The sequence below is a fragment of the uncultured Sphingomonas sp. genome, assembly GCF_964250165.1.
In the GTDB taxonomy this organism is placed as follows: domain Bacteria; phylum Pseudomonadota; class Alphaproteobacteria; order Sphingomonadales; family Sphingomonadaceae; genus Sphingomonas.
In genome coordinates this window covers 1-53,785 of record NZ_CAXUEK010000011.1, presented here as the reverse complement: position 1 = coordinate 53,785, position 53,785 = coordinate 1, and the positions used below count along the sequence as shown (strand labels likewise).

Genomic DNA, 53,785 nt, shown 5'->3' with positions numbered 1-53,785 from the left:
CCGGTTGGGAATCTTGTCGACGCAATCCTCGACAGTGACGCGCGCCATGCCCGTGTCCTTGCAAACAACGATAATCGGAAAGGACCGCAGCTAGGCCGGTGTCCACGCGAAGTCAAGGAAACGCGCTTGCCGCATCCGCCCCCCTGCCCCATCACACGGGCCATGGCCGAGCCTCCGCCGCAGCCCAGCTTCACCGTCGACGGCAACCGACTGACCATGCTCGACACCGGCAAGCGCCGGATCGAGGCGCTGATCGCGCTGATCGACGGCGCCGTGCGGTCGGTCCGGTTGCTCTATTACATCTACGCCGACGACGCGGCGGGCCAGCGCGTCAACGCCGCGCTGATCGGTGCGGCGCAGCGCGGCGTTGCCGTGTCGCTGATCGTGGACGGCTTCGGCGCGTCGCTCCGCGCCGATCGCAGTTTCTTCAAGACGCTGGAGGAGGGTGGCGTCCATCTCTGCCTGTTCTCGCCGCGCTGGGGCCGCCGGTATCTCCTGCGCAATCACCAGAAGCTGGCGCTGGCCGACGGCGAGACCGATGCCGCGAAGATCATCGTCGGCGGCTTCAATATCGAGGATGACTATCTCGGTCACGCGGCCAAGCCGGAGCTGATCTGGCGTGACCTGGGGCTGCTGGTCGAGGGATCGGCGGCGGCGCGCCTCACCGGCTATTTCGATGCACTGCAGGGCTGGGTGCGGACGCCCAACGCCAAGCTGCGGCACCTCAATCGCGCCGTGACCGGCTGGAGCGAAGCGGCGGGGCCGGTGCGCTGGCTGATCGGCGGGCCGACGCGGCGGCTGTCGCCCTGGGCGCAATGCCTGCGCGCCGACATGCGCGCCGCGCGCCGGATCGACATTATCGCCGGCTATTTCGCGCCGAGCCCCACCATCCTGCGCCGGCTCGACCGGGCGGGCCGCCGCCGCGCCGACGTGCGCATCGTCACCGCCGCGCTCTCCGATCATCAGAATGCGGTGGCGGCGGCGCGCTTCACCTATCACGACCTGCTGCGCAAGGGCGTGCGCATTTTCGAATACCGGCCCTCCAAGCTGCACACCAAGCTGTTCCTGGTCGACCGGTCCGTCCATATCGGCTCGGCCAATTTCGACATGCGCAGCCTGTTCATCAACCTGGAGCTGATGCTCCGGGTGGAGGACGAGGCGTTCGCCGGTCATGTGCGGGACTATGTCGACGGCGAGGTGGCGAAGTCGGAGCAGATCACGCGCGCGCTCTACAAGCAGCGCACCGGCTGGGGCCAGCGCATGCGCCAGTTCATCGCCTATGTGCTGCTGGCGGTCGTCGATCCGCGGGTGAGCCGGGGGTTGAACCTCGAGTAGCGCAGGCGCGGCCGCGACCGCGCTCGGTCGACGCCACGCCGGCGGCGCGCTTAACCTGGCCGCCTGCTCCCGTCAGTCCTTGTAACCCCAATATAGCTGCGCGGGCGGCACGTTCCACCATTCCATGGCGTGGTCGATGCGAGCAAAATGCGGGTCCAGGAAATCCTTCACCTTGGGCGAGAACTGATACACGAGGAACGCTCCGCCCGGCCGCAGCACGTCGCGCGTCGCCGCCGCGATCGCCGGCCCAACGCCGGGCGGCAGGGTGGAAAAGGGCAGGCCCGACAGGACATAGTCGGCGGCCTCGTGCCCATGATCGGCAACGATCTGCCTGACGTCGGCGGCCGAGCCGTTGACTGCCGCGAAGCGCGAATCGGGAATCGTGCCGCGGAGATAGCGGATGAAATCCGGATTGGTGTCGATCGCAATCAGCTTAGCGTCCGGCGTCATCCGGTCCAGGATCGGGCGGCAGAACGTGCCGACGCCCGGGCCGTATTCGACGAACAGCTTGCACGCCGCCCAGTCCACCGGCCCGAGCATCTTGCGGATCAGCCGGTCGGACGAGGGGATGATCGAGCCGACCATCACCGGGTGCTTGATGAAACCCTGGAAGAACATGCCGATCGGCGAGGGCACGCCGGCGGGGCGGGAGCGGGCACGCCGGGCGGCGGTGGTCGAGCTGGGCATGGCGGCTCCGTAACGGTGTGGGCGCGGGTGGCCGTCGCAATTCCGGCGACGGTAATCAAGCCGCTTAAACCTTTTCGCGGCCGCCGGGTTGCGCCGCGCCGCCGCACGTCTATCCGCAGCGCCATGGCAGAAGACCGCACGGGCCAGGTCGCCGTCATCTTCACCTCGCGGCGCAACGGCCGCGATCCTGCCGGCTATGACGCCGCGTCGGCCGCGATGAACAGCCTCGCCGCCGACCAGCCCGGCTTTCGCGGCGTCGAGGCAACGCGCGGCAATGACGGCTTCGGCATCACCGTCAGCTACTGGGCGGACGCAGCGGCGGCGCTCGCCTGGCGCGACCATCCCGACCACCGCGCCACCCGCGATGCCGGGCGCGCTCGGTGGTATGAAAGCTACACGGTCACCGTCGCGCGCGTCGAACGCGGCTATCGCTGGGCGGCGACGTCAGCACCCTAGCTGTCCCTGCGTTCGCTTTCGCTGCTCGCGTCCTCGGCCTCCGGCTGCACGCCGGCGAGGATGTTGCCGGCGCCGGACGAGTCACCGCCGCCCTGGGCTTTCCCGGCGCTGTTTTCGGTGTCGGTCTTGGGATCGTTGCCGTTGCCAGATTGATCGGTCACGATGATTCTCCAGCCCGCCGAACTGCGAACGGATGACCAACGTTGCCGGCGACCGAACGGGTCCGACCGCTGCGCCCGATGCCACCGAAGACGTCGGCTGGTGTTCCCAACGCCGGAGCGGACCGACCCGCCGTCATTTCGAGCTAATCCGCCCTGCCGCCCCGCGGCGTCAGCTGGCCCGGGCTGATGAAGCCCAGCGGCTGGATGGCGTGCGCATCCTGCTTCAGGCGGGAAGCCATCAGCTGATAGTCGCGTTCGGTCTCCTCGGTAACGCTCGCGCGCGCCTCCCCCAGCGCGGTGTCGAACGCGGCCATGTCCACGGTGCGCGCATCCGAAGCGCGGCGGAGCGCGACCAGCCCGGCGCGGCGCACCACGTCCGCCAAGTCCGCGCCGGTGAACCGCTCCGTGCGGCGCGCGACCGCATCGAGATCGACGTCGCCCGCCAGCGGCATCTTCGCCGTCTGGATGCCCAGGATGCGCCGCCGCCCAGTCGCGTCAGGCACGCCGACATAGATCAGCTCGTCGAACCGCCCCGGCCGCAGCAGCGCGGGATCGACCAGATTGGGGCGGTTGGTCGCGCCGATCACCACCACCGACTGCAGCTCCTCCAGCCCGTCCATCTCGGCCAGGATGGTGTTGACCACGCGCTCGGTCACCTGCGGCTCGCCCATCCCGCCGCCTCGCGCCGGGACGAGGCTGTCCAGCTCGTCGATGAAGATCACCGTCGGCGCCACCTGGCGCGCGCGCTGGAACAGCCGGGCGATCTGCTGCTCGCTTTCGCCATACCATTTGGAGAGCAGGTCGCTCGATTTGGTGGCGATGAAGTTCGCCTCCGCCTCGCGCGCGACCGCCTTGGCGAGCAGCGTCTTGCCGGTGCCGGGCGGGCCGTAGAGCAGGAAGCCCTTGGCCGGGCGGATGCCCAGCCGGCGGAAGGCGTCGGGGTCCTTGAGCGGCAGCTCGACGCCCTCCTTCAGCCGGGCCTGGGCGTCGTCGAGCCCACCGACATCCTCCCAGCGCACCCGCGGCGCTTCCACCATCACCTCGCGCATGGCGGAGGGCTGGACGCGCTTGAGCGCTTCCAGAAAGTCCTCGCGCGTGACCGACAGCGTGTCGAGCACCTCGGCCGGGACAGTGCGCTCCTCCAGGTTGAGCCGCGGCATGATGCGCCGGACTGCCTCGATCGCCGCCTCGCGCGCCAGCGCCGCCAGGTCGGCACCGACGAAACCGTAGGTGGTGTGCGCCAGCTCGTTCAGGTCCACCTTGTCGCCCAGCGGCATGCCGCGGGTGTGGATGCCCAGGATCTCGCGCCGTCCGCGCTCGTCGGGCACGCCGACGACGATCTCGCGGTCGAACCGGCCCGGCCGGCGCAGCGCCTCGTCGATCGCCTCGGGCCGGTTGGTGGCGGCGATCACCACCAGATTGGCGCGCGATTCCAGCCCGTCCATGAGCGTCAGCAGCTGCGCGACCAGCCGCTTCTCCGCCTCGCCCGTCACCTGGCCACGCTTGGGCGCGATCGAATCGATCTCGTCGATGAAGACGATCGAGGGAGCGTTCTTCGCCGCTTCCTCGAATACCTGGCGCAGCCGCCCTTCCGATTCGCCATAAGCCGAGCCCATGATCTCGGGGCCGTTGATCAGAAAAAACTGCGCGTCCGATTCGTTCGCCACCGCGCGCGCCAGCCGCGTCTTGCCGGTGCCGGGCGGGCCGTAGAGCAGCAGTCCCTTGGGCGGGTCGACGCCCAGCCGCTGGAACAGCTCGGGATAGCGCAGCGGCAGCTCCACCATCTCGCGCAGCTGGTCGATCGTCGCCGCCATTCCGCCGATATCGTCATAGGTCACGTCGGCGCGACGCGCGGCCTCGGGCTCCTCATATTCGGGGCGCAGCTCGATCTCGGTATTCTCGTCGATATGGACGATGCCCTTGGGCGCCGCCGCCACGACCAGCAGCCTGATCTCCTGCAACGCATAGGCCGGCGCGTTCATGAACTGCTGCACGCCCGGCGGCATGTTGGCGACGCGCTGGTGCCCGGCGGTCGCGACGATATTGCCCTGGCAGAGCGGGCGGTCATAGAAGGTGCGGCGCAGCGCGTTGGTGGAGCCCTGCAGCCGCAGGTTCTGCTGGGCCGGCGCGAATACGACGCGGGTCGCGGGCTTCGATTCGGCTTTCCTGATCTCGACGAAATCGCCCGAACCGACACCCGCATTGGCGCGCTGGAGGCCGTCGATGCGCAGCAGGTCCAGCGCTTCGTCCTCGGGATAAGGCAGCACCGCGCGCGCCGGGGTGGTCTGCTTGCCGTCGATGGCGATCACGTCGCCTTCGGTCAGCGCCAGCGCGGCCAGCACGGCGCGGGGCACGTGCGCGAGCCCGCGCCCCGAATCCTCCGGGCGGCTGTTCGCCACCTGGATGCGGCGCGTCTGCGGGTTTTCGGCGTCGGCCATGGGCCCTCCTGACAAGAGGTCCCAAGCGCGGGAGCGACGGCGGCGGTTCCTGGCGCGCAAAAAAAGGGCCGGCGCCCGAAGGAGCCGACCCCATGAAAGTTTTTAGGAGAGGATGCCTGAAAGGCAGGGCTTGTGTGCACTGCGGCATGATCTGTTGCAAATGCGAAATGAGTCCCCACGATTGCAAAAGCTGCATCCGGCTGACACCGTGACATGGGAGGAGGAGGATCATGCGCAGACTGCCGCCCCTGGGGGCGATCGAGGCGTTCGTACAGGTCGCCCGGTTGGGTTCGGTGAAGGCCGCGGCCGACGAACTGTCGCTGAGCGCGCCGGCGCTCAGCCGCCGCGTCCAGGCGCTGGAGCGGTTCATCGGCAAGCCGCTGTTCGAACGCCGCCACCAGGCGATGGCGCTGAACGGCGACGGCGAGCGGCTGCTCGGGCTGCTCGCGCCGGTGATGGACCAGCTGTCGGACGCGGTGGAGGCGATGACCAGCGGCGCCGAGCTGCTGCGCCTGCGGCTGGGCGTGCTGCCCCTCTACGCCTCGCAGCGGCTGTTCCCTTACCTGGGCGACCTGCGGCGCAAACATCCCGAGCTGCACCTGGACATCGACACCGCCGGCCATGGCGTCGCGCGGCTGGGCGACAGCCTGGACGTGGCGATCACGCTGGCGCGCGACGTCGATCCGACGCTCCATGCCGAGCGGCTGGATCGCAACAGCGTCTACGTGATCGGCGCCACGGCGCTGGCGGAGGGACCCAATCCGCTCACCCGGCCGGAGCAGCTGAGCCGCGTCACCGCGCTGGTCCACCGCGAGATGGCCGAGGCGTTCGATGCGTGGCGCATCGCGGCGGGGGTGCGCGACGTCGAGCCGCTGGCGATCGACTATTTCGATTCGGGCCCGCTCATGCTGGAGGCGGCGGCACAGGGACTGGGCGTCGCCTTCATGCACGAAAGCCACTTCGTCGACGCCGCCGATCCGCGGCTGGCGCGGCTCTTCGATATCGAGGTGGAGAGTCCCTACAGCTATTGGTTCGTCTGCCGGCCACGCGCGTTGCAGCAGAAGCCGGTGCGGCTGTTCCGCGAATGGCTGGTCGAGACGCTGGGGACGGAGAACTGACCCGGCCGCCGCCGGGCCAGCGCCGCTGGCCCGGTGCGGTGCGGCTTCAGCTCGCGCGCATCGTCACGATCTTGCCCGGCTGACGTGGCGGCTCACCCTTGGGCAGTGCGTCCACCAGCTCCATGCCCGACGTCACCTCGCCCCACACCGTGTACTGCTTGTCAAGGAAACGCGCGTCGTCGAAGCAGATGAAGAACTGCGCGTTGGCCGAATTGGGGTTGGACGTCCGCGCCATCGAGCAGACGCCGCGCACATGCGGCTCGGCCGAGAACTCCGCGGGCAGATCGGGCTTGTCCGACCCGCCCGAGCCGGTGCCGGTCGGATCGCCGCCCTGGGCCATGAAACCGGCGATGACGCGGTGGAACACCACGCCGTCGTAGAAGCCGTCATTCGCCAACTCGGCGATACGCTGGACATGCTGGGGCGCCAGATCGGGTCGCAGCCGGATCGTCACATCGCCGCCATCCAGCGTCATGGTGAGAGTGGAAAAGTCGGCCATGCGGGTGCGCTCCTGAAGGGGGGTCGCGCGGCCCTAGTCATGCCGCGCCCGGCTGGCAAACGCCGGCGGGGCGGAGTAGGGCCCGCGGGCGCGCAACGAGGGAGGCCGTGATGAGCGAGACCGAGCTTCCCGACGACACTACGCTGGCCGGCGACGAGCTGGACGAGGACGATCGGCTGAAGCCCGGCTTCGTCCGCGCGGTGCTCGATGCGGTCGAGGCCGGCGACGCCGCGGGCGCGCGCGCGCTGGTCGCGCCGCTCCACCCTGCCGACATCGCCGACCTGTTCGAGCTGACCCCCGCCGACGAACGCGATGCGTTGGCGGCCGCCCTGTCCGACCTGCTCGACGCCGACGTGTTCGCGGAGATGAACGATTATGTCCGCGAGGACCTGATCGACGAGCTCTCCGCCACCCAGGTCGCCGACATCGCGTCGGAGCTCGATACCGACGATGCGGTCGCGATCATCGAGGACATGGAGCCGGAGGACCAGCGCGAGGTGCTGCGCGCGCTCGATCCCGACGACCGAGCCGCGATCGAGAAGGCGCTCAGCTACCCCGAGGAATCCGCCGGCCGGCTGATGCAGCGCGAGCTGATCGCCGTGCCCGAGCATTGGACCGTAGGCGACACGATCGATTATCTGCGGGGGCATGACGAGTTGACCGCCGACTTCTGGGAGGTGTTCGTCGTCGACGGGCGGCACATGCCGGTCGGCACTTGCGCGCTCTCCTGGATCCTGCGCACCCCGCGCGACGTCGCCGTCGCCGACGTGATGAAGCGCGATCAGACGCTGATCCCGGTCGACATGGATCAGGAAGAGGTCGCGCTCCGCTTCCAGAAATACGCACTGATCTCGGCCGCGGTGGTCGATCGGAGCGGCCGGCTGGTCGGCATGATCACCGTCGACGACATGGTCCACATCATCCAGCAGGAAGCCGGCGAGGACGTGCTGCGCCTGTCGGGTGCAGGCGAAGGCGACATCAACGAACCGATCGCGCTCACCGTCCGGTCGCGCGTGGCCTGGCTGGTCGTGAACCTCGGCGCCACCATCATGTCGGCGTCGGTGGTGGGCCTGTTCCAGGGCGAGATCGCCCGCTTCGCGCTGCTGGCCGTGCTGATGCCGATCGTGTCGGCACTCGGTGGCAATGCCGGCACGCAGACGCTGGCCGTCGTCGTGCGCGCGCTGGCCACCAATCAGCTGACCAGCTCCAATACCGTATGGATGCTCCTGCGCGAGTTCCGGATCGCGGTGTGCAACGGCACCGCCTTGGGGCTGGTGGGCGCGCTCGGGAGCTTCGCGATCTTCCGCAACGTCGAGCTGTCCGGGGTGTTCGCGCTCGCGATGATCATCAACAGCCTGGTGGCGGGCCTGGTCGGCGTGCTGGTGCCCGTCGCGCTCGACAAGGCGCGGATCGATCCGGCCATATCGTCGGCGGTGTTCGTCACGACCATGACGGACGTCATGGGCTTCTTCTCGTTCCTGGGGCTGGCGACCTTGTGGGGGCTGGGCCGCTGACCCAGATCGGGGTGGATGCTCCACCTCACCAAGGTCGCGTTCGGCGCCACCAGCGTCGATCATCTCGCCGAGCGCCTGCGCGCGCGGGCGGAGGAGGGGCCGCTGTTCCTGACCACCCGCTACCTGCCCAAGCGGCATGAGGAAGTGGCGGGCCGCGGCTCGCTCTACTGGATCATCAAGCACCATCTGGTCGGCCGCTCGGCGATCGAGCGCTTCGGCGAGGCCGAGGGCGGGCGTGTCGCCATTCATCTTCACCCCGCGCTGGTGCTGGTGGAAGCGCGGCCGCGGCGGGCGCACCAGGGGTGGCGCTATCTGGAGGCGGCGGACGCGCCCGCGGACGTGCGCGGCGACCGCACCGGCGTGACGGCGATGCCGCCGGCGCTGATGGGTCGGCTGGCGGCGCTGGCGCTGATTTAGCATGCACCGCGGCCGGCGTGCATTCCGCCCGACCGACGGCGCGGCTTTGCCGCGGCGCGCCTATCTGGCCGGGGCTGCCGTCCCGCAGCTCACCGGCCCGCCGGCGACCGACTGCACCGTGCATCTGGGGCTGCCCGCGATCGTGACGCGGCCGAGGCCGACATTGGTGATGGTGGCCGTATAGCGCGCGCGCCCGGTCGCCTCGCCCGGGCCGTCGAGCCGCACCGACAGCTCGGCCGCGTCGAGCCCGTCGGCCTTGATGCTGCCCGCGCCATTGCCGACCAGCCGCACCCGCGCGGCGCGCCCGGCGACGGTGATCCGGCCGGCGCCGATCGAGGTCGCGACGAGCTCCGTCGCCTCCGCGCCGGCGACCGCGATCTCGCCGGTGCCGGCAACCAACAGATCGATCCGATCGCCCTTCATCCCCGCGACCGTCACCGCGCCCGCGCCGACGACGCTGACCGCTGTCAGCGCGGGCGTCGACAGGGTGACGGCGACCGGCTGGCCGGCATTGGCGGGCGCACCGGTGTTGCGGGCAAGCGGGCGGCGCACCGTGACCGTGTCACCGTTCTGCCGCACCTCCACCGCATCGGGCGCATCGCTGTCCTCCGCCACGGTGCCACCGGGCGAGCCGCCGCCCCCGACCGTCACCCGCACGCCGCCTTCGACGCGCAGCCGCGTGAAGGACCACAGGAACAGCCGCCGCTCCGCCGCCGGGGCGGGCGCCGAGACCGTCAGGACGAGCAGGACAAGCAGCGGGCGATGCATGAGGCGAGCTTCGCATCGCCCCCCGACGCTGGCAAGGCGACGCTCAGCCGCCGCAGCGGATCGAGCCCGACCCCATCTTGCTGGTCTGGCACTTGGCGTTCGACCCGAGATCGACGTCGCCCGATCCCATGATCGAGACCTTGGCCGGACCGTTCACGTCGGCGCGGACGCTGCCCGAGCCGGCGACCGACACATCGGCCGTGCTCGCCTTCAGCCCGCCCGCATCGACGTCGCCCGAGCCGGCGATGTTGACCGACAGCGACCTGGCGGTCCCGGCGAGCTTCAGGCTGCCCGAGCCGGCAAGATCGAAGCGCGCCTCGTCCACGGTGAGCCTGCCGACGTTGAGGTTGCCCGAGCCGGCCCCCTCGCCCTTGAAGCTCCGGCCCTGCACCTGATCCACGGTGATGTCGCCCGAGCCGGCGATCGCGGTCGCGGTCAGTCGCGGCAGCGTGACGGAGATGCGAGCATGCCTTCCGCCCCAGTTCCAGCCCGAGCTGCGCTGGCGCCCGATGCGCAACGCGTTGCCGACCTTCTCGATCTTGAGGTGATCGAGCACCTCGGAGTCGCCGTCGGCCCGCACCGAGAAGCCCGGGCCGACGCGGACGTCGACATTGTCCGCGCCACGCAGGTCCACTTCGGTGAAGTCCACAACCGCATAGGTGCGGGTGTCGCCCGTGCCCTGCGCGGCGACGCCCGGCTGACCGTCGTCGTCGCCCCCGACATGGACGCTGCACGCCGCCAGCGGCATCATGAGGGCGGCAAGAAGGAATTGAGCCACTGCGCGTCTCCTAAGCTGTGCTGTGTGCATAACACACCGGGCTGGCGGTGCAAACAGAAAGGGCGGCCCGGCGGGACCGCCCTTTGACCGGTAGCCGTAGAACCCGCTGCTTCGCACCCGCCGGGTGCGCGTCATGCGGCAGCGTCGCGGCCCGTAGGCGCGCTACGCCGGCACCTTGTCCTTGTTGTAGATCGCCGCCGCGGCGCGGAGGATCTCCAGGATCTTCTCCTGCGCCTTGGGCTCGTCGAGCTCCTCCATGGCGGCGAGCTCACGCGCAAGGCGGCTGCACGCGGCCTCGAAGATCTGCCGCTCCGAATAGCTCTGCTCGGGCTGATCCTCCGCGCGGAACAGGTCGCGCGTCACCTCGGCGATGGACACCAGGTCGCCCGAGTTGATCTTCGCCTCATATTCCTGCGCCCGGCGCGACCACATGGTGCGCTTGACCTTGGGCTTGCCCTTGAGCGTGTCCATCGCCTCGCGCATCGTCTTGTCGCTCGACAGCTTGCGCATCCCGACCGACTCGGCCTTGTTGGTGGGAACGCGCAGCGTCATCCGCTCCTTCTCGAAGCGCAGGACGTACAGCTCCAGCGAGGCGCCGGCGATCTCCTGCTTCTGCAGCTCGATCACGCGGCCGACGCCGTGCTTGGGATAGACGACGTAATCGCCGACGTCGAAGATGAGCGCCTTGGCGGCCATGGGCGACCTTTCCTCTCAGCGCGCCCGGATCACGGCCACCTCCGGCGTCAAGCCGCGGCCGCTTCAGGGTGCAATGTGGACACGAACGGGCGGGATCGCCCTTCCCGATCCGTGTAACATGCTTGAAAGAAAATTACCAGCCATGGGTCAGTGCGGCTGACCGGCCGCCGTCAATCCCCGGTCCCGCCTTCGGGCGAGAAATACTTGTCGTACTTGCCGGTTTCGCCCTTGTGCTCGTCGGCGTCCGCCGGTGTCTGGTCGGCCTTGCGCGTGACGTTGGGCCATTGCGAGGAGAAGGTGGAGTTTAGCTCCAGCCATTGCTCCAGCCCGCTCTCGGTGTCGGGCAGGATCGCCTCCGCCGGGCATTCCGGTTCGCACACGCCGCAGTCGATGCATTCGGAAGGGTTGATGACGAGCATCGTCTCACCCTCGTAGAAACAGTCCACGGGACAGACTTCGACACAGTCCATGTATTTGCAGCGGATACAGGCGTCGGTGACGACGTAAGTCATGGCGGCTCCCTCGCTGCGTCAACGCGGCGCTGCTAGGCCGCGTTCCGGCGGGCCGTCAATCGCCAGCGCCTTGTTGCGAGACGTTATCAGCGCCGAGCTCCTGGTAGCAGGCCTGGGCCTCGGGGGACGGGCCGCGGCGGGTGGGGAGCGATGCGACCCTCACATTGCGCACGCGGTTGTTGGCGTAAAAGACGAGGATGTTGCCGGGGCGGACGGCGACATGCGCGCGATCGACGCGACGGCCGTCGATCCGGAGCATGCCGGTGGCGGCGATCGCCTGGGCCGCGCTGCGCGTCTTGACCAGCCGCGCCCACCACAGGAAGCGGTCCAGGCGCATGGCGGGCCGACGATCACCCACCTCGTCAGCCATGGCCCGCCCAGCGCGCCAGCGCGGCAAAGGCGTTGTCGGCCGGCGGCGGCGCGGCGGGGCGGGCGGGCGGGCGGCCGCGCCACGTCCAGGCGCTGTCCTGCCCTTCCGGAGGGTCCGCCGGACGGAAGCCGAGCTCCGCCATCAGCCGGGCGACCGTACCGGGCTGGAGGCCCATCGAGGTCGCCAGCGCGGCGTCGGGGACGAACGGCCGACGGCCGGCACGGGCATCGTGCGCGGCGCGGGCAAGCCGCTCGACGAGATCGAGCCGCACCGCCTGCGCGCCGAGCGGGCGGAAGCCGGCCGCCAGCACCGCGCCGGGGCTCCCGCGCGGCAGCACGGTCGCGGCGGGCGGGGGCGCGGGGGGCGCCGCGCCGCGCAACGCGAGCAGCAGCCGCCGCCATTCGCCCGCGGCGGGACGGAGCAGCGCGGCCGCGAACAGATCGAGCGCGCCGATCGTCACGCCAGCCGCGCGCAGCCGCTTGCGCTCGGGCGGAGCGAGCGCGTCGAGCGCCTCGCGCAGCGGCTGCCGCGGCGTCATGCCGCCAGCCGCCTCTACCCCGCCGGCGATGGCGCGCAGCGCGGAGGTAGCGTCACGATCGCGGGCGAGGTCGGCGAGACGGGCGAGCGCGGGCACCTGCGCGACGAGGCGGGCAGCCAGCCAGCGCTCCAGCCGCGCCTGCACCGCGACCCGCGCCGCCTTGTCCAGCGTGCCGAGCGCGGGATCGAGCTTCACGAGCGGCCGGGCGAGGGACGGGCCGGCGATAAGCTGGGCGACGGGGTGGCCCTGCCAGACAAGATCGGCACCTTCTCTTTCCACACCTCCCCGGCGAAAGCCGGGGCCCAGCTGCGCGAGTTTGGGTGACGGCGGACTGGCCGCCGTTTCCGCAATGTTCGCGCCGGGCCCCCGGCCTTCGCCGGGGAAGCGCGTGACCAGCGACAGCGCCTCATCCTCCGCCTCGGCCAGCGCCTTGGCGCGGCGGGCACGCTCCCCGCCCAGCCGCTTCTCCGCTGCTGCCAGCAGCAGGCGCTTGTCCGCCGCGCGCGCGTCCGCCGCGACCGTGAAGCGGAAGCCGTCGAGGCGGCCGATCGGGTGATCCTCGACCAACACCTCCCCCTCCGGCCCGATCACCACCGGCAGCGCCGACGCGTCGGCGCCGATCTGGCGGATCAGCGCGGTGGTGCGCTTGTCGACGAACCGCTGGGTGAGGCCGGCGTGCAGCGCGTCCGACAGTCGCTCCTCGATCGCGCGCGTGCGCTCGGCCCAATGCGCGGGCTCGGCGAGCCAATCAGGGCGCTGGGCGATGTAGGCATAGGTGCGGATGCCCGCGAGCCGGCCGGCCAGCGTCTCGACATCGCCGCCGAGTTGATCGAGCCGCGCGATCTCGTCCGCGAACCACTGGTGCGGCACATGGCCGTTCGCCTCGCCGAGCCAGCCGAACAGCCGTCCGACGACGCGTGCGTGCGGATCGACCCCCAGCTTGCGGAAATCGGGCAGCTGGCACGCCGCCCACAGCCGCGCGACCGCGGCGGGCGTGCGCGCCCGGTCGCGCAACGCCGCATCCTCGGCCAGCCGCTTGAGCACGGCGAGATCGACCGCCTGCGGGGCGGCGCGCAGCACTCGATGCTCCGGCCGGCGCTCCAGTGCGGCGATCAGCGCGTCCAGCCCCGACGTGTCGGGCGCGCCGTCGCGCCAGTAGAGCGTATCGAGGCGCGGAAAGCGGTGCTCCTCGATCGCCAGCACCTCCTCGGGCAGGAAGGCGCCCGGCCCCTCCTCGGTGATCGCGCCGAAGGTGCCGTCGCGCTGGTGGCGGCCGGCGCGGCCGGCGATCTGCGCCATCTCGGCGACGGTCAGCCGCCGCTGGCGATGCCCGTCGAACTTGTGGAGCGAGGCGAAGGCGACATGACTCACGTCCATGTTCAGCCCCATGCCGATCGCATCGGTGGCGACGAGATAATCCACCTCCCCCGCCTGGAACATCGCCACCTGCGCGTTGCGCGTGCGTGGGGACAGCGCCCCCATCACCACCGCGGCGCCGCCGCGCAGCCGCCTGAGCATCTCCGCGACGGCATACACCTCCTCGGCGCTGAACGCGACGATCGCCGAGCGGCGCGGCAGGCGGCTGATCTTCCTGGCGCCGGCATAGGTCAGGCTGGAGAAACGCGGGCGGCCGACGATCTCCGCGTCCGGCACGAGCGCCTGCACCATCGGGCGCAGCGCCTCCGAGCCCAGGATCATCGTCTCCTCGCGGCCGCGCGCGTACAGCAGCCGGTCGGTGAAGACGTGCCCGCGCTCCGCATCCGCGCCCAGCTGCGCCTCGTCGAGCGCGACGAACGCCGCGTCGCGCATCTGGTTGGCGCTCCCGCCCGGCCGGGCTTCGCGCAGCGGCATCGATTCGGCGGTGCAGAGGAACCAGCGCGCGCCCGGCGGCACGATCTTCTCCTCGCCGGTGACGAGCGCGACCTCCTTGGGCCCCTTCAGCCTGACGACCCGGTCATAGACCTCGCGCGCCAGGAGCCGCAGCGGAAAGCCGATGATGCCGCTGGCGTGCGCGCACATGCGCTCGATCGCCAGGTGCGTCTTGCCCGTGTTGGTGGGCCCGAGCACCGCGGTGACGCGTGGGGTCATGCGCGCAACATCGGGGCTGCAGCGCACGGACGCAACCATCGTCGTGCCGCGTCGCCCGCTCGGTTCGGCGCAGGCGGCGGCGCGGTTGAATTGACCTTAACCCTTTGCGGGCACACGCCCCGCGCCGGGCCGGGGGATCGGCGGACCAGCCGAGGACGGCGTCGAGTGTTTCTGCGCAACGAAACGGGATTGGAGCTGGCCGGGGGAACGGTCGCGCGCCCGTTCGGTCGCGGTCTCCTGGCCGCGCCGCCCGCGCCGACGCGCTGGGAGCGGTTGCGCGACGGGGCGGCCCGGCTCGACTGGACGCCGGACCTCGGCTGCGATCTCGGCTCGCGGACCTGGTGGCGGGGGCTGGCGACCTGCGCGCTGCTGTGCGCGGGCACCTGGACGCTGCGGCCGGACATCGGCCCGCTGCTCGGCGAGGCACCGGCGCCCCTGACCGGCGCGACGCTGGACGAGGCGCGCGCACAGGCGATCGCGCCGCTCGCCTGGGGCGGCGGCACCGGCCGGCGGATGGCCGCCAACGACCTGGTCCAGCCGCTCGCCGACACCCCCGAGCGCCCGCAGATCGAGCTGGCGGCGACATTGGGCGAGGGCGACCGCTTCGGCCATGTCCTGGAGCGCGCCGGCGTCGGCAAACCCGACGCGGACCGCGCCGCGGATCTGGTGCGCGAGGCGGTCGCGCTGGGCGACATCGCGCCGGGCACGCGCATCGCGCTGACGCTCGGCCGCCGCCCGAACAAGATGGTCGCGCGCCCGCTGGAGAAGCTTGACATGCGCGCGCGCTTCGATCTCGCCGTCTCGCTGACGCGCGCAGGGGCCGGCCTGAACGCGGGAATGGTGCTGACCCGCCATCCCATCGCGATCGACAACACCCCGCTGCGCATCCAGGGCCTGGTCGGCTCCAGCCTCTATCGCTCCGCGCGCGCGGCGGGCGTGCCGGGCAAGATCGTCGAAACCTATATCCGCGCGCTCGCCACCAAGCTGTCGATCGGCCGCGACGTGACGGCGGCCGACCGGTTCGACATGGTGATCGCCCGCGAGCGCGCCGCCACCGGCGAGACGCGGCTCGGCGACCTGCAGCTCGCCGCGATCGACCAGGGCCGCCGCACCCTCCAGCTGGTGCGCTGGGCGGGCGACGGCGGCGACGAATGGTGGGACGCGAACGGCCAGAACGAGCGCCGCGGCTTCATGGGCATGCCCGTCCAGGGGCACGTCACCTCCACCTTCGGCTGGCGGATGCACCCGATCCTGCACTTCGAGCGGCTGCACAAGGGGCTCGACATCGGCGCGCCCTGGGGATCGCCCATCTATGCGGTGCTCGACGGCGTCGTCCAGGCGGCGGGCCGCGCGGGCGGCTACGGCAACTTCCTCAAGCTCCAGCATGGCGGCGGGCTGGCCAGCGGCTATGGCCATATGAGCCGCTTCGCCGTGCGCGCCGGCGAGCATGTGCGTCAGGGCCAGGTGATCGGCTATGTGGGCTCGACCGGCCTCTCGACCGGCCCGCATCTGCATTGGGAGGTCTGGCGCAACGGCCAGGCGATCAACCCGCAGTCCATCTCCTTCACCTCGATCGCCCGGCTGTCCGGCGACGAGCTGCGGCGATTCAAGCACAAGGTGCAGGAACTGCTGGCGGTCAAGGCGGGCTGACCGGCGCCGAGCTGGATCGCTCTCCCGAGCTCCGCCGCCTCAGCGATAGAAGATGTGGTTGCCGATCGCCGCGACGCGGACGTTGCCGGCGCGGCCGGCGCGCGCGGCATGGAAGAACAGGGCGTTGGGCGCGGGCGCGCTCCACATGTCGGTGAGCGCGACCTTCGCGACGGCGATCGCCGTCCGATACGCGACGCGGCCCTCGTCGATCGCCGGGATGGCGCCACCGCGGACGAAGGAGAACTGGCCGCGCTGCTTCACGACACCGCACACGTCGGCGGGATAGCGGCCGGAGCGGGTGCGGTTGAGGATCACCTGGGCGACAGCGAGCTGGCCGGCGAGCGGCTCGCCCTTGGACTCGAAATAGACCGCGCCCGCCAGGCAGCGGAGGTGCTCGTCGTCCGCCGCGCCGTCCTGGGCGGCGACCGCATCCGCCAGACTGGCGAACCGGGCGCGGGGCTGAACCGTCGCGCCGGTGTCCACGAGGACGGCGGGCACGGGCTGCGCGATCGTGGGCAGGGCTGGCGTCCCCACGACGGCGGACAGCGCCGTCGGCGTCAGGTTCCGCTCGATCTCGTCGGCATAGGCAGAGCCCGCCCCCACGAAACCGACAAGCGACAGCGCGATCGCCGCCAGATGGGCGGCGCGACGAAGGAACGACATTCGGTAAACTATACTGTGCAGGTGGACCGCGGGCCGGACCGGCTCAAACGCGGTCCCCCGGACGTCCCCCCGACTGCGTCACCACGACCGATCGCACCCGTCGCAGCACAACGCTGATGGAGATGATCGTCCGGTCGGCCGCGGCAGACGGGGAGTCAATCGACGTCGAGCGATTCAGCGGCGAGCCGTTCCGAGTCCGCGCCGTCCAGTTCAATCACCCACAGATCGGGGTCGCGACTCCGCCGGCGGGCGATGTAGCTGTCCGGATCGTCGGCCGGAGTCGCGTCGATCAGCCCCGGTCGGCCATCCGGCCCGATGCCGCGCTCCAGCAGCCGGACGGGCCCGCCGCGCGCGCGGGCGACGACCAGCACCGCGCCCGCCTGCGGATCGCCCTTCGCCAGCACCACGCCGAAGCCGCCCGCGTCGTTGGTCCGGCGCAGCATCGCCGCCACCACCAGCTGGGTGGGCAGGCGCTCGTTCACCTGACAACGCTCACAGCCGGTAGCCGGGCAGGCCGGCGAGCGGAATGCGCGAGCGCATGAAGGTGCCGGTGCCGCGCGCCGCCTCCTCCCCCGCCGCGTCGACCAGCCGCGCGTCGGCGACGAACACGCGTCGCCGGCCGCTGATCCAGCGCCCCTCCGCCACCACCGGCCCCGCCGCGAGCGGGCGCGTCAGCAGCAGGTTGAACTGGGTGGTGAGCAGGAAACGATCGGTGACGAGGCTGTTGGCGGCATAGAAGGCGGCGTCGTCGAGCATCTTGAAATAAGCCGTGCCGTGCGCGGCGCCGGCGGCATGGAAGTGGCGTTCGTCGATCGTGAAACGGATGCGGGCAACGCCGGGCGCGGGGATCTCCAGCCGGCTCTCGAACAGCCGATTGACGGGCGCGGCGGCGTAGAGCGACTCGAGCGCGCGGAAATGGGCGGACTCGGCGTCGTTCATGCCGCATCCCGCGCGCGGTCTTCGGTGAACAGCGCGTAGAGCGCGTCGGGCGAGGCGGCGCCGCGCAGCTTGGCGAGGAACGCCTCGTCGCGCAGCCGGCGCGAGACGCGGGCCAGCGCCTTGAGGTGATCCGCGCCCGCCGCGACGGGCGAGAGCTGCGCCCACACCAGGTCCACCGGCAGCCCGTCCACCGCGTCGAACGCGATCGGCCGCGCGAGGCGGGCGAACACGCCGGTGACCTGCTCGACGCCCGCCAGCCTGGCGTGCGGAATGGCGACGCCGCCGCCGAAGCCGGTCGAGCCGAGCTTCTCGCGCGCGGTCAGCCCCGCGCCGATCGCCTTGGCGTCGCCACCGGTCTGGCGCGCGAGCGCGGCGGCGAGCTGCGTGAACAGCGTCTTCTTCGACGCGGGCGCCGGCTGGAACAGCACCGCATCGGGGCGCAGGAGATCGCTGAGGTCGGCCATGGGCGGCCGCGCTAGTAGCGGCGCCGGCGCGCGCGCGGAAGTCAGCCCGGCGACCGCTGCGGCTCGACCCAGCCGATGGTGCCGTCGCCGCGGCGATAGACCATGTTGTAGGCGCCGGTGCCCGAGTTGCGGAACAGGAGCGCGGCGGTGTTGCGCAGATCGAGCATCATCACCGCGTCCGATACGCTGGCGTCGGGCACGTCGACGCGGGTCTCGGCGACGATCGGCGGCGCGTCGCCGGCCTCGTCCTCCCCCGTCTGCTCCTGGAACAGCGTGTAACCGGCATTGTCGTAGCCGGTCGCCTCCGCGGCCGCGGCGGTCTCGCCGGCGTGGCGATCCTTGATCCGGCGCATGTAGCGGCGCAGCTGCTTCTCGATCTTGTCGGCGGTGCCGTCGAACGCGAGGCGCGGGTCGTGCGCGTCGTGGCGACCCTTCAGCACCAGGCCCTGCATGACATGCGCGACGATGTCGCAGGTGAAGCCCGCATCGTGCGGGCCCTTCCCGAAGGTGACCTGCGCGGAGATGGCGCGGGCGAAATACTTGTCGGCGATGCCTTGCATCCGGTCCTGGACATGGGTGGCGAGCGCGTCGCCGGTAGCGACCTGATGTCCTGAAACGCGAATGTCCATGTAACACACCTCGTCGATGATGGCGGGGAGAGAGCCCGCGGGGCGATCAGCCCGCCGCTTCCCAGAGCGGCGAACTGACGGTCTGGAGAAACGCGCGATGGCGCGCCATTTCTCCCTCCGACGCCGCGAAGACGCGCGGCGGCCGGATGCGCCGTGGCTCGGCCGCGACGGCCGGAGCGGCGCCCAGCTGGGCCTGCGCGACAAGGCCGAGGCCGATCTGGCGCCCGCCGCGCAGCTCGACATAGACTTGCGCGAGCAGCTGCGCGTCGAGCAATGCGCCGTGCAGCACGCGGTGCGAGCGGTCGATCCCGTAGCGCGTGCAGAGCGCGTCGAGCGAATGCTTGGCGCCGGGATGGCGCGTGCGCGCCAGGGCCAGCGTGTCGATCATGCGCGACAGGCAGACGGGATCGCGCCCGCAGCGCTGCAGCTCGCCGTTCAGGAAGGCGAAGTCGAACCCGGCATTGTGCGCGACCAGCGGCGCGTCGGCGATGAACTCGACGAGATCGTGGACGGCGGCCGCGAACACCGGGTGCTTGGCGAGGAAGGTGACGGACAGGCCGTGAACGCGCTCGGCCTCGGACGGCATGTCGCGCTCGGGATGATAATAAGCGTGAAAGGTGCGGCCGGTCTCGACGCGGTTGACGAGCTCGACGCAGCCGATCTCGACGAGCCGGTCGCCGCTGTGGAAACTCAGCCCCGTCGTCTCGGTGTCGAACACGATCTCGCGCACGGCGCCGCTATGAATCCCGGGCGCCGAGGAGGCAAGCCACCACCGCCGCGACGGCGGCGCGCGTCTGGCTGAGCGGGACATCGGTGGGAATGACGACATCGGCGCGGGCGCGCTTGTCGGCATCGGGCAGCTGGCGGGCGAGGATCGCGTCGAGCTTGGCCTCGCTCATGCCCGCCCGCCCGAGCACGCGCGCGCGCTGCACGGCGGCGGCGGCGGACACCACCGCGACCTTGTCGACCGCGCGATCCCCACCGGTCTCGAACAGCAGCGGCACGTCGAAGACGACGAGCGCGGCATCCGCGTGCTCGGCGAGAAAGGCGGCGCGCTCCTCGCCCACGGCGGGGTGGACGATCGCCTCCAATCGCCTGATCGCATCGGGATCGGCGAGCACCGCCTCCGACAACGCGGTGCGATCGACGCCCTGGGCGCCGGTGGTGCTGGGAAACGCCCGCTCGATCGCGGCGACGACGCGGCCGGCGGGCCCCTGCAGGCGGTGGACGGCGGCGTCGGCGTCGAACACGGGCACGCCCAGCTCGGCGAACATCGCGGCAACCGTGGACTTGCCCATGCCGATGGAGCCGGTAAGGCCGAGCGTGATCATCGCAGCAACAGCGCCCGCAGCTCCTCGTCGCGGTCGCGCGGCGGCGCCGTCCCGAAGAAAATCTCGAATGCCAGCGCTGCCTGGGCCACGAGCATCGCCAGCCCGTCCACCGTTTCCAGCCCGCGCGCTTCGGCGGCGGCGAGCAGCGGCGTCGCCAGCGGCGCGTAGACCAGGTCGTAGACCACCGCATCGTCCGGCATGGCGTCGAGAACGGGCGCAAAGGGCGGCTGCCCGGTCATGCCGAGCGACGAGGCGTTGACCAGCAGCGCCGCGGGCGGGAGCGGCGCGTCGAGCGGCAGCGCGCGGCCCTTCAGCCCGAAGCGCGCCAGGAGTCCCGCGGCTTTCAGCGGGGTGCGGTTGAGCAGCGTCACCGGGCCGACCTCAAGCCGTGCCAGCGCGAACAGCACCGCCCGCGCCGCGCCGCCCGCACCGACCACCGTCACCGCCTCGCCGGCCAGATCCAGCCCGGCGATCGGCGCGTAGAAACCGCCGGCATCGGTGTTGGTGCCGATCAGCGCGCCGTCCTCGGCCCGCACCACCGTATTGACCGCGCCGATGCCGCCGCGCAGCCCGCCGCGGTCCTCGACCAGGTCCAGCGCGGCGAGCTTGTGCGGCATGGTGACGTTGCAGCCGCGCCAGGCGGGATCGGCCCGCCGTTCGGCAAAGAAGGCGGCCAGGCCGTCGCTGGTGACGCGCGTGCGGCGATATTCGGCGTCGAGCCCAAGCGCCTCGAACCAGAAGCCGTGGATCAGCGGCGATTTGGACTGGACGATCGGGTCGCCGATCACCTCGGCATAGGGACGGCTCATCGGAAGTTGAGGCTAAGTTGAGGCCAATTGCGCATCACGCCGGCATCGCGCCCCGATCGCGCAGATAGCCGAGCACCGGCAGCAGCGGCAGGCCGAGCACGGTGAAGTGGCTCCCCTCGATCCGGTGAAACAGCTGCACGCCCCGGCCTTCGATGCGGAACACGCCGACGCACGCCGCGACGGCCGGCCATTCGGCGTCGAGATAGCGGTCGATGAAGCTGTAGGACAGCGTCCTGACGTGGAGCCGCACGGCCTCGACATGCCGCCAGACGGGGCGGCCATGCTCCGCGATCACCGCCGCGCTCCAGAGCCGGTGCTCGCCGCCGCTCATCCGCCCGAGATGCTCGGCCGCCTGCTCGCGCGAGTCCGGCTTGTCGAGCAGCGTGCCGTCGGCGAGCGCGACGACCGAGTCGCTGCCCAGCACCAGCGCCTCCGGGCGGCGGCCCGACACCTTGAGCGCCTTGAGTTCGGCGAGCGCATCGGCGAGGTCGCGCGCGGGCAGGCGAGCGAGCGACGCCTTGGCGGCAGCCTCGTCGACGCCGGCCGGTTCGGCGGTGAACGGCACGCCCGCCGCGGCCAGCATGGCCTGGCGCGAGGCGGACTGCGAGGCGAGGATCAGCTCTGTCACCCGCCGCCCTGCCGCTGCTGGCAGAGCGAGATGATCGCCGCCGCGGTCTCCTCGATCGAGCGGCGCGTCACGTCGATGACCGGCCACGCATTGTCCGCGAACATGCGCCGCGCATATGCGAGCTCGCGCGTCACCGCCTCCTCATCGACATAGGGCGTGTCCGGCTGCTGGTGCAGCGACAGCAGCCGGTTGCGGCGGACGGCGATCAGCCGATCGGCGCTGGTGGTGAGACCGACAACGAGCGGCCGGCGCAGCCCGAACAGCGCCGGCGGCGGCGGGCTCTCGACGACAATCGGGATGTTGGCGACCTTGTAGCCGCGATTGGCGAGATAGATGGAGGTCGGCGTCTTGGACGAGCGCGACACGCCCGCCAGCACGATGTCCGCCTCCTCCCAATTGTCATGGCCGATCCCGTCGTCATGCGCGATGGTGAACTGGATCGCCTCGACGCGGGCGAAATAGGCGGCGTCCAGCGCGTGCTGGCGGCCGGGGCGCGCCTTGGCGGCCTGGCCGAGCATGGCGGACAGCGCGTCGTTCACCGGATCGAGCGGCGCAACCAGCGGCAGCCCGAGGTCGCGGCACCGGGCCTCCAGGATGCGGCGGGTGGTCGCGTTGACGAGCGTGAAGATCACCAGGCCGGGATTGTGCGCGATCTCCTCCAGGATGCGCTCGAGATGGCTCTCGGTGCGCACCATCGGCCAGAAATGCCGGACGGTCTCGACATCGTCATATTGGGCGAGCGCCGCCTTGGCGATGTTCTCCAGCGTCTCGCCGGTCGAGTCCGACAGCAGGTGGAGGTGGAGGCGCACCGGCGCGCTCACCGGCACGAAGCTGTGGACAACATGGGGACGGCGGGTAGCGCAACCCGCCCGAGCCGCCAAGCGCAGGCGGCGGCGTGGACAACGGGGCAGGCATCCACACGTCCGCCCACAGGCGCGCGATCCGCGCACAGGCTGTGGAAAACGGGCGGAACGGCCGCGAACCCGCGGAAAGGCGTGGCGCCGCTCGCGCCAGGCTGTTGGCAATTCCGGGATCGCTGCTAAGCCCCGCGATCCACGTGCCAACCTCATCCACATCCTCTTCAGATTCTTCTTCCTTGATAGAAGGATCGACGAAACCGCTGCTCGCGACGCTGAACGGCGAGCGACAGGCGGTGCCGCCGGTGTGGCTGATGCGCCAGGCCGGACGCTACCTGCCCGAGTATCGCGCGCTCCGGGCGGAGAAGGGCGGCTTCCTGGCGCTGGCAACCGACCCGGCAGCGGCGACGACGGTGACGCTGCAGCCGATCCGGCGGTTCGGTTTCGACGGCGCGATCCTGTTCTCCGATATCCTGATGGTGCCCTGGGCGATGGGCCAGGACCTGACGTTCGGGCCGGGCGAGGGGCCGCGGCTCAGCCCGGCGCTGATCGACACGGCGCTGACGGCACTCCAGCCGCAGCGGCAGCGGCTGGAGCCTGTGTATGAGACGGTCCGGCGCGTGCGGGCCTCCTTGCCGCCGGAAACGACGTTCCTGGGCTTTGCCGGCTCCCCCTGGACCGTGGCGACCTACATGGTCGCGGGCCAGGGCTCCAAGGACCAGGAGGCGACCCGGAGCTTCGCCTATCGCGACCCCTCGGCCTTTGCGGCGCTGATCGATGCCATCGTGGCATGGACGGTGGATTATCTGTCGGCGCAGGCGCTCGCCGGTGTGGAGGCGGTCCAGCTCTTCGACAGCTGGGCGGGCAGCCTGAGTCCCGCGCAGTTCGAGCGCTGGGTGATCGCGCCGAACGCCGCGATCGTCACGGCGTTGCGCGAACGTCGTCCCGGTCTGCCGGTCATCGGCTTTCCCAAGGGCGCGGGCGCGAAGCTGCCGGCCTATGCGCGCGAGACCGGCGTCGACGCGATCGGGCTGGACGAGACGGTGGACCCCGCCTGGGCCGACCAGGCGCTGCCGCCGGGGCTGCCGGTGCAGGGCAATCTCGATCCGCTGGCGCTGCTCGCGGGCGGGGCGGCGCTGGACGCGGGCGTCGATCGGGTGCTCGCCGCCTTTCGCGAGCGGCCGCACGTGTTCAACCTGGGGCATGGCATCGGCCAGCATACGCCGGTAGCGCATGTCGAGCGGCTGTTGGCGCGAGTGAGGAGACGGGGATGACCGGCTGGCTGGGCGGCGCCTACCTTTGGGTACTCGCCGCGCACATCATCGTGGTGGTGTTCTGGATGGCAGGGCTGTTCATGCTGCCGCGCTACCTGGTCTACCACCAGGAGACGCTCGGCACGCCCGAGGCGGCGAACTGGGTGGAGCGCGAGGCGCGCCTCCGCCGGATCATTCTCACGCCGGCGATGATCGCGGTGTGGCTGCTCGGGCTGGGTCTCGCGGCGCATGACGGGCTGTTCGGCGGCGTGGGCGGGCTCGGATGGCTCCATACCAAGCTCGCGCTGGTGGTGCTCCTGACCGGCTATCATGGCTGGGCGGTCGGCTATTCGAAGCGGCTGGCGCGCGGCGAGGCGCGGCTTTCCGGCCGAGCGTTGCGGCTGTCGAACGAGGTGCCCGCGGTCGCCGTCGTCCTGATCGTCGGGCTGGCGGTGGTGAAGCCGTTCTGACCCCGGCTTGACGGGACGACGGCTCAGGCTTACCTCGGTGTCAAGTCGCGGTCGGCGTCCTGCCGGCCCTTGCGCTTTTTCCAGCTTCGTGACCTGTCCCAGCGCCACACCTGCGCCCGTCCGAGCCGCCTTTTCCCGGAATAAGATGATGCATCTGAAAGATTTGAAGAAGAAGACCCCCGCCGAGCTGGTCAGCATGGCCGAGGAGCTCGGCGTCGAGAGCGCCTCGACCCTGCGCAAGCAGGACCTGCTGTTCGCGATCCTCAAGGTCCAGGCCGACAATGGCGACCAGATCATGGGCGAAGGCACGATCGAGGTGCTGCAGGACGGCTTCGGCTTCCTGCGCAGTCCGCAGGCCAATTATCTTGCCGGGCCCGACGACATCTATGTGTCGCCCAATCAGGTCCGCAAGCACGGCCTGCGCACCGGCGACACGGTCGAGGGCGAGATCCGCGGGCCCAAGGACGGCGAGCGCTATTTTGCGCTGACGCGGCTGACGGCGGTCAATTTCGATGACCCGGACGCGGTGCGCCATCGCGTCAACTTCGACAATCTGACGCCACTCTATCCCGAGCGGAAGCTGACGCTCGACAGCTTCGATCCCACGGTGAAGGACAAGTCGGCGCGCGTCATCGACATCGTCTCGCCGCAGGGCAAGGGGCAGCGCACGCTGATCGTCGCGCCGCCGCGCGTCGGCAAGACCGTGATGCTCCAGAACATCGCCCGGGCGATCTCGGAAAACCATCCCGAGGTGTTCCTGCTCGTGCTGCTGATCGACGAGCGGCCGGAGGAAGTCACCGACATGCAGCGCTCGGTGAAGGGCGAGGTGATCTCCTCCACCTTCGACGAGCCGGCGCAGCGCCACGTCCAGGTCGCCGAGATGGTGATCGAAAAGGCCAAGCGGCTGGTCGAGCACAAGAAGGATGTCGTGATCCTGCTCGACTCGATCACCCGGCTGGGGCGCGCCTACAACACGGTGGTGCCGTCGTCCGGCAAGGTGCTGACCGGCGGCGTCGACGCCAACGCGCTGCAACGGCCCAAGCGCTTCTTCGGTGCTGCACGCAACATCGAGGAGGGCGGATCGCTGTCGATCATCGCCACCGCGCTGATCGATACCGGCAGCCGCATGGACGAGGTGATCTTCGAGGAGTTCAAGGGCACCGGCAATTCCGAGATCGTGCTCGACCGCAAGGTGGCCGACAAGCGCATCTTCCCGGCGCTGGACGTGGGCAAGAGCGGCACGCGCAAGGACGAGCTGCTGGTCGACAAGGCCAAGCTGTCCAAGATGTGGGTGCTGCGCCGCATCCTGATGCAGATGGGCACCACCGACGCGATGGAGTTCCTGCTCGACAAGATGAAGGACTCGAAGTCCAACGAGCAGTTTTTCGAGAGTATGAATCAGTGACCGAGCGCGGCCTGCCGCATGTTGCGGCAGGACTCGCGCCGGTCCGGCCGGCGTAGCGAAGCTACGACCGACGACGCGGCTTCGCCGCGGCGAACCCGTCCTTCGTGCGCCACGGCGCGGCGAAGCCGCGTCGTCGGTCCTCGCTTGGGCGAGGCCGGCCGGGCGCGCTGCCGCTGGTCGCTTTAGCTTCGCTAAAGCATTACGCAGCGCGCCATGCCCGATTTCAGCCTAGCCGACGTCTTCACCACCGCCGGCCTCGCCGCGCTCGGGCAGGTGCTGATGATCGACCTGATGCTGGCAGGCGACAATGTCGTCGTGCTGGGGACGCTGACCGCCGCGCTGGAGCCGCGCGCGCGGCGCCGCGTGCTGGCGCTGGGCGTCGGCGTGGCGCTCGTCTGCCTCGTCACCTTCGCCTTCTTCGCGACGCGGCTGCTGCAGGTGCCGGGACTGTTGTTCGCGGGCGGGCTGCTGCTGGTGTGGGTGGCGTGGCGGCTCTACCGTGAACTGCGGCGCGGCGGGATCGCCGCCGCCGACATGCAGGCTGCGGATTCGCGCCCGGCGCAGAGTGTCGTGCGCGTGGCGGCCCAGGTGGCGGTCGCCGATCTGTCGATGAGCCTCGACAACGTCCTCGCGGTGGCCGGCGCGGCCCGCGAGCATCCGACCGTGCTGTTCTTCGGCCTGGGCTTCTCGGTGACGGTGATGGCGGTCGCCGCCAATCTGATCGCGGCGTTGATCCAGCGCCACCAATGGATCGCCTATGTGGGGTTGGTGGTGATCCTCTACGTCGCCGGATCGATGCTCTACGAAGGGGTGGTCGATCCGGAGAGCGGTATCGAGCGATTCTGGCGCAGCTAGTCGCGAGGATTGCATCAGGCGGCATCGGGCAGGCATAGATGCGGCAAAGCGAGGGCAGGCCATGAACGTGACGGTGACGATCGATATGACGCCCGAAGAGGCTCGCCGCGCCGTGGGGCTGCCCGATCTGACGCCGATCCACGAGCGGTATGTCGCGATGCTGATGGACACCATGCAGGGCAAGGCGATCCAGCCCGAGATCATCGACACGCTGTTCAAGAGCTGGTCGCCGATGAACGAGGCGGGGCTGGCGCTGTGGCGGCGGCTGCTCGACGGCGGGGCGAAGAGCACCGGCTGATCCTTGGACACGATCGTCGCGCTGTCGAGCGGACGCCCGCCCGCGGCGATCGGCGTGGTGCGGATCAGCGGGCCGGCGGCGTTGGCCGCGGCCGCCCGGCTCGCCGGACCGCTGCCGCCGCCGCGCCGCGCCGGGCTGCGCGCGCTGCGTGACCGGACCGGCGCGTTGCTGGATCGGGCGCTGGTGCTGACCTTTCCGGGGCCGGACAGCGCGACGGGCGATGACCTGGTCGAGCTGCACTGCCACGGCGGCCGCGCGGTGATCGCCGCGGTCGAGGCAGCGCTGCTGGAGCAGGACGAGGTGCGCGCGGCGCAGCCCGGCGAGTTCACGCGGCGCGCGTTGACGAACGGGCGCATCGATCTCGCCGAGGCGGAGGGACTGGCCGACCTGTTGGAGGCGGAGACCGAGGCGCAGCGCCGCGTCGCGCTGGCGGCGAGTGAAGGCGCGGTCAGCCGGGCCGTTCGCGGCTGGCTCGACCGCCTGGCCGATATCGCGGCGCGCGTGGAGGCAAGCCTCGATTTTGCGGAGGAGGATGACCTCGGGTCCGAGGCGGCATTGCTCGCCGGCGTCCGCGCCGACGCCGACCTGCTGCGACAGGAAATCGAGGCCGTGCTGTCGCGGCCCCCGGTCGAGCGCGTCCGGGACGGTGTGCGCGTGGTGATCGGTGGGCCGCCGAACAGCGGCAAGTCCACGTTGCTCAATCTGCTGACCGAGCGGGACGCGGCGATCGTCTCACCTGTTGCGGGAACGACGCGCGATCGCGTCGAGGCGCCGATCCAGCGATCCGGGGTCGCCTATCTGCTGACCGATACGGCCGGGCTGACCGATGCGGTCGATCCGGTGGAGCGGATCGGTGTCGGTCTGGCGGAAGCGGCGATGGAAGCCGCCGACCTGTTGATCTGGCTGGGCGATGAGCCGCCGCCGCGGGACGATGCGCTGTGGGTCCACGCTCGCGCCGACCTGCCGGGACGGGAGGTGATGCCGGCCGGGCCGACGCTCGCGATCCGGCAGGACCGGGCATATAGCATCGCGGCCTTGTGGGATGCGGTAGCGCAGCGGGTAGAAGAGTTGTTGCCGACGGCGGACGCGCTGCCGCTGCGGCGCGAACAGCGTGAAGCCTGCGCGAACGCCGGCGCGCTGCTCTCCCTCCCGGCCGACCCCCTGCTGGCGGCGGAGCAGTTGAGAATAGCGGCGGGCGCGCTCGGGACAGTGCTGGGGACGAACGCGACGGAAGCGATGCTCGAAGCGCTTTTCAGCCGTTTTTGTCTCGGCAAATAGATGTTCCACGTGGAACGATTTTGACGGGCGGTACGCGCGCGCGTAATCGTGGTGGGTGATCGACGTCCTGGTGATTGGTGGCGGGCACGCCGGTGTCGAGGCTGCTTGTGCGGCCGCGCGGCGTGGCGCGACCACGACGCTGCTGACCTTCAGCCGACGGCAGATCGGCGCGATGTCGTGCAATCCGGCGATCGGGGGATTGGGCAAGGGTCACATCGTCCGTGAGGTCGATGCGTTCGACGGCGTCATGGCGCGCGCGGCCGATGCCGCCGCGATCCATCACCGTATGCTGAACCGCAGCAAAGGCGCCGCCGTGCGCGGGCCACGGGTACAGGCCGATCGGCGGCGCTATGCGGCGGCTGTCGGCGACGTGATCGCATCGCAGGAACGGGTTGCCGTTCTTGAAGGCGAGGCGGTCGGCTTGCTGATCGAGCAAGGCCGGGTGGGTGGAGTCCTGCTGGCCGATGGCGCGCGGGTTCGTGCCAGGGCCGTGATCCTTGCGACCGGCACGTTTCTCGGCGGTCGGATCTATCGTGGTGACGAGCGCAGCGAAGGCGGGCGGGTCGAGGAGCGCGCGGCGACCAAGCTGGCGGCGCAGCTCCGCGACCTCGCTCTTCCCATCGCGCGGCTGAAGACCGGGACGCCGCCGCGGCTCGACGGACGGACGATCGACTGGGCGCGCTTGCCCGAGCAGCCGAGCGATGCCGAGCGCTGGACGATGTCGCCGATGACGCGCGACGTCGGCCTGCCACAGATCAGCTGCGCGATCACCCGGACCACCGAGGCGACGCATGATCTGATCCGCGCCAATGCGCATCGCTCGCCGCTGTTCACCGGCGCCATCGAGGCGAGCGGGCCGCGCTATTGCCCGTCGATCGAGGACAAGGTGCGACGGTTCGGCGATCGCGACGGCCACCAGCTGTTTCTGGAGCCGGAGGGGCTGGACGATCCGCTCGTCTACCCCAACGGCCTGTCGACGTCGCTGCCGGCCGAGGTGCAACGGGAAATGCTGGCGACGATCCCCGGGCTGGAGCGCGCGCGGATCGCCGTGGCGGGGTACGCGATCGAATACGATCACATCGATCCGCGGGTACTGGACCGGCGTCTGGCATTGTCGCCTTTGCCGGGTTTGTTCTGCGCTGGCCAGATCAACGGCACGACCGGCTATGAGGAAGCGGCCGGCCAGGGCCTGGTGGCAGGGCTGAACGCCGCGGCTGATGCGCTGGACATCGCGCCCGTGCTGCTGGACCGGACGTCGAGCTATATCGGCGTGATGATCGACGATCTGACATTGCAGGGCGTGACCGAGCCGTACCGGATGCTCACCGCGCGGGCCGAGTTCCGGCTGTCGCTCCGCTCGGACAATGCCGAGACCCGGCTGGGGATGATGGCGAGAGAGGCAGATTGCCTTTCGCCGGAGCGATTGCGGCATCAAACCGCGCGTGAGGACAGCAGGCGGACCGTCGAGGATCGGCTGGCGGTCAAGTTCACCGCGTCGGAGCTCGCCGACCGGGGGATAGCCGTAAGCCGGGACGGCGCGCGTCGCAGCGCGTACCAGTGGCTGCGGAGCGAGGGTGTGACGTTGACCGACATCGCACCGGCGGCGGGAGCCGGCATACCGGCGAGCATCGTCGACGAGGTGGTCGAGGACGCGCGCTACGCGCCGTATCTCGAACGCCAGCGTCAGGAGGCGGCGCGGGTGCGTGGCGAAGAGGAGGTGGCGCTGCCGGCCGACCTGCGCTTTGGCGATGTTCCGGGACTCTCGGCGGAGATGATCGACCGACTCACCACTGCCCGCCCGACCTCGCTCGCGGCGGCGGGACGTGTGCGCGGCGTGACGCCGGCGGCGTTATCGGCGGTGTGGCTGCATGCGCGTCGCCTGGCGGCATGACGGAGGACGAGGCGAAGGACTGGATTGCCGATAGATTCGGCGCATCGGCGGTGGACGGGGTCGGCGCGATCGTTACGCGGGTGATCGCCGAAAACCAGCGGCAAAACCTGGTCTCGCCTTCGACGATCGGCTCGATCTGGAACCGTCACGCGGCCGACTCGGCGCAATTGGCGCTGCTCGGCGAACCGGCGGGTCTGTGGATCGATATCGGCCCCGGCGGCGGCTTTCCGGGGATGATCGTCGCGATGGTCCGGGCGGCCCCGATGCTGTTGATCGAACCACGGCGCAAAAGGGCCGAGTTCCTGGTCGAGATGGCCCGCGACCTTCACCTGACCCACGTTCACGTCATGGCGTCACGGGTGGAAGTCGTGCGCGAGATGGCGACGATCATCTCGGCGCGCGCGGTCGCTTCGGTCGAAAAGCTTTTTGACGCGGGTCAGGCTTGTGCCATGCAGGAGACACGCTGGCTCCTGCCGAGAGGACGGATCGAGCAGGCCGATCTTCTCGCGATCGAGCGTGACTGGCAGGGGACGTTCCACGTGAAACAAAGCGTCACGGACCGGACCTCGTCTATCCTCGTTGCAGAGGGCGTATGTCGGCGATGATCTGCGTCGCGGTAGCCAATCAGAAGGGCGGCGTCGGCAAGACCACCAGCGCCATCAATCTCGGCACGGCGCTGGCCGCCACCGGCTCGCGCGTCCTGCTGATCGATCTGGACCCGCAAGGGAACGCGTCCACCGGGCTGGGCATCCCTCACAGCGCGCGGACGCACACATCCTATGACGTGCTGGTCGGCGACACACCCGTCCAGGCCGCCGTCGTGCCGACGCGGGTGCCTCGGCTCGACGTCGTTCCCGCCACGGTCGATCTGTCGGGCGCGGAGATCGAGCTGGTCGAGTTCGAGCAGCGGACGCATCGTCTCGACCAGGCCCTGCAGCGGACGCCGCCCAGATGGGACATCGTGCTGATCGATTGTCCGCCGTCGCTGGGGCTGCTGACGATCAATGCGATGGTGGCCGCGGATCGGCTGCTCGTGCCGCTGCAATGCGAGTTCTTCGCGCTGGAGGGACTGTCGCAACTGCTGAGCACGGTGGAGCGCATCCGCGCGCGGTTCAATCCCGGCCTGTCGATCCTTGGAGTCGCGCTCACCATGTATGATCGGCGCAACCGGTTGACGGAGCAGGTGGCGACCGATGTGCGTGCGGTGCTGGGCAAGGTAGTGTTCGACACGGTGATCCCGCGCAACGTGCGGTTGTCCGAGGCGCCGAGCCATGGGTTACCGGCGCTCGTCTACGATCATCGCTGCAGCGGCTCCGAGGCCTATATCGCGCTGGCCCGTGAGCTGATCGCCCGGTTGCCGGCCGCGGCAGTGGCGGCATGAGCGATCGCCGACCGCGCGTGACGGGTCTGGGACGCGGGCTCAACGCCCTGCTCGGGGAGATGGGGCGCGAGACGCCGGTCGGTGCCGACGGGCCGGGCGCGACGGGGATGCGGATGCTGCCGGTCGCCTCGCTCACGCCATATCCGGGGCAGCCACGCCGCCGGTTCGACGACGCGCAGCTGGAGGAGCTGGCCGGCTCCATCGCCGCACGCGGCATGATCCAGCCGATCGTGGTGCGGCCGCACGGGCACGATTACCAGATCATCGCCGGCGAGCGGCGCTGGCGCGCGGCGCAACGGGCGCACCTGCACGAGGTGCCGGTGATCGTGCGCACGCTCGACGACTCCCAGGTGCTGGAGATCGCGCTGGTCGAGAACATCCAGCGCCAGGACCTGAACGCGATCGAGGAAGCACAGGCCTATCAGCGGCTGGCGCAGGATTTCGGGCACACCCAGGAGGCGCTGGCCGGCATCGTCCACAAATCGCGCAGCCATATCGCCAACCTGCTGCGCCTGCTGGAGCTGCCCGAGCCGGTGCAGGCGCGCGTCGTCGACGGCTCGCTGTCGATGGGTCACGCGCGCGCGCTGCTCGGCGCGCGCGATGTCGAGAGCCTCGCCGAGCAGGTCGCCGCGCGCGGCCTGTCGGTGCGGGAGACCGAGAAGCTGGCGCGCGAAGCGAAGCGGACCGGGACGGCGGCGGCTCGCGAGCGGCAGGGGCCCGACGCGGACATCGCGGCACTGGAGCGGCAGCTGGCGGACCTGCTCGGTGTGCCCGTGCGCGTGAACCACGGCGCGAGCGGCGGCACGCTGACGCTCGGCTATTCGACGCTGGATCAGCTGGACATGCTCTGCCAGCGCTTGACCGGCGAGGTGATCTAACGGCGCCGGGTCGGCGCGGCCGCGAGGGTTACGGCGGCGTGCTCGGCGATGACGGGACCGGCATTCGCGGCAGCCATGACGGCGCGCTCGGCCTGCCGAAGGCGATCGAGCGCGTCCGCCAGCATCGCCGGCGTCCAGCGCCGCAGCGCCTGGCCGGTGCTCGCTTCCTCGCGGAAATGGACGCGGCCGCGCTTCATCACCGCGTCCGCCGCCTGACCGCGCGCTACGTCGGCGCGCATCTCGGCCAGGGCAATCAATCTGCGGTTGATCGCCCGCAGCCAGGGAATCGCCGACGCACCGCCGTCGTCGAGCCGCAGCAGTGCCGCCCCGAGCGCGCCCGGCTCGCCGGCGACGAGCGCCTCGACCGCCCCGGCCAGCTCCGCCTCGCCGAGATCGGCGCCGATCGCATCGAGGTCCGCCGTACCCGCATCGCGCGGCCGCTCGGGCGCGGCGTCGAGGAACAGCGCCAGCTTGTCGACCTCGCGCGCGATCACCGCCCGATCGCCGCCGCCGGCGTCGGCGAGCCGCTGCGCGACGCCGCGTGCCGCTCGCAGGCCGTGGCTCGCGAGCATCGCGGCGACCAGCCGCTCCATCTGCTCCTCGCTCGGCGTGTAGCAGGCGATCGACAGCGCGCGGGGATGATCGATCGCCAGCTTGACGATCTTCGCCGTCGCGCGGACGGTCGGGGCGACGGCGATCACCGGCGCATCGGCATGCGGCGCGTCGAGGAGCAGGGTCAGCGCCTCCAGGCTCTCTTCGCCGATCGGCTGGGCGCGGATCAGCCGCGCGTCGCCGAACAGCGACGCCGAGGCCGCTTCGTCCGCGAGCCGTCCCGGCTCCCTGCGCAAGGTGGCGCCCTCCAGATCGATGCGTTCGGAGCCGAGCAGCGCGGCGGCGAGCTGCCTGGCGAGCTCCGCCGCGCCCGCTTCGTCGGCACCGTGGAAGAGGTAGAGCCGCACATCCGGGCGCAGCTTCGGCAGCTGGCCGTTGGGCGCCTTCACGGCTGCGCGGCGGCGCGGCGCGCGTAGACGGCGACGCGGGCGACGATCTGGTCGGCGACGATGTCGGCCAGTCGCTCCTGCGCGGTATTCTCGGCGGCGATGGTGGCATATTCCGAGCCGACCACGTCGATGCCCGCATCGGAGCCAGCGGTCGCGTCGAGCACCACCGTCCCGCTCCCCGCGTCGACCAGCTGATAGCGGGCGCGCAGGATGCGGCGCTCGCGCACGACCGAATCGTCGCCGCGGACGCCCAGCCCGGCGATCTGGTCGTCGAGTTTGACGTCCAGCCGATAGCGCGGGGTCTGCCCGTCCGCCGCGAAGCGTTGACGCAAGGCGTTCGCGATCAGCCAGCCGCCGCGACCCTCGATCGGCGCGACCTCGACGCCCGCCAGCGCCGCCGCGACCGGGCCGGACCCGCCGCCGGCATAGAGCGGGTGCAGCCCGCAGCCCGGCAGCATCAGCGCGAGGAGGAGCGCGGCGCGCCTCACGCGACCAGGTTCACCAGCCGGTCGGGCACCACCACCACCTTGCGCGGGCTCCGGCCTTCGAGCAGGCGCGCCACCTTGTCGCTGGCGAGCGCCGCTGCCTCCAGCGCCTCGCGCGGCTCGCCGCGGGGCCGGGTGAGCGTGTCGCGCAGCTTGCCGTTGACCTGGATGGCGATCGTCACCTCATCCTCGACCAGCAGCGCCGCATCCACCTTCGGCCAGGGCGCATCGGCGATCAGCCCGGTGGCGCCCGACGCCGCCCAGGCCTCCTCGGCGAGGTGCGGCGCCATCGGCGCGACGAGGAGCATCAGCGCGCGGGTCGCCGCGTCGCGCGAGACGGACGGGGTCGCGCGCTCGATCGCGTTGACCAGCTCGTAAAGCTTGGCCACCGCCTTGTTGAAGGCGAGCGCTTCGATATCGGCCGCCACGCCGGCGATCGTCTGGTGGAGCTTGCGGTCGAGCGCGCCGTCGCTGCCGCCGGGATCATCGGTCGCTTCGGCCGCGCACAGCCGCCAGAGCCGCTGGACGAACCGCCACGCGCCCTCGATGCCGTTCTCCGACCATTCCAGGTCGCGCTCGGGCGGGCTGTCCGAAAGGAGGAACCAGCGCACCGCGTCCGCGCCGTACTGATCGACGATCGGCTCGGGATCGACGGTGTTCTTCTTCGACTTGGACATCTTCTCGGTACGGCCGACCGTCACCGGCCGGCCGGTGTCGCGGTCGACGACGCCCTCGTCGCGGCGCTCGATCTGCTCGGGGGAGAGCCAGATCGGCGCGAGTCCGTCAGCGGCAGGCGGGAAGGAATAGGTCTCGTGCGTCACCATGCCCTGGGTGAACAGGCCCGCGAAGGGCTCGGCGATGTCCAGCTTGCCGAGATGCTGCAGCGCGCGGGTCCAGAAGCGGGCGTAGAGCAGGTGCAGGATCGCATGCTCGACGCCGCCGATATACTGGCCGACCGGCAGCCAGCGCTCGGCGGTCGCGCGGTCGAACGGCCGGTCCTGCGGCTGGCTGGCGAAGCGGATGAAATACCAGGAGGAATCGGCGAAGGTGTCGAGCGTGTCGGTCTCGCGCGTCGCCGCGCCGCCGCATTGCGGGCAGGCGACGTGCTTCCAGGTCGGGTGCCGATCGAGCGGGTTGCCGGGGGTGGCGAAGTCCACATCTTCGGGCAGCACGACGGGCAGCTGCTCGCGCGGCACGGGCACGACACCGCATGCGGCGCAGTGGATCACCGGAATCGGCGTGCCCCAGTAACGCTGGCGCGAGACCCCCCAGTCGCGCAGGCGGAACACCGTAGCGGCCTCGCCCCAGCCGCCGTCCTCGGCGCGGGCGATCACCGTGCGCTTGGCGTCGGCGATGTCCATGCCGTCCAGGAAATGCGAGTTCACCAGTGAACCCGGGCCGGTATAGGCCGTGTCGCCGGCGAAGACGGGCGCGTCCTCGTCGCCGTCCGACACGACGCGCTTGACGGGCAGGCCGTATTTGCGCGCGAAATCGAGGTCGCGCTGGTCGTGCGCGGGCACGCCGAACACCGCACCCGTGCCATATTCCATCAGCACGAAATTGGCGATGTAGACGGGCAGCCGCCAATCGGGGTCGAGCGGATGCTGCGCCGTCAGCCCGGTGTCGAAGCCCAGCTTCTCCTGCGTCTCCAGCTCGGCCGCGGTGGTGCCGCCCTCCTTGCAGCGGGCGATGAACGCCGCCGCTTCGGGCGAGCGCGCGGCCAGCGCCTGCGCCACCGGGTGATCGGCGGCGACCGCGACGAAGCTGGCGCCGAAGATGGTGTCGGGGCGGGTGGTGAAGACCTCGACCCGCCCATCGTCAGACAGCGCGAAGCGGAAGCGCAGGCCTTCGCTCCTGCCGATCCAGTTCTCCTGCATCAGCCGGACCTTGTCGGGCCAGTCCTTGAGCTCGCCCAGGCCGGCGAGCAGCTCGTCGGCGAACGCGGTGATCTTCAGGAACCACTGCGACAGGTTGCGCTTCTCCACGACCGCGCCCGAGCGCCAGCCGCGGCCGTCGATCACCTGCTCGTTGGCGAGCACGGTGCGGTCGACCGGGTCCCAGTTGACCGGCGACTCCTTGCGATAGACCAGCCCGGCCTGAAAGAAATCGAGGAACAGCGCCTGTTCGTGGCCGTAATATTCCGGCTCGCAGGTGGCGAACTCGCGGCTCCAGTCGATCGCGAAGCCGAAACGGCGGAGCTGCGCGCGCATCGTCGCGATGTTCTGGCGAGTCCAGGCGCCGGGATGGACGCCGCGCTCGATCGCCGCATTCTCGGCCGGCATGCCGAACGCGTCCCACCCCATCGGGTGCAGCACCTCGCGCCCCTGCATCCGCCAGAAGCGCGCGAGCACGTCCCCCATGACGTAGTTGCGGCCATGGCCGACATGGATGCGCCCCGACGGATAGGGAAACATCTCGAGCACATAGCCCCGCGGCTTGGGCGAATCGTCGTCCGCGACGAACGTCCGCCGCTCGTCCCACACCCGCTGCCAGTGCGCGTCGGCCTTCAGCGCATTGAAGCGCGGCGGCTGGGCCATGCGCCGCTAGCCGGCGACGGCGGCGCGGCGCAGGTCGCGGGCGCGGGTGAGGATGATGTCCTCCAGCTTCTGCGTCGTCGCCGCCTGGACGGGCGCGGACACCCACTGCCCGCCCTGGCTGACCTGACGCAGCGCGGCGACGCGCACCGCATCGGCGCGCAGATCCTGGTCGAGGATCGAGACGGTGACCTTCATCCGCTCGGTCGGGACCTGCGGGTTCACATACCAGTCGGTGACGATGACGCCGCCGTTGGAGTCGGTCTGCACCAGCGGCATGAACGACAGCGTGTCGAGCGTCGCGCGCCACAGATAGGAATTGACGCCGATCGTCGTCACCTTGGAGGCGGCGAGGTCCGCCTTGGGCCGGCTGCCGCCGCCGCTGCACGCCGCGAGCGGCAGGAGCGCGAGCGCCAGAACGAGGGTAGGCGACGAGCGGAACATCGGCTGAGGTCTTCCTGTGATGACCTGGCGGCTCTACAGGCGCGCTGGCGGGCTCGCAAGTTCGCGCCGTCTGTGCGGATTCTGCCACAGTTCACAAGATTTCGCGAAGGTCCATACCCGGCGCGCGCCGAAGCGTTATATGGCGGCAAGAACAGTCGAGTCCGACGGGAAACGGATGTGGTCGCCAAGGGCATCATGATTGCGATCGGGGCCGGGGCGCTTGCCGCCGCCGGCGCGCTCGCCATGCCTGCGACCGGTCCGCTGGCGCCGGGCAAGGTCGCGCGGCATGCGCCTGCGGCCGCTCCGGCCCTGGCCTTCACGCCGGCGGCCGCCGATCCGCGCCTGGCGGCGGTGTTCGCGCGGGGCGGGCTGGATACGGTCGGCTTCCGGTTCACGCCCGCCGAGGCGCATCGCGACAATCGCGCCGTGACGGTGGTGGCGCGGGCGCGGACCGGCAAGGCCGACACCCGCCTGGCGGCCGAGCCGCTGGTCGGCATCGCCCCGATCGCCTACAATCTCGGCGTCGGCGTGGGCTGGCGGCGGTTCGGCATCACCGGCGATGTCGGCAAGGTCGATCTGGCCGGTCAGCCCGGCGGGCGCGAGGCGGCCGATGTGACGGTCAGCTATTCGGGCAGCCGCGTGACGGGCCGCGTCAAGGGCGTGGTCGACCGCGCGCTGGCCGATGTGCCCGCGGCGCTCACGACGGCCGATCACAGCTATGCGCTCGACGTCGGCGGCTCCTATCGCCTGACCCGCAACATGGATCTCACCGCGGGCGTCCGCTACCGCACCGATCGCGACCGGCTGGTCCGGCTGGACGACGACCGGCGCGACAGCCAGGCGGTGTATGTGGGGACGGCTTTCCGGTTCTGATGAGCGCGGCGAAGCCGCGCTCATCAGAACATCGACGGAAAGCCCGGCCGGCGTAGCGCAGCGATGACCGACGACGCGGCTTCGCGGCGGGCCACCCTCAAGCATTACCTTCTTGATGGTGGGTATCAGATCGGACCGGTTGCGCCTGGATCCGGCTTCCGCCGGGGATGCAGATCAAGAGTGGCCGATCAGCCCTCGTTCCACGCGTCGATTCCCGCCCACCCGTCGAACCCGAACCGCCTGATCCGGCGCCAGCGTCGCCCGTCCATCCCGCCCAGCGCGATCACCGTCCGCCCGAGCCCGCGCGCGATCCGGGCCGCCCTGGCCGGGCCGAGCGCCGCCGCACCGGGATGCGAGCGCGTCGGATAGACCGGCGAGACGAACACCAGCGCCGCGCCCGCGCGGACGGCGGCGATCGCCTGCCGTCGGTCGTGCGCCGGCCAGCTCCGTAGCCCGCCCCCGCGCCCCGGCCCGTGCACGCCGGCCGCGCCGGGCAGCCGCGCGCGGGCGCTCAGCACCATCAGCCGCCGCGCCGCGCCGAGCCGGCGCACCGCCACGAACAGCCGCAGCCGCTCGCGTCGCGGCGTGGCATAGTGACGAAAGACCACGCCCGACCCCGGCGGCAGGCGGCGCGCGGCCGCGATCGGGTCGGCGCGTTCGTCGGTCATCAGCCAGACGGAAGGGTGGCGCGCGCGCATCGCCGGCCTATAGCGCCGCCCATGCCCCCCGACACCCGCCTGACCGACATCCGCGACCGCATCGCGCGCGCCGCGCGGCTCGCCGGGCGCGAACCGAGCGCGGTGACGCTGGTGGCGGTCAGCAAGACGCACCCCGCCGACGCGATCGCGCCGCTGCTCGCGGCCGGCCAGCGCGACTTCGGCGAGAACCGGGTGCAGGAGGCGGCGGCGAAATGGCCGGCCCTGCGCGAGCGCTGGCCCGACGCCCGGCTGCACCTGATCGGGCAGCTCCAGTCGAACAAGGCCGCGGACGCGGTGGCGATGGCCGACACGATCCACGTCGTCGACCGGCCGTCGCTGGTCGCGGCGCTGGCACGGGCGATGGATCAGGCGGGCCGGCGGCCGGACTGCTTCCTCCAGGTCAATATCGGCGACGAGGCGCAGAAGGGCGGCTGCGCGATCGCCGAACTGCCGGCGCTGCTGGCGGCGGTGCGCGCGGCCGCGCTGCCGCTGGCGGGGCTGATGTGTCTGCCGCCCGCGGGCGTCGAAGCGGCGCCGTATTTCGCGCTGCTGGCGAAGCTGGCGCGCGATCACGGGGTGACGGGTCTCAGCATGGGCATGTCCGACGATTTCGAGACCGCGGTGATGCTGGGCGCGACGCATGTGCGGGTCGGCTCGGCGCTGTTCGGGGCGCGCGCGTGAACCACGACGCGCTCCTGTTCGATTTCGACGGCGTGCTGATCGAGAGCGAATATGCCGGCAACCGCCAGATCGCCGACTATCTGACCGGCATCGGCCATCCGACCACGCCCGAGCAGTCGATGGCGCACTTCATGGGGCTGGCGGGCGCGGATTTCCTCGCCGCGGTCGAGCGCTGGATCGGCCGCCCGCTGCCCGACAGCTTCCATACCGCGCGCCAGGTCGAGGACGAGCGCGCCATGGCCGAGGGGATCGGCGCGGTGGCGGGCGCGGTCGCCTTCGTCCGCGCGCTGCCGCCGGCGTTGCCCAGGGCGGTGGTGTCGTCGAGCAACACGCGGTGGATCCGCCGGCACCTCGACCATATCGGCCTCGCCGGCGCGTTCGGCGACCACCTCTATTCGGGCCGCGAGCATGTCGCGCGCGGCAAGCCCGCGCCCGACCTCTATCTGTTCGCGGCGGCGCGGCTCGGCGTCGCGATCGAGCGGTGCGCGATCATCGAGGACTCGCCGGTCGGCGCGACCGGGGCGGTGGCGTCGGGCGGCCATGTCATCGGGCTGTGCGCCGGCTCGCACTGCGCCGCCGATCATGGCGCGCGGCTCAAGGCGCTGGGCGTCGACGCGGTGGCGGCGGACTTCGACGAGGTGCGCGCGCTCCTAGCGCTTTGAGCGTAGCCGCGCCGCGATGCCCGCCACCGCGTCATAGGGCAGCGCCGCCGCCTCGCGCAGCGCCATGCGCCAGTGCAGCCGGCGCGGGCCGCGCCGCGGCAGCGGCACCGGCCGGGCGCGGACGCCGAACAGCCCGAACAGCATCCGTACGCGCGGCTGGTGATAGGCGTCGGTGCAGGCCAGGCAGTCCGCATAGCCCTGCGCATGGAAGACGGCCGCGGCGGCGCGCACGCTCTGCAGCGTGTCGCGGCTCTCCTCGTCCAGCTGCAGGCGCTCGGCCGAGACCGCGCCGGCGAGCAGCGCCGCCATCACCGCCGCTTCTGATGGCCCGAACCGCCCTATCCCGCCGGTGAGGAACAGGTCGACGCTCGGATCGGCCTGGGCGACCGCGGCCGCATAGCCGACGCGCCGCGCCAACGTCGCGCTCGCGCTGCCGTCCGGCCGCACCGCCGCGCCGAACACGACGACGAGGCGCCTAGCGGGCGACGCGGTAGTGATAGGGATAGACATCGACGAAGCCGAGCGAGCGATAGAGCGAACGCGCCACGGTGTTCGCGGCCAGCACCTGCAGCATCGCCTCGCCGCAGCGCTGCTCACGCGCCCAGCCGAGCAGCCCCGCGACGAGCCGTCGACCGAGCCCGCGACCCCGGGCGTGCGGCGCGACAACGATGTCGGAAAGCTGCGCCCGGCCGCCGCCGATGCTGGCATAACCGGACGCGACCGTCTGGCCGTCTTCATCGATCGCCGCCAGGGCCAGCGGGCCGGGAATGGCGGCCAGCAGCTTCGCCTGCACCGCCGCCGCGGCGGGCGATCGGCCGCTCAGCGGCTCTACCCGCGCCAGCCAGTCGGCGTCGGCGCGGGCGGCCAGCCTGACGCCGGGCTCGACCGGATGCGACGAAACCGGGGCGACCATGGTCAGCGAATGGTCGATCGCCGCGAATCCCCGCGCGTCCAGCATGGCGTCGGCATGGCTGTCCGCCAGCGGCGTCAGCCGGAAGCGGCAGGGCAGGGCATGGGCGGCGTAAAGCCGCTCCGCCGCCGCCATGGCAGGCAGCACGGACGCATTCGCCACCAGCGGATTGGCGGAGTTGACCCGCTTGGTCTCGCCGCCGCTGACGCGCAACGTCCAGTCGCCGACCCGCTCTTCCCGCAACGCCGGCAGCGCCGCGCGGCCGCTTGCCTCCAGGATGGCGACGCGCGCCAGGTCCATCACAGCTGGTGGCCCGTGCGATCGCGCTTGGTGGCGAGATAGCGGGCGTTGTGCGGGTTGGGCGGCAGGTGGTGCGGCACGCGCTCCGGGACGGCGATGCCGGCCGCTTCGAGCCCCGCCACCTTGGCCGGATTGTTGGTGAGCAGGCGCACCTGCCGCTGGCCGAGCAGACCGAGCATCCGCGCCGCGACACGGAAGTCGCGCGCGTCCACCGCGAAGCCGAGCCGGATGTTGGCATCGACGGTGTCGAAGCCCTGATCCTGCAGCTGATAGGCGCGCAGCTTGTTGACGAGGCCGATGCCGCGCCCCTCCTGACGCAGATAGAGCAGGATGCCCCAGCCGCTCGCCGCGATGGCGCGGATCGCCGCATGCAGCTGCGGCCCGCAATCGCATTTGAGGCTGCCGAGCACGTCGCCGGTCAGGCATTCGCTGTGGATCCGCACCAGCGGCGGCTTGCCCGTAGGCTGCCCGATCAGCAGTGCGACATGCTCGTCGGCGCTCTCCGGCGAGCGGAAGGCGACGATCTCCGCATCCTCGGCGCCCTCCACCGGCAGCCGCGCGCGGGTGGCGATGGTGAGGCGGCCGGCATCCTCGTGCGCGTCGATGTCGACGGCGGTGATCGCCACCTCCGGCGCGGCGGCGCCGCCGACGAAGAAGGCGGGGAGCAGCCCCGCGATGCGCGCCAGCCGCAGCGCCGCCGCCGCGCCGGGGAGCGGCGTGATGGTACGATACGGCCCCTTGAGCGGCGTCGCGAGGTCGAGCTGCGGGTCGGCCAGCGCCGTCGCGCCCGCCAGGTCGAGCCAGGGCGCGCGCTCGACCAGCACGGGCTGGTCGGGATCGGCGGCGGCGAGCTGGTTCGCGAGCTTCAGCGTCGCCGCGCGTCCGGCGGAGATCAGCACCGCCGCTTCGCCGGCGGGGTCGAACGCGGCGAGCCGGCCGGCGTCGGCGGTCTCGACCGCCAGCAGCGGCGTCCCCTCGACCGCGATCGGCCAGCCGCGCCGGAGCGCGTCGATGGCGCGGGCGGCCGCGCGCGCGTCCATCACCAGGCGAACTCGGTCATGATCGGGACGTGGTCGCTCGGCTTGAGCCAGCTGCGGCACTCCTCGAACACGTGATGCGCGCGGGCGGTGGCGGCGACGTCGGCGGTCGCCCATTGGTGATCGAGCCGCCGGCCCCGGTCCGACGCCGCCCAGTCCTTCGCGCGGTAGCTCCACCAGGTGTAGAGCCGCGCCGGCGGCGGGCTGAAATGGCGGCCGAGATCGACCCAGCTGTTCGATGCCTGGAGGCGGCCGAGTGCCGCCACCTCGACGGGCGTGTGGCTGACGACGCCGAGCAGCTGCTTGTGGCTCCAGACGTCCGCTTCGAGGGGGGCGATGTTGAAGTCGCCGACCAGCAGCGTCGGCTGGTCCAGCGCCGCGGACCAGCGCGTCATGCGTTCGATGAAATCGAGCTTCTGGCCGAACTTCGGGTTGAGCTCGCGATCGGGGACGTCACCGCCGGCCGGGACGTAGACGTTCTCCAGCCGCACGCCGTTCGCCAGCCGCACCCCGACATGGCGCGCCTCACGGTTGGCCTGCCAGTCGAGGCGGTCATCCGCCGCCACGGGCACGCGGCTGATGATCGCGACGCCATGATGCATCCGCTGGCCGTGGATGATGACATGCGGATAGCCGAGCGCCTCGAACGGCGCGACCGGGAAGTCGGCGTCGATCACCTTGGTCTCCTGGAGGCACAGGATGTCGGGTGCGGCCTCGCGGAGGAAGCGCGCCACGATGTCGAGCCGGAAGCGAACCGAATTGATGTTCCAGGAGACGATCTTCACGGGGGCGATGTAGGAAGTTTTCGCGTTGCGGTCACGTCGCGGCGAAGCCGCGCCGTCGGTCGTCAGCGGGCTGACGCCGGCCGTGCTTGCGCGTCTTGCGGCCAGCTGCGCTGGTCGCATGCGCGCTACGCAGAAAGGCCCTCGCTCCGGGGGCGGGAGCGAGGGCCGACCTAGCGTTCGTCACGCAGGCGGGAAAGGACAGGCCGGGCAACAGGGGGAAAATCCCGGACCGCACCGTTTCCGCCACGACCCCTTAGATAAGCTATCCTGTCATTTGTATGAACGCGACATCACCCCCGGCCGGAAACGCCTTTCCGCGGGTCGTTCCAGCGAAATGTCTCGTCACCGATGGCGCCGCCAAAGCGTTGATTCGCAAGCTGAACCGTGGTGCGATTGTTCTGGCTGTCGATCGCCACCCAGCCCTGCAGCGCCAGCCCCGCCGGTCCGCCGCCGGTGCGCGCGAAGTACAGCGTGATGCGACCATATTCCGGGTGCTTGGGATCGTTCGCTGCCAGCACGAGCTGCTGCGCGGTGCTCCCCGGGGCGACATGCGCATAGCGACCGAGGTTGCGCGACGGATCGAGCAGCACGCCCAGCGGCGAGTTCTTCACCGGCCAGCGCTGCACCTGCCTGACCGAATAGTCGATGAAGGTCAGCGCGCCGCCGTCCGCGACGATCAGCAGCGGCACCCCCTTCTGATACTGGAAGCGGATGCGGCCGGGCTGCTTCATCGACATGGTGCCGGTCAGGATCCGGCCGTTGCGATCCGTCTGGGTGAAATCGGCGACCATGGTCGTCAGCCCGCGCAGGTGCTGCTGCACCAGCGCCAGCTCGCCGGTCGGCTGCGAGGCGGGCGCGGCCGCGACGACCGCGAGCGGCGCGACGGCGGCGAGGATGGCAAGCTTCAAGGAATGATCTCCTGTGTGGCCGCCTCCCTGACGCGGCGGCGTTGAATGCGCTCTGAACCATAGCGTCTTTCCGTTTGCCACGCGCTGAGGCAGGATCGTGGGAGCCGGCAGGGAGACGTGACGCTTGAGACGTTGGGGATCGTTGTTCGTCTCTTTGGCGGGACTTGCGGCCGCGCCGGCCGTTGCCGGCTCCTGCCAGGTCGGGCGCATCGCCGAGCTGCCGGTCACCATGCAGGGCCTGCGGCCGATCGTCGCCGCCGAGATCAACGGGCATGACGCGCCCTTCATCCTGGACAGCGGTGCGTTCTTCAGCACCATCTCCCCCGGCGTCGCCAAGGCGCTGGAGCTGACGCTGGAGCCTCTCCCCGGCTTCCATCTGCGCGGGATCGGGGGCTCGAGCGAGGCGGCGGCGACCAGGGTCGCCCGCTTCACGCTCGCCGGCATCGTCATCCCCAACGTGCAGTTCGTGGTCGGCGGCAGCGACGTCGGGCAGACCGGGCTGCTCGGGCAGAACGTGCTGGGGCTGGCGGACGTCGAGTACGATCTGCCCGGCGGCGCGGTGCGGCTGTTCCGGCCCAAGGGCTGCGAGCGCTTCGGGATGGCCTATTGGACGGAAGGCAAGCCGGCCTTCACCGTCGACGTGCAATCGCTCGATACCGCGGGACGGCACACGGTGGCGCAGGTCGAGCTGGACGGCGCCAAGCTGCAGGCGACGTTCGACACCGGCGCGCCGACCACGGTCGTGTCCCTGCGTGCGGCGGCCCGCGCCGGCGTGAGGCCGGGCGGCCCCGGCGTCGCGCCGGCGGGCTGGTCGAGCGGGCTCGGCAGCCGCGTGACGCAGGGCTGGCGCGCCCATTTCGACCTGCTCAGGATCGGCTCGGAGGAGCTCCACAACGTCCGGCTGCACATCGCCGACCTGCCGCCGGAGATCGATATGCTGATCGGCGCCGACTATTTCGTCTCGCACCGCGTCTACGTGTCGAACGCGCAGCATCGGCTGTACTTCACCTATACCGGCGGCCGGCTCTTCGACACGGGCGCGCGTATCGATGCGAACGGGCCGGTCGCCGCGGCGGGCGGGCGTGGCGATGCGGCGCCCACCGATGCGGCAGGGTTCAGTGCGCGCGGTGCGATGTATCGGACGCAGCGCGACCTGCCGCACGCGCTCGCCGACGTTTCGCGGGCGATCGAGCTGGCGCCCGGGGAGGCGAGCTACCCCTATCAGCGCGCGATCATCGATCTCGAGCTGGGGCGGCCGGCGCCGGCGATGGCGGACCTGGACAAGGCCTTGAGCCTCGCGCCGGACGATGCGCGTGCGCGGCTGCTGCGCGCGCAGGTGGCGATGCGGACCGGGCGTCGGGAGCCGGCGCTCGCCGATCTCGACCGGCTGGCGACGGCGCTGCCGCGGACCGACATGGCGCGGCTCGCGGTCGGCCGGCTCTACACGGCGGCCGACGCCTTCCCGCGGGCGATCGCCCAGCTCGATCTGTGGCTGGACACCCACCCGGGCGATGCGCGGCGCGCCGAGGCGCTGAACGAGCGGTGCTGGGCGCGGGCGCTGGCCGGACAGGATCTCGCCAAGGCGCGGGCGGACGGGGCGGCGGCCGTCAGGCTCAACCCCGCCGATCCGAGTTATCGCGACAGCCGCGCGCTGGCGGAATTGCGGCTCGGCGATCTCGATGCGGCGCTGGCCGACTATGACGCGGTCCTCGCGATCAATCCGCGCCAGGCCTGGTCGCTCTACGGCCGCGCCGTGATCGAGCGGCGCAGGGGGCAGACGGACGAGGCGGACAGGGACCTGGCCGCGGCCGCCGCGATCGAGCCCCGCCTGCCCGAACGGGCGAAGCGCTACGGGATCGAGTGATCGCGTTCGCGTCGGTCGGTTCGCACAGTAAGCGTCTCGACGATGGATTCTTATCCGAACTGAAGCACGCAGCGGCCGGTTCGATCCAGCACTACGTCGCACCGTGCAAGCACGTCTATCCCGAGCACGGCTTGGAAGGCGGTGTCATCGGTCAGTTCAAAGCCTGTAAGGTCGTCGAACACGAATGGAAACGATTGGGCTTGAGGGAAGCCCACGCGGAACAGATACCGTTCGGATAGAACAATGCCGCCCGCCGTGATGATTGGCTGCTTGCCTATTGACGGCAGATCGAGCGAACCAGCGATGGCGCGGGATACGCCGCAAGAACTGGCGCCGGTGTCGAGCAATGCCGTCACCGTTTGATTCGTCAGATCGGTCGCGGGCGCCGGCTTGAGAACGAGGACGTTGAGGAGGATGCGGCGGCCCGTGCGCCGCCACTCATAGATCGATCGGCTCGTCCGTCACCTCCTGAATGGAGAACAGGCCATCGCTGTAACTTGCCAGTCCCGCGCGGTAGGCTTCTCCGGCAGCGTCGTAATAGCCGATGATCGCACGGTCGCGCATCAACGCGTATCGGTCTCTGTGCACGGACAGGATCGAGCTCAACTGCCGCTGAAACGCGTCGTAATTTTGGTCGATCTGTTGACGCTGCGCCATTGAAGTCATGGTGCTTCTCCTCAGTGGAGCTGAGCCGGCGATCGGCCCAAGAGCAAGGGACTCAAACGCAATGCGCGGCAAGGCGAATCCGATCCGCGCCCGGCCGAATCAGATCGCGTGCCCCTCCGCGTCGCGCAGGACCTCGCGGCGGCCGACATGGTCGGGGCGGCCGACGATGCCGTCCTTCTCCATCCGTTCGATGAGGCGCGCGGCGGAGTTGTAGCCGATACGGAGCTGGCGCTGGAGCCAGCTGGTCGACGCCTTGCGCGATTCGCACACCAGCTGGATGGCGGCGCGGTATTGCTGGTCTTCGGCGGTGTCCTCGCCGGTCGGCGCGCCTTCCAGCGCGAAGCCTTCGGCCGGCTCCTCGGTCACCGCCGACTCATAGTCGGGCTGTCCCTGCGCGCGCCAGAAATCGGCGACCGCGCGCACCTCGTCGTCCGAGACGAAGGGGCCGTGGACGCGGACGATGCCCTTGCCGCCGGGCATGTAGAGCATGTCGCCGCGGCCGAGCAGCTGCTCGGCGCCCTGCTCGCCCAGGATCGTGCGCGAATCGATCTTGGAGGTGACGTGGAAGGAAATGCGGGTCGGCAGGTTCGCCTTGATGACGCCGGTGATGACGTCGACCGACGGCCGCTGCGTCGCCATGATGAGGTGAATGCCGGCCGCGCGCGCCTTCTGCGCCAGGCGCTGGATGAGGAACTCGACCTCCTTGCCCGCCGTCATCATCAGGTCGGCGAGCTCGTCGACCACCACCACGATCTGCGGCAGCGGCGCATAGTCGAGCTGCTCCTCCTCGTAGAGCGGCTGGCCGGTATCGGGATCGTAGCCGGTCTGGACGCGGCGGCCGAGCCGCTGGCCCTTCGCCTTGGCCGCGCGCACCTTGTCGTTGAAGCCGGCGAGGCTGCGCACGCCGACCGACGACATCTGCCGGTAGCGGTCCTCCATCTGCTCCACCGCCCATTTCAACGCGCGCACCGCCTTGGCGGGGTCCGTCACCACGGGGGACAACAGATGGGGGATGTCGTCATAGACGCTGAGTTCCAGCATCTTGGGATCGATCATGATCATCCGGCACTGGTCGGGCGTCAGCCGGTAGAGCAGCGACATGATCATGCAGTTGAGCCCGACCGACTTGCCCGAGCCGGTGGTGCCCGCGACCAGCAGGTGCGGCATCGGCGCGAGATCGGTCACGACGGGATCGCCGGCGATGTTCTTGCCCAGCACCAGCGGCAAGCTGGCGTTCTGGTCTTCGAAGCTCTGGCTCGCGACCAGTTCGCGCAGGACGACGCCCTCGCGCCTGGCGTTGGGCAGCTCGATGCCGATGACGTTGCGCCCGGCGATGACCGCGACGCGCGCCGACACCGCGCTCATGTTGCGGGCGATGTCGTCGGCGAGCGCGATGACGCGGCTCGCCTTGATGCCCGGCGCGGGCTCCAGCTCGTACATCGTCACGACCGGGCCGGGGCAGACCTTGGTGATCGCGCCTTCGACCTTGAAGTCGCCGAGCACGTTTTCGAGCAGGCGGGCGTTGCGGTCGAGCGCGGCCTTGTCGATCGCGCCCCTGGGCGCCGGCGGCGGCTCGGCGAGCAGCTCGACGGGCGGCAGCGTGTAGCTGTGGCCGAGATCGAGCTTCTCCTGCCGCGGCTTGGGCCTGGCGGCGGACGGCGCCACCTGGCGATCGGCGATGATCGGCGCGGGGCGCGGATCGGGCGTGGCGACCGCGCGCGGCTCGACGGGCCGGCGCGTGAGCGTCAGCGGTTCCTCGTCCGCCGGTGCGGCCAGGCGCGCCGGGCGCGCACCGCGCCGCCAGCGCAGATCGGCCCATTCGATCTCCAGCGCCCGCGCCCAGACGATCACGCCCGCGACGCCGGCGGTGATGCCCAGCGCGACCACGCCCCAGCGTTCGACCGCCTCCTGGCCGCTCAGCGCCAGCAGCTGCCGCGCGCCGCCGGCGACCAGCAGGCCGATTGCGCCACCCCAGCCGCCGGGCAGGCGGAACACCGCCGCGTTCGAGACGAAGGCGAGCGCGACGGCCATCAGCGCGACGCCGATCAGCGCCTGGCGGAGCATGCGGCGCCATGGCCCCGCCGGCAGATCGCGCCACAGCCGCAGCGCCACCACAGGGGCGATCGGCACCAGCAGGGCGACGGCGGGCCCGAACAGCATCAGCAGCAGGTCCGCCGTCCAGGCCCCGGGCGCACCCAACAGATTGTGGACCTGCTCGCCCGCGGCGGTGTCGAGCGCGGCGTCACGGCTGTCGAAGCTGAGCAGCGCCAGCGCGACCGCGAGCGTCAGCGCGAACAGCGCGACCGCAGCCGCCAGCGCGCCCGAACGCACCGCGCCCGCCCGCACCGTCTCGCGCCACAGCACCGGCTGGGCTCGGCTCGCCATGTCATCACCCCCAAAAACCGTTCCAAATCATCGCTTGCGGCGAGTCCGGCGTCAAGACGGCCACGATTGGCACGCGGCGGTGGGCCGGATAGAGGCGCGCTATGGACAAGGACGTCATCATCCTCGGCGGCGGGCTGGTCGGCGCGACGCTGGCACTGGCGCTCGACGCGCATGGGCTGACCGCGACGGTGGTCGACCCGGCCGATCCGGCGGTGACGCTGGCGCCCGGCTTCGACGGTCGTGCCTCCGCGGTGGCAAGCGCGAGCGGGCGGATGCTCGACGCGATCGGGGTCGGCGCGCGCCTGGCGGGCAAGGGCTGTCCGATCGCGGCGATCCGGGTCAGCGACGGGTTGCGACCCGGCGCGCTCGATTTCGTGCCCGACGCGGACGACGGCGCGCTGGGCGTCATGTACGAGAACCGGCTGCTCCGGCGCACCGTGTTCGAGGCGGCGAGCGTGGCGGCGGGCGTCGACCTGCGGATGCGGACCCGCGCCGTGGCGGTCGAGCGCCACGCGGCGGGCGTGACGGCGACGCTCAGCGACGGCACGGCCGTGCGCGCGCCGCTGCTGGTCGCGGCGGAGGGGCGGAACTCGCCGACGCGCGAGGCGGCGGGGATCAAGGTGGCGCGCTGGCGCTACGATCATGCCGCGATCGTCGGCGCGTTCCACCACGAGAAGCCGCACGGCAATGTCGCGTTCGAGATCTTCTACCCGTCCGGCCCGTTCGCGCTGCTGCCGCTGCCCGACGATGACGAGGGCCATCGCTCGGCGATCGTGTGGACGGTGGACGCGGCCGCCGGGCCGGCGATGCTGAAGCTGGGCGATCGCGGGTTCCTGGCGGAGGCGGAGCAGCGGATGGGCGGGCTGCTCGGCGCGCTGTCGGGCGCGAGTCCGCGCGCGACCTACCCGCTCGGCTTCCACCATGCCGCGCGGATCACCGCGGAGCGGCTGGTGCTGGTCGGCGACGCCGCGCACGGCATCCATCCGATCGCGGGGCAGGGGCTGAACCTCGGCTTCCGCGACGTGGCGGCGCTGGTGGAGGTGCTGGTCGAGGGCAAGCGGCTCGGGCTCGATCTCGGTGATGCGCAACTCCTCGCGCGCTATCAGCGCTGGCGCGGGCTGGACACGTTCATGATCGCCTGGGCGACCGATTCACTCACGCGGCTGTTCGGTATCAAGGGGCGCACCGCCAGCGCCGTGCGCCGCTTCGGAATCTCGCTGGTCGATGCCGTCCCCCCGCTGAAGGATCGCTTCATGGCTGAGGCTCGGGGCGAGAGCGGCGCATTGCCCAAGCTGTTGCACGGCAGGACCGTCTGATCGCGTCGTCTGGGTAGCTCTTGGTACTGTCATAGCAGACTGCAGTCGCCCTGCCCTAACGAAGTGTTCGTCGATACAGTTAAGCTTCTCGCAAGGATCTATTCCGAGCTTAATCTTTTCGGTAATTGACTTTTATTATTGAGATTCCCGGGAACTCCTGATTTTTCAACGCGTATGAAGTTCCCGCAGGAAGGGGATAGACGATGCTCAACCGTGGCAAGCGCGAACAACGTGTCGTCATAGTCGACGATTCCCGCACGACCCGCGCGGTCCTGGAGGCGGTCCTGGATGCTTCGACGGCATTCAGGGTCGTCGGCGTCGCCAGCGATGCACCGTCGGCGGCGAAGATGGTCGCCGATCTGAAGCCGGACCTCGTGACGATCGATCTGTGCATGCCCTATATCGACGGGGCGGGCTTGCTGGCGATGCTTGCCGGCCAGAACGACGTCTGCAAGGTCGTGATTTCAGATCATGCGGCGAGCAGCATGGCGATGGTGACCCGCTTGCGGAACGCCGGCGCGGCGACGTGCATCGCGAAGCGCGACATCGCGGCCGACCCGGCCGCCTTCGTCAGGACGATGCAAGGCATCGCCGCGTCGTTCCGGCGGCCCGGCGCCCTTCCCCGCTCGGTGCCGTCGGATCACGAGGGCGCGCTCCGCGCGATGCCCTATCGTGGCCTGCGCCGGGCGTTGCCCTTCGGCTATCCGATCCCGAAGGACGAGGCCGAGCGGCTGGATTACCTCGCGCGCAAGCATCTCGCCAATGCGGAGCGCGAACGCCAGTTCGATCTCATCACCGGTCATGTCGCGCAGCTGTCGACGTTTCCGATGTGTCTCATGACGTTCATCGACCGGGACACGCAGTGGCTGAAATCGGCTTACGGCTTGGCAGGCAGTTCGACGCCGCGCTGCGAGGCGTTCTGCAACTATACCATCGCCCAGGACGACTGCTTCGTGGTGCGCAATGCGGCGAACGACCCGGCCTTCGCCACCAACCCGCTGGTCACGGGCGATCCGCAGATCAGGACCTATGTCGGCCACCCCATCGTCACCCAAGAGGGCATCCATGCTGGTGCGCTGTGCGTCATCGACAAGAAGGTGCGCCTGGTCACCGACACCCTGAAGGCGGAGCTCAAGGGCATGGCGGAGATCGCCGCCGAGACCTTGAACCGTCGTCCGCTGCTCGCCGCCTGATCAAGGCGCCTGGTCAGGGATCAGCGGCCGTGCGGCCTCCATCAGCATGACCGGGACGCCGTCGCGGATCGGGTAGGCGACGCGCGCGGCGTCGGAGATCAGCTCCTGGGCCGCGGCGTCGTAGCGCAGTGGCTGGCGCGTGAGCGGGCAGACGAGCTTGGCGAGGAGCCAGGGGTCGGGCGCCATTTCAGTCCTTCCCCGCCAGCGCGGTGGCGGACTTGATGATGTTCACTGCAACGTCACCCGATCGTCGCCGTCGTGACGGCCGAAGAAGTGGAGGAGCTGGATGATCAGCTCGGCGCGGGTCTCCAGATCCGGCGCTTCGAGGAGCGCCTGCTTGGCGGCGGCGTCGAAGGGGGCGATCTGGGCGATGCCGTTGACGAGGCGCTCGTCGTCGAGCCGGCCGACCTGATCCCAGTCGACCTGATATTCCTGCGCCTCGGCGAAGCGGCGGCTCTCCGCCTCCAGCGACGCGCGCCGGCCGAGCGACAGCGTCTCGTCCTCGCCGACCGGCAGCAGCTCGGCCTCGATCTGGCGGAAGGCCGTGGCGACATCGAGCTCGCGCACGACGCGGAACAGCGCGACGCCTTCGAGGATGAGATTGTAGCGACCGTCGTCGAGCGCCTCCACCTCGGCGATGCGGCCGACGCAGCCGAGATCGAACAGCGGCGGCCTCGCCTCCTCGCGGTCGCGGATCAGGCGCGGCTGGATCATGCCGATGCGCCGGTCGCGCGCCATCGCATCGCCGACCAGCGCCCGGTAGCGCGGCTCGAACACGTGCAGCGGCAGGTGCATGCCCGGGAACAGCAGCGCGCCGGGCAGTGGGAAGATGGACAGCCGCGTGGTGGTGGCGCCGGTCGATGCGGGGGCGGGCGTCATCCGAACAGCGCCGCCGACAGGCGCCGCCGCTGGGCGGACACCCAGGGGTCCATCAGCCCGACCACCTCGAACAGCTTGAGCAGCTGCGCGCGGGCGGCGCCCTCGTTCCAGTCGCGCTCGACGCCGATGATGTGGAGCAGGCCGTCCGCGGCGGCGTCGCGATCGCCCGCCGCCATCTGCGCGTTGGCAAGATCGAAGCGGGCCTGGAGGTCGTCGGGCCGCGCCTCGACCGCCGCGACCAGCGGCGCGAGGTCGTCGACGGGCGGCGCCGCGCGCGCGAGGTCGATCGCGGCGCGCGCGCGGGCGATGCCGGGGTCCTTCGCCAGCTCCTCCGGCAGCGCGGCGATCGCCGCCTCGGCTTCGCCATGTCGGCCGGCCGCGACCAGCGCGCGGATGCGGCCGGACTGCACCGCCGTGTGTTCGGGCACCATCTCGGCCAGCTGATCGAAGATCGAGAGCGCGCGCTCGCCGTCGCCCTCGGCCAGCACGCCCTCGCCCATCGCGATCAGCGGCTCCAGCTCGGCGTCCTGCCCGGCCGCGTCCGATCCGACCGGCAGCTGCTTCAGCAACTGGTCGAGCAGCGTCTTGAGCTGCGATTCGGTGCGGGCGCTCGTCAGGTCGGCGACCAGCTGGCCCCCGAACATCGCGTAGACGGTCGGGATCGTGCGGATCTGGAATTGCTGGGCGATGAACTGGTTCTTGTCGGTGTCGACCTTGGCCAGCACCACGCCCTTGTCGGCATAGGCGGCGGCGACCTTCTCCAGCACCGGCGTCAGCTGCTTGCACGGCCCGCACCATTCCGCCCAGAAATCGATGATGACGAGGCTCGTCATCGACGGCTCGACCACGTCGCGGCGGAACTGCTCGACGGCGTCCTTCTGGGCGGGCGAGAGACCGAGGGTAGAGGCCAAGGGAAGCTCCTGAACGGGGTTAGCCGCTATGTGGGGCGGAACGCACGGCGCGCCAAGGGCGGGTGGATCCGGGCCAAGTCATGCTTGCCCCCGCGCGGTTGCCGAACCGGCCGACGCGACCCAGCTAGGCGGTCCATCACAGGAGCATTCCCATGCAGATCGAAGGCGCCGTGGCGCTCGTCACCGGAGCCAATCGCGGGCTCGGCCGCCGGTTCGCGCAACAGCTCGTCGCGCGCGGCGCGGCGAAGGTCTATGCGGCCGTGCGCGACCCCTCCGCGCTCGATCTGGAGGGTGTCGAGCCGCTGCGGCTCGACATCACCGATCCGGGGTCGGTGCGCGCCGCGGCGGCGCAGGCGGGCGACGTCGCGATCCTGGTCAACAACGCCGGCATCGCGACCGGCGCGAACCTGGTGACGGGCGATCCCGACGCGATCCGGGCGGAGATGGACACGCACTTCTTCGGCACGCTTCACATGGTGCGCGCCTTCGCGCCGGTGCTGGCGGCCAATGGCGGCGGCGCGATCCTCAACGTGCTGTCGGCGCTGTCCTGGTTCAGCTATGACGGCGGCACCGCCTATTGCGCGGCGAAGTCGGCGGAATGGAGCCTGACCAACGGCATCCGGCTGGAACTGGCGAAGCAGGGCACGCTGGTGACGGCGCTGCACCTGGGGCTGACCGACACCGACATGACCAAGGGCATGAGCGGGCCGAAGAACGATCCAGCCGACGTCGCACGCGCCGGGCTCGACGGGATCGCCGCCGGGCTGATCGAGGTGCTGGCCGACGACGCGAGTCGGCGCGTGAAGGCGGCGCTCAGCGGCGACCCTGCGGCGCTGTATCCTGGCGTGGTGCGGGGCTGATGCGCTGCCCCGGGTGACCTGCTCAGCCCGTCACTTGCCCTGTGCGCGCCAGCGCTGGATCGTGCGCTGGATGATGCCTTCCTCCCCGCCGGTGTCGCGCCACAGCTTCGAGAACAGCGGGTCGTCGGACGCCGGGCGCTTCGTCTCCTCCAGCCCGTCGAACGACAGGCGGACGGGGATGGTGACGCCCTCGCCCGAGATGATGCACTCGCGGTTGCGCAGCGCCGGGATCGAATCGAGGAAGCCGCGTGCGCCCTCCGGCATGGCGGCGCGCACGAACGCCTGGTCGCGCTCGTTGTTGAGGCGCATCGCGATGATGGTGCCGCATTGCGACAGCAC

60 protein-coding genes and 1 pseudogene (1 of these 61 cut by a window edge) are annotated in these 53,785 nt (G+C 70.8%); 23 read left to right on the top strand and 38 right to left on the bottom strand.

Annotated features, from left to right (window positions below):
- Positions 1-48 carry the 5' portion of a DNA-directed RNA polymerase subunit omega gene (gene rpoZ / locus ACFE64_RS04095; RefSeq protein ID WP_375391180.1) on the bottom strand. It extends 294 nt beyond the left edge of the window, so only the first 48 of its 342 coding nucleotides appear in the window; its start codon is at positions 46-48; the stop codon falls past the left edge of the window.
- 114 nt (positions 49-162) lie between these two features.
- Here rpoZ and ACFE64_RS04090 point away from each other — a divergent pair, with 114 nt between their 5' ends.
- Entirely contained in the window at positions 163-1,335 is a 1,173-nt protein-coding gene (locus ACFE64_RS04090; RefSeq protein ID WP_375391179.1) for a phosphatidylserine/phosphatidylglycerophosphate/cardiolipin synthase family protein, read from the top strand.
- A gap of 72 nt (positions 1,336-1,407) precedes the next feature.
- On the opposite strand, the gene ACFE64_RS04085 is transcribed toward ACFE64_RS04090, so the two are convergent.
- Complete coding sequence (locus tag ACFE64_RS04085) at positions 1,408-2,022, bottom strand: class I SAM-dependent methyltransferase (protein ID WP_375391178.1); 615 nt, start codon at positions 2,020-2,022, stop codon at positions 1,408-1,410.
- A 123-nt stretch (positions 2,023-2,145) separates the two neighbouring features.
- Here ACFE64_RS04085 and ACFE64_RS04080 point away from each other — a divergent pair, with 123 nt between their 5' ends.
- A complete protein-coding gene (locus ACFE64_RS04080; protein WP_375391177.1) occupies positions 2,146-2,478 on the top strand; it encodes an antibiotic biosynthesis monooxygenase family protein in 333 nt (110 codons plus the stop codon).
- Here ACFE64_RS04080 and ACFE64_RS04075 read toward each other — a convergent pair.
- Both ACFE64_RS04075 and ACFE64_RS04070 read right to left on the bottom strand, forming a co-directional pair.
- Positions 2,475-2,639, bottom strand: coding sequence for a hypothetical protein (locus ACFE64_RS04075; RefSeq protein ID WP_375391176.1), 165 nt, complete (start codon positions 2,637-2,639; stop codon positions 2,475-2,477). The two genes, ACFE64_RS04080 and ACFE64_RS04075, sit on opposite strands and share 4 nt — an antisense overlap.
- A gap of 143 nt (positions 2,640-2,782) precedes the next feature.
- Positions 2,783-5,077 (bottom strand): CDC48 family AAA ATPase, encoded by a 2,295-nt coding sequence (locus ACFE64_RS04070; protein WP_375391175.1) that lies wholly within the window; start codon positions 5,075-5,077, stop codon positions 2,783-2,785.
- 230 nt (positions 5,078-5,307) lie between these two features.
- Between ACFE64_RS04070 and ACFE64_RS04065 the strand changes: the two genes are divergently transcribed.
- The gene (locus ACFE64_RS04065; RefSeq protein ID WP_375391174.1) at positions 5,308-6,195 is read left to right on the top strand and encodes a LysR substrate-binding domain-containing protein; all 888 of its coding nucleotides are present in this window, start codon (positions 5,308-5,310) and stop codon (positions 6,193-6,195) included.
- A 46-nt stretch (positions 6,196-6,241) separates the two neighbouring features.
- Here the strand turns inward: ACFE64_RS04065 and ACFE64_RS04060 are convergent, their stop codons facing one another.
- Positions 6,242-6,694 carry a peptidylprolyl isomerase gene (locus ACFE64_RS04060; protein WP_375391173.1) on the bottom strand — a complete coding sequence of 151 codons (453 nt, stop codon included), beginning with the start codon at positions 6,692-6,694 and terminating at the stop codon, positions 6,242-6,244.
- A gap of 110 nt (positions 6,695-6,804) precedes the next feature.
- Here ACFE64_RS04060 and mgtE point away from each other — a divergent pair, with 110 nt between their 5' ends.
- Together mgtE and ACFE64_RS04050 are read left to right on the top strand one after the other, a co-directional pair.
- Positions 6,805-8,208 carry a magnesium transporter gene (mgtE, locus tag ACFE64_RS04055; RefSeq protein WP_375391172.1) on the top strand — a complete coding sequence of 468 codons (1,404 nt, stop codon included), beginning with the start codon at positions 6,805-6,807 and terminating at the stop codon, positions 8,206-8,208.
- 15 nt (positions 8,209-8,223) lie between these two features.
- The gene (locus tag ACFE64_RS04050; protein ID WP_375391171.1) at positions 8,224-8,625 is read left to right on the top strand and encodes a DUF1489 family protein; all 402 of its coding nucleotides are present in this window, start codon (positions 8,224-8,226) and stop codon (positions 8,623-8,625) included.
- Between the two features lie 60 nt (positions 8,626-8,685).
- Here the strand turns inward: ACFE64_RS04050 and ACFE64_RS04045 are convergent, their stop codons facing one another.
- The 6 genes from ACFE64_RS04045 to ACFE64_RS04020 form a co-directional block, all read right to left on the bottom strand.
- The gene (locus ACFE64_RS04045) at positions 8,686-9,393 is read right to left on the bottom strand and encodes a GIN domain-containing protein (RefSeq protein WP_375391170.1); all 708 of its coding nucleotides are present in this window, start codon (positions 9,391-9,393) and stop codon (positions 8,686-8,688) included.
- Positions 9,394-9,436: 43 nt separating this feature from the next.
- The gene (locus ACFE64_RS04040; protein WP_375391169.1) at positions 9,437-10,171 is read right to left on the bottom strand and encodes a head GIN domain-containing protein; all 735 of its coding nucleotides are present in this window, start codon (positions 10,169-10,171) and stop codon (positions 9,437-9,439) included.
- A 162-nt stretch (positions 10,172-10,333) separates the two neighbouring features.
- Positions 10,334-10,867: a CarD family transcriptional regulator gene (locus tag ACFE64_RS04035; RefSeq protein ID WP_375391168.1), complete on the bottom strand. Its 534-nt coding sequence runs from the start codon at positions 10,865-10,867 to the stop codon at positions 10,334-10,336.
- A 170-nt stretch (positions 10,868-11,037) separates the two neighbouring features.
- A complete protein-coding gene (gene fdxA / locus ACFE64_RS04030; RefSeq protein WP_375391167.1) occupies positions 11,038-11,379 on the bottom strand; it encodes a ferredoxin FdxA in 342 nt (113 codons plus the stop codon).
- 55 nt (positions 11,380-11,434) lie between these two features.
- Positions 11,435-11,716, bottom strand: a complete 282-nt coding sequence (locus tag ACFE64_RS04025) for an RNA-binding S4 domain-containing protein (protein ID WP_375391166.1) — start codon at positions 11,714-11,716, stop codon at positions 11,435-11,437.
- A gap of 25 nt (positions 11,717-11,741) precedes the next feature.
- Entirely contained in the window at positions 11,742-14,375 is a 2,634-nt protein-coding gene (locus ACFE64_RS04020; RefSeq protein WP_375391165.1) for a helicase-related protein, read from the bottom strand.
- A 165-nt stretch (positions 14,376-14,540) separates the two neighbouring features.
- Here ACFE64_RS04020 and ACFE64_RS04015 point away from each other — a divergent pair, with 165 nt between their 5' ends.
- Entirely contained in the window at positions 14,541-16,025 is a 1,485-nt protein-coding gene (locus ACFE64_RS04015) for a M23 family metallopeptidase (RefSeq protein ID WP_375391164.1), read from the top strand.
- A gap of 39 nt (positions 16,026-16,064) precedes the next feature.
- Here ACFE64_RS04015 and ACFE64_RS04010 read toward each other — a convergent pair whose 3' ends face one another.
- From ACFE64_RS04010 to ACFE64_RS03965, 10 genes are all read right to left on the bottom strand, one after another.
- Entirely contained in the window at positions 16,065-16,688 is a 624-nt protein-coding gene (locus ACFE64_RS04010) for a cell wall hydrolase (RefSeq protein WP_375391163.1), read from the bottom strand.
- A 155-nt stretch (positions 16,689-16,843) separates the two neighbouring features.
- Positions 16,844-17,170: a DUF1491 family protein gene (locus ACFE64_RS04005; protein ID WP_375391162.1), complete on the bottom strand. Its 327-nt coding sequence runs from the start codon at positions 17,168-17,170 to the stop codon at positions 16,844-16,846.
- 10 nt (positions 17,171-17,180) lie between these two features.
- The gene (locus ACFE64_RS04000; protein WP_375391161.1) at positions 17,181-17,627 is read right to left on the bottom strand and encodes a PaaI family thioesterase; all 447 of its coding nucleotides are present in this window, start codon (positions 17,625-17,627) and stop codon (positions 17,181-17,183) included.
- Positions 17,624-18,091 carry a PTS sugar transporter subunit IIA gene (locus ACFE64_RS03995; RefSeq protein WP_375391160.1) on the bottom strand — a complete coding sequence of 156 codons (468 nt, stop codon included), beginning with the start codon at positions 18,089-18,091 and terminating at the stop codon, positions 17,624-17,626. The genes ACFE64_RS04000 and ACFE64_RS03995 overlap by 4 nt, the downstream gene beginning before the upstream one ends.
- 41 nt (positions 18,092-18,132) lie before the next feature.
- Positions 18,133-18,720 carry a ribosome hibernation-promoting factor, HPF/YfiA family gene (gene hpf / locus ACFE64_RS03990; RefSeq protein ID WP_375391159.1) on the bottom strand — a complete coding sequence of 196 codons (588 nt, stop codon included), beginning with the start codon at positions 18,718-18,720 and terminating at the stop codon, positions 18,133-18,135.
- A gap of 46 nt (positions 18,721-18,766) precedes the next feature.
- Entirely contained in the window at positions 18,767-19,450 is a 684-nt protein-coding gene (gene dnaQ / locus ACFE64_RS03985; RefSeq protein ID WP_375391158.1) for a DNA polymerase III subunit epsilon, read from the bottom strand.
- A gap of 7 nt (positions 19,451-19,457) precedes the next feature.
- Positions 19,458-20,051, bottom strand: coding sequence for a dephospho-CoA kinase (gene coaE / locus ACFE64_RS03980; RefSeq protein ID WP_375391157.1), 594 nt, complete (start codon positions 20,049-20,051; stop codon positions 19,458-19,460).
- The gene (locus ACFE64_RS03975) at positions 20,048-20,860 is read right to left on the bottom strand and encodes a shikimate dehydrogenase family protein (protein ID WP_375391156.1); all 813 of its coding nucleotides are present in this window, start codon (positions 20,858-20,860) and stop codon (positions 20,048-20,050) included. The genes coaE and ACFE64_RS03975 overlap by 4 nt, the downstream gene beginning before the upstream one ends.
- A gap of 34 nt (positions 20,861-20,894) precedes the next feature.
- A complete protein-coding gene (locus ACFE64_RS03970; protein WP_375391155.1) occupies positions 20,895-21,488 on the bottom strand; it encodes a Maf family protein in 594 nt (197 codons plus the stop codon).
- Positions 21,485-22,297 (bottom strand): pyruvate, water dikinase regulatory protein, encoded by an 813-nt coding sequence (locus ACFE64_RS03965; RefSeq protein WP_375391189.1) that lies wholly within the window; start codon positions 22,295-22,297, stop codon positions 21,485-21,487. The genes ACFE64_RS03970 and ACFE64_RS03965 overlap by 4 nt, the downstream gene beginning before the upstream one ends.
- A gap of 287 nt (positions 22,298-22,584) precedes the next feature.
- Here ACFE64_RS03965 and hemE point away from each other — a divergent pair, with 287 nt between their 5' ends.
- From hemE to ACFE64_RS03915, 10 genes are all read left to right on the top strand, one after another.
- A complete protein-coding gene (gene hemE, locus ACFE64_RS03960; protein ID WP_375391154.1) occupies positions 22,585-23,619 on the top strand; it encodes a uroporphyrinogen decarboxylase in 1,035 nt (344 codons plus the stop codon).
- Positions 23,616-24,068: a CopD family protein gene (locus tag ACFE64_RS03955; RefSeq protein WP_375391153.1), complete on the top strand. Its 453-nt coding sequence runs from the start codon at positions 23,616-23,618 to the stop codon at positions 24,066-24,068. Before hemE ends, ACFE64_RS03955 begins: the two co-directional genes overlap by 4 nt.
- A 148-nt stretch (positions 24,069-24,216) precedes the next feature.
- Entirely contained in the window at positions 24,217-25,473 is a 1,257-nt protein-coding gene (gene rho, locus ACFE64_RS03950) for a transcription termination factor Rho (RefSeq protein WP_375391152.1), read from the top strand.
- 213 nt (positions 25,474-25,686) lie between these two features.
- The gene (locus tag ACFE64_RS03945; protein ID WP_375391151.1) at positions 25,687-26,328 is read left to right on the top strand and encodes a YjbE family putative metal transport protein; all 642 of its coding nucleotides are present in this window, start codon (positions 25,687-25,689) and stop codon (positions 26,326-26,328) included.
- 61 nt (positions 26,329-26,389) lie between these two features.
- The gene (locus ACFE64_RS03940) at positions 26,390-26,626 is read left to right on the top strand and encodes a DUF6489 family protein (RefSeq protein ID WP_375391150.1); all 237 of its coding nucleotides are present in this window, start codon (positions 26,390-26,392) and stop codon (positions 26,624-26,626) included.
- Between the two features lie 3 nt (positions 26,627-26,629).
- The gene (gene mnmE, locus ACFE64_RS03935) at positions 26,630-27,904 is read left to right on the top strand and encodes a tRNA uridine-5-carboxymethylaminomethyl(34) synthesis GTPase MnmE (protein ID WP_375391149.1); all 1,275 of its coding nucleotides are present in this window, start codon (positions 26,630-26,632) and stop codon (positions 27,902-27,904) included.
- A gap of 55 nt (positions 27,905-27,959) precedes the next feature.
- A complete protein-coding gene (gene mnmG, locus ACFE64_RS03930) occupies positions 27,960-29,795 on the top strand; it encodes a tRNA uridine-5-carboxymethylaminomethyl(34) synthesis enzyme MnmG (protein WP_375391148.1) in 1,836 nt (611 codons plus the stop codon).
- On the top strand, positions 29,792-30,400 hold the full coding sequence (locus tag ACFE64_RS03925) for a 16S rRNA (guanine(527)-N(7))-methyltransferase RsmG (protein WP_375391147.1): 609 nt from the start codon (positions 29,792-29,794) through the stop codon (positions 30,398-30,400). Before mnmG ends, ACFE64_RS03925 begins: the two co-directional genes overlap by 4 nt.
- The gene (locus ACFE64_RS03920) at positions 30,397-31,176 is read left to right on the top strand and encodes a ParA family protein (RefSeq protein WP_375391188.1); all 780 of its coding nucleotides are present in this window, start codon (positions 30,397-30,399) and stop codon (positions 31,174-31,176) included. The genes ACFE64_RS03925 and ACFE64_RS03920 overlap by 4 nt, the downstream gene beginning before the upstream one ends.
- Positions 31,173-32,054, top strand: coding sequence for a ParB/RepB/Spo0J family partition protein (locus ACFE64_RS03915; protein ID WP_375391146.1), 882 nt, complete (start codon positions 31,173-31,175; stop codon positions 32,052-32,054). Before ACFE64_RS03920 ends, ACFE64_RS03915 begins: the two co-directional genes overlap by 4 nt.
- Here the strand turns inward: ACFE64_RS03915 and holA are convergent.
- Genes holA through ACFE64_RS03895 form a run of 4 tightly spaced genes read right to left on the bottom strand, consistent with a single transcriptional unit; the run spans position 32,051 to position 36,518 of the window.
- Positions 32,051-33,055, bottom strand: a complete 1,005-nt coding sequence (gene holA, locus ACFE64_RS03910) for a DNA polymerase III subunit delta (protein ID WP_375391145.1) — start codon at positions 33,053-33,055, stop codon at positions 32,051-32,053. The two genes, ACFE64_RS03915 and holA, sit on opposite strands and share 4 nt — an antisense overlap.
- Complete coding sequence (lptE, locus tag ACFE64_RS03905) at positions 33,052-33,513, bottom strand: LPS assembly lipoprotein LptE (protein ID WP_375391187.1); 462 nt, start codon at positions 33,511-33,513, stop codon at positions 33,052-33,054. Before lptE ends, holA begins: the two co-directional genes overlap by 4 nt.
- A 26-nt stretch (positions 33,514-33,539) precedes the next feature.
- Entirely contained in the window at positions 33,540-36,077 is a 2,538-nt protein-coding gene (gene leuS / locus ACFE64_RS03900; RefSeq protein ID WP_375391144.1) for a leucine--tRNA ligase, read from the bottom strand.
- A gap of 6 nt (positions 36,078-36,083) precedes the next feature.
- Positions 36,084-36,518: a DUF3576 domain-containing protein gene (locus ACFE64_RS03895; RefSeq protein WP_375391143.1), complete on the bottom strand. Its 435-nt coding sequence runs from the start codon at positions 36,516-36,518 to the stop codon at positions 36,084-36,086.
- A gap of 177 nt (positions 36,519-36,695) precedes the next feature.
- On the opposite strand from ACFE64_RS03895, the gene ACFE64_RS03890 reads away from it, so the two are divergent.
- Positions 36,696-37,391, top strand: a complete 696-nt coding sequence (locus ACFE64_RS03890; protein ID WP_375391142.1) for a hypothetical protein — start codon at positions 36,696-36,698, stop codon at positions 37,389-37,391.
- 188 nt (positions 37,392-37,579) lie between these two features.
- Here the strand turns inward: ACFE64_RS03890 and ACFE64_RS03885 are convergent, their stop codons facing one another.
- A complete protein-coding gene (locus ACFE64_RS03885) occupies positions 37,580-38,059 on the bottom strand; it encodes a thiamine phosphate synthase (RefSeq protein WP_375391141.1) in 480 nt (159 codons plus the stop codon).
- 51 nt (positions 38,060-38,110) lie between these two features.
- Here ACFE64_RS03885 and ACFE64_RS03880 point away from each other — a divergent pair, with 51 nt between their 5' ends.
- Entirely contained in the window at positions 38,111-38,770 is a 660-nt protein-coding gene (locus tag ACFE64_RS03880; protein WP_375391140.1) for a YggS family pyridoxal phosphate-dependent enzyme, read from the top strand.
- Positions 38,767-39,432 (top strand): HAD family hydrolase, encoded by a 666-nt coding sequence (locus ACFE64_RS03875; protein WP_375391139.1) that lies wholly within the window; start codon positions 38,767-38,769, stop codon positions 39,430-39,432. The genes ACFE64_RS03880 and ACFE64_RS03875 overlap by 4 nt, the downstream gene beginning before the upstream one ends.
- Here the strand turns inward: ACFE64_RS03875 and ACFE64_RS03870 are convergent.
- The 5 genes from ACFE64_RS03870 to ACFE64_RS03850 form a co-directional block, all read right to left on the bottom strand.
- On the bottom strand, positions 39,421-39,942 hold the full coding sequence (locus ACFE64_RS03870) for a YdcF family protein (RefSeq protein ID WP_375391138.1): 522 nt from the start codon (positions 39,940-39,942) through the stop codon (positions 39,421-39,423). The two genes, ACFE64_RS03875 and ACFE64_RS03870, sit on opposite strands and share 12 nt — an antisense overlap.
- On the bottom strand, positions 39,908-40,642 hold the full coding sequence (locus tag ACFE64_RS03865; RefSeq protein ID WP_375391137.1) for a GNAT family N-acetyltransferase: 735 nt from the start codon (positions 40,640-40,642) through the stop codon (positions 39,908-39,910). Before ACFE64_RS03865 ends, ACFE64_RS03870 begins: the two co-directional genes overlap by 35 nt.
- Positions 40,642-41,682: a GTP cyclohydrolase II gene (gene ribA, locus ACFE64_RS03860; RefSeq protein WP_375391136.1), complete on the bottom strand. Its 1,041-nt coding sequence runs from the start codon at positions 41,680-41,682 to the stop codon at positions 40,642-40,644. The genes ACFE64_RS03865 and ribA overlap by 1 nt, the downstream gene beginning before the upstream one ends.
- Positions 41,682-42,464, bottom strand: a complete 783-nt coding sequence (locus tag ACFE64_RS03855; protein WP_375391135.1) for an exodeoxyribonuclease III — start codon at positions 42,462-42,464, stop codon at positions 41,682-41,684. The genes ribA and ACFE64_RS03855 overlap by 1 nt, the downstream gene beginning before the upstream one ends.
- A gap of 290 nt (positions 42,465-42,754) precedes the next feature.
- Positions 42,755-43,372: an outer membrane lipoprotein carrier protein LolA gene (locus tag ACFE64_RS03850; RefSeq protein ID WP_375391134.1), complete on the bottom strand. Its 618-nt coding sequence runs from the start codon at positions 43,370-43,372 to the stop codon at positions 42,755-42,757.
- Between the two features lie 154 nt (positions 43,373-43,526).
- Between ACFE64_RS03850 and ACFE64_RS03845 the strand changes: the two genes are divergently transcribed.
- The gene (locus ACFE64_RS03845) at positions 43,527-45,236 is read left to right on the top strand and encodes a tetratricopeptide repeat protein (protein ID WP_375391133.1); all 1,710 of its coding nucleotides are present in this window, start codon (positions 43,527-43,529) and stop codon (positions 45,234-45,236) included.
- A gap of 50 nt (positions 45,237-45,286) precedes the next feature.
- On the opposite strand, the gene ACFE64_RS03840 is transcribed toward ACFE64_RS03845, so the two are convergent.
- The 3 genes from ACFE64_RS03840 to ACFE64_RS03830 form a co-directional block, all read right to left on the bottom strand.
- Entirely contained in the window at positions 45,287-45,592 is a 306-nt protein-coding gene (locus tag ACFE64_RS03840; protein WP_375391132.1) for a hypothetical protein, read from the bottom strand.
- Positions 45,593-45,674: 82 nt separating this feature from the next.
- Positions 45,675-45,902, bottom strand: coding sequence for a hypothetical protein (locus ACFE64_RS03835; protein WP_375391131.1), 228 nt, complete (start codon positions 45,900-45,902; stop codon positions 45,675-45,677).
- 99 nt (positions 45,903-46,001) lie between these two features.
- The gene (locus ACFE64_RS03830; protein ID WP_375391130.1) at positions 46,002-48,287 is read right to left on the bottom strand and encodes a DNA translocase FtsK; all 2,286 of its coding nucleotides are present in this window, start codon (positions 48,285-48,287) and stop codon (positions 46,002-46,004) included.
- Between the two features lie 101 nt (positions 48,288-48,388).
- Between ACFE64_RS03830 and ACFE64_RS03825 the strand changes: the two genes are divergently transcribed.
- Positions 48,389-49,603 carry a UbiH/UbiF/VisC/COQ6 family ubiquinone biosynthesis hydroxylase gene (locus tag ACFE64_RS03825; RefSeq protein ID WP_375391129.1) on the top strand — a complete coding sequence of 405 codons (1,215 nt, stop codon included), beginning with the start codon at positions 48,389-48,391 and terminating at the stop codon, positions 49,601-49,603.
- A gap of 203 nt (positions 49,604-49,806) precedes the next feature.
- The gene (locus ACFE64_RS03820; protein ID WP_375391128.1) at positions 49,807-50,796 is read left to right on the top strand and encodes a response regulator; all 990 of its coding nucleotides are present in this window, start codon (positions 49,807-49,809) and stop codon (positions 50,794-50,796) included.
- Here the strand turns inward: ACFE64_RS03820 and ACFE64_RS03815 are convergent, their stop codons facing one another.
- The 3 genes from ACFE64_RS03815 to ACFE64_RS03805 are packed head-to-tail and all read right to left on the bottom strand — an operon-like array spanning position 50,797 to position 52,586.
- A complete protein-coding gene (locus ACFE64_RS03815) occupies positions 50,797-50,982 on the bottom strand; it encodes a Trm112 family protein (RefSeq protein WP_375391127.1) in 186 nt (61 codons plus the stop codon). It abuts the gene before it with no gap.
- A 42-nt stretch (positions 50,983-51,024) separates the two neighbouring features.
- The gene (locus ACFE64_RS03810) at positions 51,025-51,675 is read right to left on the bottom strand and encodes an LON peptidase substrate-binding domain-containing protein (protein WP_375391126.1); all 651 of its coding nucleotides are present in this window, start codon (positions 51,673-51,675) and stop codon (positions 51,025-51,027) included.
- Positions 51,672-52,586, bottom strand: coding sequence for a tetratricopeptide repeat protein (locus tag ACFE64_RS03805; RefSeq protein ID WP_375391125.1), 915 nt, complete (start codon positions 52,584-52,586; stop codon positions 51,672-51,674). The genes ACFE64_RS03810 and ACFE64_RS03805 overlap by 4 nt, the downstream gene beginning before the upstream one ends.
- 152 nt (positions 52,587-52,738) lie before the next feature.
- Here ACFE64_RS03805 and ACFE64_RS03800 point away from each other — a divergent pair, with 152 nt between their 5' ends.
- Positions 52,739-53,446, top strand: coding sequence for an SDR family oxidoreductase (locus ACFE64_RS03800; protein ID WP_375391124.1), 708 nt, complete (start codon positions 52,739-52,741; stop codon positions 53,444-53,446).
- A gap of 30 nt (positions 53,447-53,476) precedes the next feature.
- On the opposite strand, the pseudogene ACFE64_RS03795 reads toward ACFE64_RS03800, so the two are convergent.
- Positions 53,477-53,785, bottom strand: a pseudogene (locus tag ACFE64_RS03795) (ATPase); the annotation flags it as partial.

What these genes read in the sequence shown, in the direction of transcription:
- ACFE64_RS04090 (WP_375391179.1), top strand. Translation starts at nt 163, where the DNA reads ATGGCCGAGCCTCCGCCGCAGCCCAGCTTCACCGTCGACGGCAACCGA.
- ACFE64_RS04085 (WP_375391178.1), bottom strand. Translation starts at nt 2,022, where the DNA reads ATGCCCAGCTCGACCACCGCCGCCCGGCGTGCCCGCTCCCGCCCCGCC.
- ACFE64_RS04080 (WP_375391177.1), top strand. Translation starts at nt 2,146, where the DNA reads ATGGCAGAAGACCGCACGGGCCAGGTCGCCGTCATCTTCACCTCGCGG.
- ACFE64_RS04070 (WP_375391175.1), bottom strand. Translation starts at nt 5,077, where the DNA reads ATGGCCGACGCCGAAAACCCGCAGACGCGCCGCATCCAGGTGGCGAAC.
- ACFE64_RS04065 (WP_375391174.1), top strand. Translation starts at nt 5,308, where the DNA reads ATGCGCAGACTGCCGCCCCTGGGGGCGATCGAGGCGTTCGTACAGGTC.
- ACFE64_RS04060 (WP_375391173.1), bottom strand. Translation starts at nt 6,694, where the DNA reads ATGGCCGACTTTTCCACTCTCACCATGACGCTGGATGGCGGCGATGTG.
- mgtE (WP_375391172.1), top strand. Translation starts at nt 6,805, where the DNA reads ATGAGCGAGACCGAGCTTCCCGACGACACTACGCTGGCCGGCGACGAG.
- ACFE64_RS04050 (WP_375391171.1), top strand. Translation starts at nt 8,224, where the DNA reads ATGCTCCACCTCACCAAGGTCGCGTTCGGCGCCACCAGCGTCGATCAT.
- ACFE64_RS04045 (WP_375391170.1), bottom strand. Translation starts at nt 9,393, where the DNA reads ATGCATCGCCCGCTGCTTGTCCTGCTCGTCCTGACGGTCTCGGCGCCC.
- ACFE64_RS04035 (WP_375391168.1), bottom strand. Translation starts at nt 10,867, where the DNA reads ATGGCCGCCAAGGCGCTCATCTTCGACGTCGGCGATTACGTCGTCTAT.
- fdxA (WP_375391167.1), bottom strand. Translation starts at nt 11,379, where the DNA reads ATGACTTACGTCGTCACCGACGCCTGTATCCGCTGCAAATACATGGAC.
- ACFE64_RS04025 (WP_375391166.1), bottom strand. Translation starts at nt 11,716, where the DNA reads ATGCGCCTGGACCGCTTCCTGTGGTGGGCGCGGCTGGTCAAGACGCGC.
- ACFE64_RS04020 (WP_375391165.1), bottom strand. Translation starts at nt 14,375, where the DNA reads ATGACCCCACGCGTCACCGCGGTGCTCGGGCCCACCAACACGGGCAAG.
- ACFE64_RS04010 (WP_375391163.1), bottom strand. Translation starts at nt 16,688, where the DNA reads ATGTCGTTCCTTCGTCGCGCCGCCCATCTGGCGGCGATCGCGCTGTCG.
- ACFE64_RS04000 (WP_375391161.1), bottom strand. Translation starts at nt 17,627, where the DNA reads ATGAACGACGCCGAGTCCGCCCATTTCCGCGCGCTCGAGTCGCTCTAC.
- ACFE64_RS03995 (WP_375391160.1), bottom strand. Translation starts at nt 18,091, where the DNA reads ATGGCCGACCTCAGCGATCTCCTGCGCCCCGATGCGGTGCTGTTCCAG.
- hpf (WP_375391159.1), bottom strand. Translation starts at nt 18,720, where the DNA reads ATGGACATTCGCGTTTCAGGACATCAGGTCGCTACCGGCGACGCGCTC.
- coaE (WP_375391157.1), bottom strand. Translation starts at nt 20,051, where the DNA reads ATGATCACGCTCGGCCTTACCGGCTCCATCGGCATGGGCAAGTCCACG.
- ACFE64_RS03975 (WP_375391156.1), bottom strand. Translation starts at nt 20,860, where the DNA reads ATGAGCCGTCCCTATGCCGAGGTGATCGGCGACCCGATCGTCCAGTCC.
- ACFE64_RS03955 (WP_375391153.1), top strand. Translation starts at nt 23,616, where the DNA reads ATGACCGGCTGGCTGGGCGGCGCCTACCTTTGGGTACTCGCCGCGCAC.
- rho (WP_375391152.1), top strand. Translation starts at nt 24,217, where the DNA reads ATGCATCTGAAAGATTTGAAGAAGAAGACCCCCGCCGAGCTGGTCAGC.
- ACFE64_RS03945 (WP_375391151.1), top strand. Translation starts at nt 25,687, where the DNA reads ATGCCCGATTTCAGCCTAGCCGACGTCTTCACCACCGCCGGCCTCGCC.
- ACFE64_RS03940 (WP_375391150.1), top strand. Translation starts at nt 26,390, where the DNA reads ATGAACGTGACGGTGACGATCGATATGACGCCCGAAGAGGCTCGCCGC.
- ACFE64_RS03925 (WP_375391147.1), top strand. Translation starts at nt 29,792, where the DNA reads ATGACGGAGGACGAGGCGAAGGACTGGATTGCCGATAGATTCGGCGCA.
- ACFE64_RS03920 (WP_375391188.1), top strand. Translation starts at nt 30,397, where the DNA reads ATGATCTGCGTCGCGGTAGCCAATCAGAAGGGCGGCGTCGGCAAGACC.
- ACFE64_RS03915 (WP_375391146.1), top strand. Translation starts at nt 31,173, where the DNA reads ATGAGCGATCGCCGACCGCGCGTGACGGGTCTGGGACGCGGGCTCAAC.
- lptE (WP_375391187.1), bottom strand. Translation starts at nt 33,513, where the DNA reads ATGCTGCCGGGCTGCGGGCTGCACCCGCTCTATGCCGGCGGCGGGTCC.
- leuS (WP_375391144.1), bottom strand. Translation starts at nt 36,077, where the DNA reads ATGGCCCAGCCGCCGCGCTTCAATGCGCTGAAGGCCGACGCGCACTGG.
- ACFE64_RS03895 (WP_375391143.1), bottom strand. Translation starts at nt 36,518, where the DNA reads ATGTTCCGCTCGTCGCCTACCCTCGTTCTGGCGCTCGCGCTCCTGCCG.
- ACFE64_RS03885 (WP_375391141.1), bottom strand. Translation starts at nt 38,059, where the DNA reads ATGACCGACGAACGCGCCGACCCGATCGCGGCCGCGCGCCGCCTGCCG.
- ACFE64_RS03880 (WP_375391140.1), top strand. Translation starts at nt 38,111, where the DNA reads ATGCCCCCCGACACCCGCCTGACCGACATCCGCGACCGCATCGCGCGC.
- ACFE64_RS03870 (WP_375391138.1), bottom strand. Translation starts at nt 39,942, where the DNA reads ATGTCTATCCCTATCACTACCGCGTCGCCCGCTAGGCGCCTCGTCGTC.
- ACFE64_RS03865 (WP_375391137.1), bottom strand. Translation starts at nt 40,642, where the DNA reads ATGGACCTGGCGCGCGTCGCCATCCTGGAGGCAAGCGGCCGCGCGGCG.
- ribA (WP_375391136.1), bottom strand. Translation starts at nt 41,682, where the DNA reads ATGGACGCGCGCGCGGCCGCCCGCGCCATCGACGCGCTCCGGCGCGGC.
- ACFE64_RS03835 (WP_375391131.1), bottom strand. Translation starts at nt 45,902, where the DNA reads ATGACTTCAATGGCGCAGCGTCAACAGATCGACCAAAATTACGACGCG.
- ACFE64_RS03830 (WP_375391130.1), bottom strand. Translation starts at nt 48,287, where the DNA reads ATGGCGAGCCGAGCCCAGCCGGTGCTGTGGCGCGAGACGGTGCGGGCG.
- ACFE64_RS03825 (WP_375391129.1), top strand. Translation starts at nt 48,389, where the DNA reads ATGGACAAGGACGTCATCATCCTCGGCGGCGGGCTGGTCGGCGCGACG.
- ACFE64_RS03820 (WP_375391128.1), top strand. Translation starts at nt 49,807, where the DNA reads ATGCTCAACCGTGGCAAGCGCGAACAACGTGTCGTCATAGTCGACGAT.
- ACFE64_RS03815 (WP_375391127.1), bottom strand. Translation starts at nt 50,982, where the DNA reads ATGGCGCCCGACCCCTGGCTCCTCGCCAAGCTCGTCTGCCCGCTCACG.
- ACFE64_RS03810 (WP_375391126.1), bottom strand. Translation starts at nt 51,675, where the DNA reads ATGACGCCCGCCCCCGCATCGACCGGCGCCACCACCACGCGGCTGTCC.
- ACFE64_RS03800 (WP_375391124.1), top strand. Translation starts at nt 52,739, where the DNA reads ATGCAGATCGAAGGCGCCGTGGCGCTCGTCACCGGAGCCAATCGCGGG.